The 57,671-nt window shown below is 41.8% G+C and carries 51 protein-coding genes (2 of these 51 cut by a window edge); 26 read left to right on the top strand and 25 right to left on the bottom strand.

Annotation, left to right across the window (positions count from 1 at the left end; all coding sequences use genetic code 11):
* The 3 genes from ACWATR_RS26110 to ACWATR_RS26100 all read left to right on the top strand — a co-directional run.
* Positions 1-1,321: the 3' portion of a TonB-dependent siderophore receptor gene (locus ACWATR_RS26110; protein WP_460338734.1), read on the top strand. 1,397 nt of this gene lie to the left of the window's left edge; 1,321 of the gene's 2,718 nt are visible here — the last part of the coding sequence; the start codon falls outside the window, past its left edge; the stop codon is at positions 1,319-1,321.
* 102 nt (positions 1,322-1,423) lie between these two features.
* Complete coding sequence (locus ACWATR_RS26105) at positions 1,424-2,392, top strand: iron-siderophore ABC transporter substrate-binding protein (RefSeq protein ID WP_460338732.1); 969 nt, start codon at positions 1,424-1,426, stop codon at positions 2,390-2,392.
* A 4-nt stretch (positions 2,393-2,396) separates the two neighbouring features.
* Positions 2,397-2,777: a DUF1636 family protein gene (locus tag ACWATR_RS26100; RefSeq protein WP_460338730.1), complete on the top strand. Its 381-nt coding sequence runs from the start codon at positions 2,397-2,399 to the stop codon at positions 2,775-2,777.
* Positions 2,778-2,868: 91 nt separating this feature from the next.
* Here ACWATR_RS26100 and ACWATR_RS26095 read toward each other — a convergent pair whose 3' ends face one another.
* The gene (locus tag ACWATR_RS26095; protein WP_460338728.1) at positions 2,869-3,774 is read right to left on the bottom strand and encodes an amino acid ABC transporter substrate-binding protein; all 906 of its coding nucleotides are present in this window, start codon (positions 3,772-3,774) and stop codon (positions 2,869-2,871) included.
* Positions 3,775-4,148: 374 nt separating this feature from the next.
* Between ACWATR_RS26095 and argC the strand changes: the two genes are divergently transcribed.
* A complete protein-coding gene (argC, locus tag ACWATR_RS26090) occupies positions 4,149-5,138 on the top strand; it encodes an N-acetyl-gamma-glutamyl-phosphate reductase (protein WP_460340687.1) in 990 nt (329 codons plus the stop codon).
* Between the two features lie 182 nt (positions 5,139-5,320).
* Here argC and ACWATR_RS26085 read toward each other — a convergent pair whose 3' ends face one another.
* The 4 genes from ACWATR_RS26085 to ACWATR_RS26070 all read right to left on the bottom strand — a co-directional run bounded on the left by ACWATR_RS26085 (position 5,321) and on the right by ACWATR_RS26070 (position 10,262).
* Complete coding sequence (locus ACWATR_RS26085) at positions 5,321-6,310, bottom strand: DUF1350 family protein (RefSeq protein WP_460338727.1); 990 nt, start codon at positions 6,308-6,310, stop codon at positions 5,321-5,323.
* A 537-nt stretch (positions 6,311-6,847) separates the two neighbouring features.
* Complete coding sequence (locus tag ACWATR_RS26080; RefSeq protein WP_460338725.1) at positions 6,848-7,867, bottom strand: tRNA-dihydrouridine synthase family protein; 1,020 nt, start codon at positions 7,865-7,867, stop codon at positions 6,848-6,850.
* A gap of 360 nt (positions 7,868-8,227) precedes the next feature.
* Positions 8,228-8,599 (bottom strand): response regulator, encoded by a 372-nt coding sequence (locus ACWATR_RS26075; protein ID WP_460338723.1) that lies wholly within the window; start codon positions 8,597-8,599, stop codon positions 8,228-8,230.
* A 109-nt stretch (positions 8,600-8,708) separates the two neighbouring features.
* Complete coding sequence (locus tag ACWATR_RS26070) at positions 8,709-10,262, bottom strand: ATP-binding response regulator (RefSeq protein WP_460338721.1); 1,554 nt, start codon at positions 10,260-10,262, stop codon at positions 8,709-8,711.
* A 204-nt stretch (positions 10,263-10,466) separates the two neighbouring features.
* On the opposite strand from ACWATR_RS26070, the gene ACWATR_RS26065 reads away from it, so the two are divergent.
* From ACWATR_RS26065 to recR, 4 genes are all read left to right on the top strand, one after another.
* Complete coding sequence (locus ACWATR_RS26065) at positions 10,467-10,919, top strand: cupin domain-containing protein (RefSeq protein WP_460338719.1); 453 nt, start codon at positions 10,467-10,469, stop codon at positions 10,917-10,919.
* Between the two features lie 120 nt (positions 10,920-11,039).
* Positions 11,040-11,600 carry a hypothetical protein gene (locus tag ACWATR_RS26060; protein ID WP_460338717.1) on the top strand — a complete coding sequence of 187 codons (561 nt, stop codon included), beginning with the start codon at positions 11,040-11,042 and terminating at the stop codon, positions 11,598-11,600.
* Positions 11,601-11,814: 214 nt separating this feature from the next.
* The gene (locus ACWATR_RS26055) at positions 11,815-12,300 is read left to right on the top strand and encodes a hypothetical protein (RefSeq protein WP_460338715.1); all 486 of its coding nucleotides are present in this window, start codon (positions 11,815-11,817) and stop codon (positions 12,298-12,300) included.
* A gap of 823 nt (positions 12,301-13,123) precedes the next feature.
* Positions 13,124-13,681 (top strand): recombination mediator RecR, encoded by a 558-nt coding sequence (gene recR / locus ACWATR_RS26050; RefSeq protein WP_069073197.1) that lies wholly within the window; start codon positions 13,124-13,126, stop codon positions 13,679-13,681.
* A 41-nt stretch (positions 13,682-13,722) separates the two neighbouring features.
* On the opposite strand, the gene ACWATR_RS26045 is transcribed toward recR, so the two are convergent.
* From ACWATR_RS26045 to dpdE, 4 genes are all read right to left on the bottom strand, one after another.
* On the bottom strand, positions 13,723-16,983 hold the full coding sequence (locus ACWATR_RS26045; protein WP_460338713.1) for a hybrid sensor histidine kinase/response regulator: 3,261 nt from the start codon (positions 16,981-16,983) through the stop codon (positions 13,723-13,725).
* A 145-nt stretch (positions 16,984-17,128) separates the two neighbouring features.
* Positions 17,129-18,079, bottom strand: a complete 951-nt coding sequence (locus ACWATR_RS26040) for an AAA family ATPase (protein WP_460338711.1) — start codon at positions 18,077-18,079, stop codon at positions 17,129-17,131.
* A 63-nt stretch (positions 18,080-18,142) separates the two neighbouring features.
* On the bottom strand, positions 18,143-19,237 hold the full coding sequence (locus ACWATR_RS26035) for a DUF4350 domain-containing protein (protein ID WP_460338709.1): 1,095 nt from the start codon (positions 19,235-19,237) through the stop codon (positions 18,143-18,145).
* A 281-nt stretch (positions 19,238-19,518) separates the two neighbouring features.
* Complete coding sequence (gene dpdE, locus ACWATR_RS26030) at positions 19,519-22,830, bottom strand: protein DpdE (protein ID WP_460338707.1); 3,312 nt, start codon at positions 22,828-22,830, stop codon at positions 19,519-19,521.
* Between the two features lie 533 nt (positions 22,831-23,363).
* On the opposite strand from dpdE, the gene ACWATR_RS26025 reads away from it, so the two are divergent.
* The 7 genes from ACWATR_RS26025 to ACWATR_RS25995 all read left to right on the top strand — a co-directional run bounded on the left by ACWATR_RS26025 (position 23,364) and on the right by ACWATR_RS25995 (position 29,298).
* Positions 23,364-23,618 carry an RNA-binding S4 domain-containing protein gene (locus tag ACWATR_RS26025; protein WP_460338705.1) on the top strand — a complete coding sequence of 85 codons (255 nt, stop codon included), beginning with the start codon at positions 23,364-23,366 and terminating at the stop codon, positions 23,616-23,618.
* 47 nt (positions 23,619-23,665) lie between these two features.
* A complete protein-coding gene (gene arfB / locus ACWATR_RS26020) occupies positions 23,666-24,082 on the top strand; it encodes an alternative ribosome rescue aminoacyl-tRNA hydrolase ArfB (protein ID WP_069068197.1) in 417 nt (138 codons plus the stop codon).
* Positions 24,083-24,131: 49 nt separating this feature from the next.
* Complete coding sequence (locus tag ACWATR_RS26015) at positions 24,132-24,308, top strand: hypothetical protein (RefSeq protein WP_460338703.1); 177 nt, start codon at positions 24,132-24,134, stop codon at positions 24,306-24,308.
* Positions 24,309-25,057: 749 nt separating this feature from the next.
* A complete protein-coding gene (locus tag ACWATR_RS26010; RefSeq protein ID WP_460338701.1) occupies positions 25,058-25,942 on the top strand; it encodes a lipid kinase in 885 nt (294 codons plus the stop codon).
* 97 nt (positions 25,943-26,039) lie between these two features.
* The gene (locus ACWATR_RS26005; RefSeq protein WP_460338699.1) at positions 26,040-26,645 is read left to right on the top strand and encodes an exopolysaccharide biosynthesis protein; all 606 of its coding nucleotides are present in this window, start codon (positions 26,040-26,042) and stop codon (positions 26,643-26,645) included.
* Positions 26,646-27,389: 744 nt separating this feature from the next.
* Positions 27,390-27,947 (top strand): hypothetical protein, encoded by a 558-nt coding sequence (locus tag ACWATR_RS26000; RefSeq protein WP_460338697.1) that lies wholly within the window; start codon positions 27,390-27,392, stop codon positions 27,945-27,947.
* A gap of 574 nt (positions 27,948-28,521) precedes the next feature.
* Complete coding sequence (locus tag ACWATR_RS25995) at positions 28,522-29,298, top strand: SDR family NAD(P)-dependent oxidoreductase (RefSeq protein ID WP_460338695.1); 777 nt, start codon at positions 28,522-28,524, stop codon at positions 29,296-29,298.
* Between the two features lie 289 nt (positions 29,299-29,587).
* Here ACWATR_RS25995 and ACWATR_RS25990 read toward each other — a convergent pair whose 3' ends face one another.
* Positions 29,588-30,367: a photosystem II S4 domain protein gene (locus tag ACWATR_RS25990; RefSeq protein WP_420762953.1), complete on the bottom strand. Its 780-nt coding sequence runs from the start codon at positions 30,365-30,367 to the stop codon at positions 29,588-29,590.
* A 339-nt stretch (positions 30,368-30,706) separates the two neighbouring features.
* Positions 30,707-31,216 (bottom strand): hypothetical protein, encoded by a 510-nt coding sequence (locus ACWATR_RS25985; protein WP_460338693.1) that lies wholly within the window; start codon positions 31,214-31,216, stop codon positions 30,707-30,709.
* Between the two features lie 661 nt (positions 31,217-31,877).
* Here ACWATR_RS25985 and ACWATR_RS25980 point away from each other — a divergent pair.
* The 6 genes from ACWATR_RS25980 (at position 31,878) to ACWATR_RS25955 (ending at position 36,938) form a co-directional block, all read left to right on the top strand.
* Positions 31,878-33,038 carry a DUF58 domain-containing protein gene (locus tag ACWATR_RS25980; RefSeq protein ID WP_460338691.1) on the top strand — a complete coding sequence of 387 codons (1,161 nt, stop codon included), beginning with the start codon at positions 31,878-31,880 and terminating at the stop codon, positions 33,036-33,038.
* Between the two features lie 273 nt (positions 33,039-33,311).
* On the top strand, positions 33,312-33,677 hold the full coding sequence (locus ACWATR_RS25975; RefSeq protein ID WP_460340683.1) for a ferredoxin thioredoxin reductase catalytic beta subunit: 366 nt from the start codon (positions 33,312-33,314) through the stop codon (positions 33,675-33,677).
* Positions 33,674-34,066, top strand: a complete 393-nt coding sequence (locus ACWATR_RS25970) for a DUF309 domain-containing protein (protein WP_460338690.1) — start codon at positions 33,674-33,676, stop codon at positions 34,064-34,066. The genes ACWATR_RS25975 and ACWATR_RS25970 overlap by 4 nt, the downstream gene beginning before the upstream one ends.
* A gap of 273 nt (positions 34,067-34,339) precedes the next feature.
* Positions 34,340-34,837 (top strand): LptA/OstA family protein, encoded by a 498-nt coding sequence (locus ACWATR_RS25965; RefSeq protein ID WP_460338689.1) that lies wholly within the window; start codon positions 34,340-34,342, stop codon positions 34,835-34,837.
* Between the two features lie 30 nt (positions 34,838-34,867).
* Positions 34,868-35,596, top strand: coding sequence for an LPS export ABC transporter ATP-binding protein (gene lptB / locus ACWATR_RS25960; RefSeq protein WP_069068211.1), 729 nt, complete (start codon positions 34,868-34,870; stop codon positions 35,594-35,596).
* Between the two features lie 226 nt (positions 35,597-35,822).
* Positions 35,823-36,938, top strand: a complete 1,116-nt coding sequence (locus ACWATR_RS25955; RefSeq protein ID WP_460338688.1) for an LptF/LptG family permease — start codon at positions 35,823-35,825, stop codon at positions 36,936-36,938.
* A 186-nt stretch (positions 36,939-37,124) separates the two neighbouring features.
* Here ACWATR_RS25955 and ACWATR_RS25950 read toward each other — a convergent pair whose 3' ends face one another.
* The 5 genes from ACWATR_RS25950 to ACWATR_RS25930 all read right to left on the bottom strand — a co-directional run bounded on the left by ACWATR_RS25950 (position 37,125) and on the right by ACWATR_RS25930 (position 40,723).
* Positions 37,125-37,745, bottom strand: a complete 621-nt coding sequence (locus ACWATR_RS25950) for a CP12 domain-containing protein (RefSeq protein ID WP_181932650.1) — start codon at positions 37,743-37,745, stop codon at positions 37,125-37,127.
* 235 nt (positions 37,746-37,980) lie between these two features.
* The gene (locus ACWATR_RS25945) at positions 37,981-38,577 is read right to left on the bottom strand and encodes a CPBP family intramembrane glutamic endopeptidase (protein WP_460338686.1); all 597 of its coding nucleotides are present in this window, start codon (positions 38,575-38,577) and stop codon (positions 37,981-37,983) included.
* A 118-nt stretch (positions 38,578-38,695) separates the two neighbouring features.
* The gene (locus tag ACWATR_RS25940) at positions 38,696-39,760 is read right to left on the bottom strand and encodes a DUF3326 domain-containing protein (protein ID WP_460338684.1); all 1,065 of its coding nucleotides are present in this window, start codon (positions 39,758-39,760) and stop codon (positions 38,696-38,698) included.
* 393 nt (positions 39,761-40,153) lie between these two features.
* Positions 40,154-40,351 carry an NblA/ycf18 family protein gene (locus tag ACWATR_RS25935; protein WP_460338682.1) on the bottom strand — a complete coding sequence of 66 codons (198 nt, stop codon included), beginning with the start codon at positions 40,349-40,351 and terminating at the stop codon, positions 40,154-40,156.
* Positions 40,352-40,483: 132 nt separating this feature from the next.
* Positions 40,484-40,723 carry a hypothetical protein gene (locus tag ACWATR_RS25930; RefSeq protein ID WP_181930033.1) on the bottom strand — a complete coding sequence of 80 codons (240 nt, stop codon included), beginning with the start codon at positions 40,721-40,723 and terminating at the stop codon, positions 40,484-40,486.
* 408 nt (positions 40,724-41,131) lie between these two features.
* Here ACWATR_RS25930 and ACWATR_RS25925 point away from each other — a divergent pair, with 408 nt between their 5' ends.
* Both ACWATR_RS25925 and ACWATR_RS25920 read left to right on the top strand, forming a co-directional pair.
* The gene (locus ACWATR_RS25925) at positions 41,132-42,139 is read left to right on the top strand and encodes a zinc-dependent alcohol dehydrogenase family protein (RefSeq protein ID WP_460338680.1); all 1,008 of its coding nucleotides are present in this window, start codon (positions 41,132-41,134) and stop codon (positions 42,137-42,139) included.
* Positions 42,140-42,148: 9 nt separating this feature from the next.
* Positions 42,149-44,428: a pentapeptide repeat-containing protein gene (locus ACWATR_RS25920; RefSeq protein WP_460338678.1), complete on the top strand. Its 2,280-nt coding sequence runs from the start codon at positions 42,149-42,151 to the stop codon at positions 44,426-44,428.
* A gap of 412 nt (positions 44,429-44,840) precedes the next feature.
* Here ACWATR_RS25920 and ACWATR_RS25915 read toward each other — a convergent pair whose 3' ends face one another.
* From ACWATR_RS25915 to ACWATR_RS25890, 6 genes are all read right to left on the bottom strand, one after another.
* Entirely contained in the window at positions 44,841-45,578 is a 738-nt protein-coding gene (locus ACWATR_RS25915) for an SDR family oxidoreductase (protein ID WP_460338676.1), read from the bottom strand.
* 210 nt (positions 45,579-45,788) lie between these two features.
* A complete protein-coding gene (locus ACWATR_RS25910; protein ID WP_460338674.1) occupies positions 45,789-46,589 on the bottom strand; it encodes a class I SAM-dependent methyltransferase in 801 nt (266 codons plus the stop codon).
* Positions 46,590-46,983: 394 nt separating this feature from the next.
* A complete protein-coding gene (locus ACWATR_RS25905) occupies positions 46,984-47,343 on the bottom strand; it encodes a hypothetical protein (RefSeq protein WP_460338672.1) in 360 nt (119 codons plus the stop codon).
* A gap of 458 nt (positions 47,344-47,801) precedes the next feature.
* Positions 47,802-50,975: an efflux RND transporter permease subunit gene (locus tag ACWATR_RS25900; protein ID WP_460338670.1), complete on the bottom strand. Its 3,174-nt coding sequence runs from the start codon at positions 50,973-50,975 to the stop codon at positions 47,802-47,804.
* A gap of 163 nt (positions 50,976-51,138) precedes the next feature.
* Positions 51,139-52,488 carry an efflux RND transporter periplasmic adaptor subunit gene (locus ACWATR_RS25895; protein ID WP_460338668.1) on the bottom strand — a complete coding sequence of 450 codons (1,350 nt, stop codon included), beginning with the start codon at positions 52,486-52,488 and terminating at the stop codon, positions 51,139-51,141.
* 246 nt (positions 52,489-52,734) lie between these two features.
* A complete protein-coding gene (locus ACWATR_RS25890; protein ID WP_069071224.1) occupies positions 52,735-53,127 on the bottom strand; it encodes a hypothetical protein in 393 nt (130 codons plus the stop codon).
* Between the two features lie 99 nt (positions 53,128-53,226).
* Here ACWATR_RS25890 and ACWATR_RS25885 point away from each other — a divergent pair, with 99 nt between their 5' ends.
* From ACWATR_RS25885 to ACWATR_RS25875, 3 genes are all read left to right on the top strand, one after another.
* Complete coding sequence (locus ACWATR_RS25885) at positions 53,227-53,901, top strand: response regulator transcription factor (RefSeq protein ID WP_181930049.1); 675 nt, start codon at positions 53,227-53,229, stop codon at positions 53,899-53,901.
* A gap of 130 nt (positions 53,902-54,031) precedes the next feature.
* Positions 54,032-55,315, top strand: a complete 1,284-nt coding sequence (locus ACWATR_RS25880) for a sensor histidine kinase (protein ID WP_460338665.1) — start codon at positions 54,032-54,034, stop codon at positions 55,313-55,315.
* 103 nt (positions 55,316-55,418) lie between these two features.
* Positions 55,419-55,760: a winged helix-turn-helix transcriptional regulator gene (locus ACWATR_RS25875; protein WP_460338663.1), complete on the top strand. Its 342-nt coding sequence runs from the start codon at positions 55,419-55,421 to the stop codon at positions 55,758-55,760.
* Between the two features lie 81 nt (positions 55,761-55,841).
* Here the strand turns inward: ACWATR_RS25875 and ACWATR_RS25870 are convergent, their stop codons facing one another.
* From ACWATR_RS25870 to ACWATR_RS25860, 3 genes are all read right to left on the bottom strand, one after another.
* Positions 55,842-56,237, bottom strand: coding sequence for a salt stress protein, Slr1339 family (locus tag ACWATR_RS25870; RefSeq protein WP_069071220.1), 396 nt, complete (start codon positions 56,235-56,237; stop codon positions 55,842-55,844).
* A gap of 167 nt (positions 56,238-56,404) precedes the next feature.
* The gene (locus ACWATR_RS25865; RefSeq protein WP_069071219.1) at positions 56,405-57,010 is read right to left on the bottom strand and encodes a vWA domain-containing protein; all 606 of its coding nucleotides are present in this window, start codon (positions 57,008-57,010) and stop codon (positions 56,405-56,407) included.
* A gap of 56 nt (positions 57,011-57,066) precedes the next feature.
* On the bottom strand, positions 57,067-57,671 hold the 3' portion of the coding sequence (locus tag ACWATR_RS25860; protein ID WP_069071218.1) for a vWA domain-containing protein. Its footprint extends 1 nt past the window's final position; only the last 605 of its 606 coding nucleotides appear in the window; the start codon is cut by the window's right edge — 2 of its three bases fall inside, at positions 57,670-57,671; its stop codon occupies positions 57,067-57,069.

The raw sequence follows: 57,671 nt of genomic DNA, 5'->3' as shown, positions 1-57,671 counted from the left end.
GGGTATCCCCGTTGTAGGTAGCATTTTGCCCAACCCCAATGGCAGAATTAATCGCGATCGGAACTTTTCTGAACCGTCTAGCCGCGATGATTTAGAAGTATTCCGAATTGGTTACGACTTAGAGCATCGCTTCAGTGAGAACTGGCAACTACGCAGTGTCTTGAAAGCAGGGTGGGCTGATCAGGATCGAGTGGTTACTCAAGGAACTAGTCTCAGAGCAGATAACCGCACCCTCAATCGGATATTTTTTGAGTCTGATATTGATGATAGAGTCTTTAATTTTGACAACTATGTTGTCGGTAAATTTTCTACAGGCAGTATCCAACATCAACTGGTAACAGGTTTTAATTTAACCAGATTGGATACCAGAAATGTAGACCTTGCTTTCAACCTAGCTGCACCGATTGACGTATTTAACCCTGAATATGGCCAACCACTTGGAGAATCCATTGGCCCAGAAACTTTAGAGTTGGGCACAAATGCTTATGGTTTCTATGTCCAAGATCAAATTACAGTCACAGAAAATTTCAAAGTCCTAATAGGTGGACGGTTTGATATTATCAATCAGAAATTTGAGAATTTCACTGCCTCCACCAGTGAATCTGTGCAGCAAGAAGCCTTTAGTCCAAGGGTTGGGATTGTCTATCAACCAATCACACCAATTTCCCTCTACGCTAGCTATAGCCGAGCATTTTCACCCAATCAATCAGTTTTTAGTCCAACACTGCCTGAACCAGAACGGGGGACACAATACGAAGTGGGGATCAAAGCAGACTTGAGTGAAGGACTAGCTGCTACTTTGGCATTTTATGATTTGACTCGCTCTAATGTTTTAGTCGCCGATCCCAACAACATAGCACGGTCTATCCAAGTGGGTGAACAGAAAAGCCAAGGGATTGAATTTGACTTATCGGGTGAAATTTCGCCGGGATGGAACATCATTGCGGGTTATGCCTACACAGATACCGAAATCACTGAGGATGAACCCTCTAGAGTTGGCAATCAATTGAACAATGTGCCGAAACACTCTTGGAATTTGTGGACAACCTATGAAATTCAGTCAGGTAATTTGCAAGGTTTAGGCTTTGGTTTAGGTTTATTTTATGTAGGAGATAGACAAGGAGACTTAGCGAATACATTTGAATTGCCTAGTTATGTTCGTACCGACGCTGCTATCTTCTATAAGCAAGATAGGTTCCGCGCCGCGCTCAATTTCAAAAATATTTTCAATATAGACTATTGGGATTCTGCATTGAATAGAGCAAATGTTTATCCAGGCGATCCTTTTATTGTGCAGGGAACTGTTTCCTTTCAACTCTAATCTCTTTTGAGGTTGAATGCACAATGATGTGCAGTGCGTTCAAAAAACATTAAATCTCTTCCCAAGATATTGGGAAGGGATCTATATATCAACTCTTCTGCAATGACAAAGAGAATTAACAGGATTATCATCTTTTTCCTCCTTGCTAGCCTGACTGTTTTTCTAATTTCTAGCTATCAAGTTAGATTCGCTGATACTCCACCTCATATCAACAAGTTGTCCAACATTTCTAACTGTCGGATGATTGAACACACATTGGGAAAAACCTGTGTTCCTAATAATCCTGAACGGATTGTTACTTTGAACGATATCATCTTGGGTAATGTTCTTACTCTTGGTGTTAAACCAATTGGAAGTGCTACTTATTTTAGAGAAAATAAATTTTCTCCACAGGTAAAGAGAAAAGTCGGTGACATCAACTTGTTAGGAATAATTCGTCAACCGAATCTAGAAAAAATGTTACTACTTAAACCTGATTTGATTATAGGTTGGCGAACTACCGATCAAGCAAATTATTCTCTACTATCAAAAATAGCTCCTACTGTACTCTACGATTCACAAGGTTTATCGTGGCAAGAACAGTTTAATTTTGTAGCTAACACACTAGGTAAAGAAGCAACAGCAACAGTAGTTTTGAATAATTATGAGCAACGAGTTCAAAAGTTAAAACAATATTTGGGAAGTCGTTATAAACAACAAAAAATTTCTCTGATCAACTTCTGTTGTAATGGGATAATAAGCGATGTCAAAAATTCATTTGCAGGTACTATCCTCAATGATGCAGGATTACAACGCCCAAAAGCGCAAGACATTAATCAAAAATATGGAATTATGGAGATTCCTGAAGAAGAATTATGGAAAGCCGATGGTGATATTTTGTTTGTCTCAGCTTACTTAGATAGTGACCGTTCTTATTTAAAGAAACTAGAACAAAAACCTCTGTGGAAAAATATTCGAGCGGTGCAAAAAAATCATGTGTATTTTGTAGACGCTACAGCATGGAGAGGAAATAGTTTAATTGATGCTGAGGTGGTAATAGATGATTTGTTTAAGTACTTAATTAACCCTTAAATTTATGCCCAAACACACACTATTTGTTTGTAAATACTGCCACCATTCGTCTGAAAAACTATCAGAACAGCAGCCTACAGATGGCTCTATTTTAATAGAGAATTTAAACATTACCTTTGACAAGGGGTTTCCATCAGAACAAGTGGAAATTCAGCCTACCCACTGCATCAGGGCGTGCGATCGCGCCTGTGTTGTGGCTATTTGCAGCCCTGAAAAACCTACCTATCTTTTTGTGGATCTTCCTATTGACAAAAGTTCCACACCATTATTTGAGTTTATGCAACTATATATCGAAAGTCGCACAGGGGCGATCGCCTGGAAAAATTTCCCTCAACTATTGCAGTCTGCTATTTTTGCACAAATTCCATCACAAAATCATTCTTGAAAAAGAATTCAGGAGCGGAGACGGAGACGCTCCGCCTCCGGTCAGAATCAAGACGCTCTCTACGAGACGCTAAAGTGGGAAAATCATTATTTCACAGGTCGCTTTTAGGAATTTCCTCACGAAATTCTATGACCAATTGCATAGTTTCCACTACCAAATCACGTAAATCCCGATTGAGCGCTACAGCACCTTGAGACCCAAACCAACGGTCAAAAATAGTGACATATTGCTGATTACCATTGACGAATCCTTGCATGAACTTGACCAGAGAATAGTTGACTGTATCCAAGAATTTCGAGTTATTTTCTGGTACCATGCAAGCGATACCTTCTTGTGAATAGGGGCGAGGAGGTACGATCGCAAAAGCATCTGGATTTTTTTGCTGTTGTAGCCATCCCTCTAAAAGAATGCTATCGGACGAGAAACCATCAATAGTACCTTCTTGCAAAGCTGTGTATCCCTCTGCCCTAGTTTTAAAATACACCCGCTTAACTCTAGGTTGTACACGAGCGATCGCCTGCTCATTTGTGGTTCCCGCCAGCACACCAATTCGCTTACCAATAAGGGATGCAGGGGAACCTATATTACTTCCTTTCTTAACTAATAATTGGGTTCCAGTCACACCGTAGCTCACAGAAAAGTCTACTTTTTTATCTCGCTCCCATGTAAAACTACTAGCATCACACACAATATCAACTTCTTGATTAACTATTTTAGTAATCCGCTCAGAAGGGCTAAGACCAACTAATTGCAGTTTAATTTTTTTATCTAGGTCTTTTTCTAATTGCTCTTTAATCAGAGTCAGCATATCTACAGAATAGCCATTTAACTTTCCTTGACTATCCACATAGGCAAAAGGTAGCGCATCTCTACTAGTACCAGCTGTTAATATCCCTGTTCTGGCTACTTTTTCCATCACAGTCTCAGCAGCTACCATATTAGGCATGAGCGTTGCAAATATGAGACTTAAAATAGGAATAGCAATTTTTTCATACATAAGCTTTAAGAATAGGTCGTTTTTTCAAAAATTAAATCTGATTTAGATATCAAGCATCGAGAAGGTATCACTATCGAGTACATAGTAAGGTTATCTAGTAACTATTCTTTACATTAGAGCTTATCCGAGTCGTATTGGGAGAGGTTCCAATACTTGTCGGGTTTTGGGGAAAAGGGTAAGGGGAAAGAAAAAACCTTTAACCTTTACCCTTTACCCTTTTCCCAAAACCCAATTCCGAGTTCAAAATGCAAAACCCAAGCAGTATTGGGAGAGGTTCTCCTCCTGCCTTCTTCTTGTTGATTTTTTCAAAAATATCATCGGATTGCTATAGCTGTTTTAAAATACAACTTACATCTAAGGGTGCTGAAGGCATGATTACTAAACCCAAGATTTTCATTGATGGCGAATCAGGAACCACAGGCTTACAAATTTACTCACGTCTCAACCAACGGGATGATATCGAGTTAGTTAGCATTGAGGAATCTAAACGTAAGGATGCATCTGAGCGAGCTAAACTAATCAATGCCGTCGATGTTGTTATTCTCTGCCTACCTGATGATGCAGCCCTTGAAGCTGTTAGCTTGGTAACTAGTACTACGGTTAAGATCCTTGATGCTAGTACTGCCCATCGCACAGCTAAAAACTGGGTATATGGTTTCCCTGAACTAAATCCAGGACAGCGAGAGAAAATCGCCAGTGCCCAGTTTGTGAGCAATCCTGGATGTTATCCTACAGGATTCTTGGCTTGTATCCGTCCGTTGATTGCCAAGGGACTCCTGAACAGCAACTTTCCTATCACTGTTAATGCAGTGTCAGGTTACTCTGGCGGTGGGAAGAATCTCATCAAACAGTACCATACCTTCCACGAGCAACAAGCCGGAGCAGAGTCACTCTATCCCTATGGGATCTATGGGTTGCGGTTTGGGCATAAGCACGTCAAAGAAATGCATTATTACTCCGGGTTAACATCGCCGCCACTGTTCGTACCAGCAGTAGGGGATTTTGAGCAGGGGATGCTGGTACAAGTGCCTTTGCCGCTAGGGACTGTGGATAATCCACCATCAGGTGAAGTTATTCATGAAGCGATCGCTAACTACTACCAAAGTGAAAAATTTGTGCAGGTTGCTCCATACCAAGATTCTACTCTCCTGCGAGACGGAATATTTTTGGATGCAATGTCTACGACGGGCTACGCCTACGCAATCAAGAACACCAATATTGTTCAGGTTTTTGTATTCGCTAATGACACTACCAAAGAAGTGTTGCTAGTTGCTCGTCTTGACAACCTGGGTAAGGGCGCATCAGGAGCCGCCGTCCAAAACCTAAACATCATGCTCGGTTTTCCAGAAGAGTTGGGATTATGAAAAAGGCATAGGCAGTGGGGAGTGATGAGTGCTGTTAGCGGTAGCGGGGCGTTTAGCCCGTGCTGAGTCATGAGTGCTGAGTGGGGAATCTCACTTTTTTACTCAGAACTCGGAACTGGCTCAACGCCCCACTAACGAAACTGTTTTCCCAATGCCCAATGCCCCATGCCCATGATGTTGATTTATTCTTTCAGTTTCTCAAGCAACTGAATAACACTATGCTCAAATCCTCTATTTCGCTCTTGAACTGACTCAATCAACGGTTTATTAAAAAGATTAATGACATAGTTACCTAATTGAATACCTAGAGGTCTTAAATGTCCACCTACAAAACTTTTCCGAAAATATTGAGGCGGCTTTTGCAGAATATTAGTAAACCATTCACAGGTCGATTTAGCAATATTGTCTGACTTGAAACAGACTAAACCCATGATATTAAATAGCCCACTATCCTTGATTAAGTTCTGGGTTTCTTCAACAGTTGGTTTCACACCCCAACCCAAATTATCGATGATATCCGCTAAAAATTGAGGACGAATTGCACTCCCTGTGTCAGCAATAGCAGGTGCTAATAGGATAGAAACCTGCCCTTTAATAAAGACACTGTTAAATTTGATATCCTTATGCACATAACTATAAATCAAGTTTTTCACTTCAGCCGTTTTTCGCGTTAGTTCCTCAAAGAGATTGTTAATATCTGCAACGACACTTTTTATCTGTGACTCATCGGCAGTATGAGACAGCAGATTACGAATAAACTGTTCTCTATCTTGAGGGTTTGGAGGTAGAGCAGTAAATCCTTCTAACAAAGAGATATATTTACAACCAAGGCTATGTCCAATCCAAGAAAAGTTCTTATCATCTAGATAGGCTTCATAATCATATTCTGCAACACTTGCCATTTTCACAAGCTCTGGCAGAATTTCATACTGCTCTCTCATGAGAAAACCAGCTTCTACATAATGATTAAAAGTAAAATTAAACGGCAGAAGGATGATTGTATATCCCTGATCGAATAAACATTGAAGCAAATAGCGATAAAAAAGCATGGGGCCAAAAGTACCAAAGAAAGCCCCTGCAATAAATTGAATTACTCCTTTAGGCTGTGGATGTAGAGCAACCCAACTGTGAGAAACAGGTTTAAATCTCAGTTTCAAATTTGTATTTACCATGACTTAGCAATGAGTACATCTCATTTTGGTAGGTGTATACTTAATCTCCAAACTGAAATTGCTGCTTTTCGGATTCTTTAAGAGGATGTTTGAAAAGTCCTCTTGTCGGCATCAAAAATTTTCGATCCCCCTAAATCCCCCGATATTATATTTTCCAAACAAAGATTCAATGACATCAGAACATTTGACATACTCACCGAGAAAGAAGGGTCGGTGATTCGGGAGTAATAAGTAATAAGTAATAAGGAATGAGTAAATACCCATTACTCATCCACTCATTACTCATTACTCATCCACTCATTACTCATTACTCATTACTCATTACTCATTACTCATTACTCATTACTCATTACTCATTACTCATTACTCATTACTCATTACTCATTACTCATTACTCATTACTCATTACTCATTACTCATTACTCATTACTCATTACTCATTACTCATTACTCATTACTCATTACTCATTACTCATTACTCATTACTCATTACTCATTACTCATTACTCATTACTCATTACTCATTACTCATTTTAGTTACACCTTCAAGGAGGGTGCTAGGGCTAAAGTTTTCGTAAGATCAGCAAGGAGAAAGCGATCGCAGAGGTTAAACATTTCTACCTCGGTCTGGGTATGTCGCATTAGCCGTAGGAAATGACCCTCAGCGTCAACACTCAGGGCAATGTAGTTGAGGAACATTTTGAGATAGCCTACGCGCGATCGCACTGGCATAGTTGCCGCTGTGGGAGTTTGCCATAAACGATCGATATAGTTGCGTACCTCTACTAAAGGAACGGGCGTGATCGTCTCGAAGCGCAAAGCCTGCCGAATTTGATTAAAAAGCCAAGGATTCCCGATCGCCCAGCGTCCCACCATCACACCCGCCGCGCCCGTTTGAGAAAGCACTTCCACAGCTGTTGCCGCAGAGTCGATATTGCCATTGGCAAGCACTGGACAATGAACCCGTTTGACTGCTTCAGCAATCAAATCATATTTCACTGCCCCGTGGTACATATCTTTCACGGTGCGACCATGTAAACTCAGCAAATCAATGCTGTGGCGATTGATTATATCTAGAATTTTGTAAAAGTTATCTGTATTTTCAAAGCCTAGGCGCATCTTGACCGTCAAAGGTCGATCATTCACAGCAGAACGCAGTTCTCCCAAAATCCGATCCACTTTTTCTGGTGAGAGCAACAATCCACCCCCAACATTTTTGCGATAGATTCTAGGTGCTGGACAGCCCATATTCAAGTCAACTCCAGCGATATTATAGTTGCAGAGTTCCTTTGCTGTTCTCACTAAATCTGGAATGCTTTCGCCAATCATTTGAGCAAAAACGGGGCGACCCGTGTCGTTTTCGGTGATTGCTGTCAAAATGCCACGATTGAGCCGCGAGGTATCATTCACGCGGAAATACTCGGTGAAAAAGTAATCAGGACTGCCGTAGTGGGCAATCACCTTCATAAACCAGAGGTTTGTTACATCCTGCATGGGCGCAAGAGCCGTGAGGGGTAGGTCTGGATGCAACGATTGGGGGAGTGATACCTGGGACATAGAGATGAAGAGGGTTCGACAAAGCATTACTCTATCAAAAAATAGTTACTTGTTAGGAACTGCGAACATAAAACACCCTAACGCCGGATTTCTCACCACACCTCTTAAAGCCTGCGCTTGTGCAGGGGAGAAGTGAGAAGTAATAAGTAATGAGTAATAAGTAATGAGTAATAAGTAATAAGTAATAAGTAATAAGTAATAAGTAATAAGTAATAAGTAATAAGTAATAAGTAATAAGTAATAAGTTTTTACTCATAACTCATAACTCATTACTCATTACTCATTACTTCTCCTCTGCTCCATCAAACGCCTTAAGCTTGTGAGAAATGCGGGTAACGCGAACAAGGTATCAAAATCAGACTAACTGCCCAGTACTTCACTGATTTGCTCTGCCAGTTTCAATGGACGGAAAGGCTTGGCAAAAATAGCAGCAACATCCAAATCAGTAAAACTCTCTCGATCTGATTGCTGAAATTTGGCTGTTAATAAAATTACTGGAATTTCTTTAGTGGCGGGGTTAGCTTTCAGTTGTTGCAGAGTTGCACGCCCATCCATATCAGGCATCATCATATCTAGTAAGATGACATCTAGTTTATGGTTAAGAGCTACGTTTAAGGCTTCTTGACCAGAACTAGCTGTCAAAACATTCCAGCCAGCACCCATTTCTAATCCCAACTTTGCGATCGCCCGCACATCTTCTTCATCATCAACAATCAAGATATTTTTGCTCATAATGACACTCTTCCACGATGTATGTGCTGATTTGCTTGATCGCTCTTGAGATATTCTAAAGCTAAATCGGGGAAAAGCAGGGGAGAATTAAACAGTTAGAAGCCATTTATTAGAAAGCTGGTAAAGGTAACAGTACATAAAACGTGCTACCTTCACCCAAAATGCTCTGAACCCAGATTTTACCGTTATGTTGCTGGACAATATTTCGGCAAATAGCCAGTCCTAAACCTGTTCCTCCTTTTTTGCGGGAGTCGGATGCATCTACCTGCTGAAAGCGCTCGAAGATTAGTTGCAATTTATCTTTAGGAATTCCTCGCCCTTCATCTCGGATAGTAATTAGCAGGAAACTGGGTAATGGAGTACTTTGTGTTGAAGAATGGTCATTTTCTCCCAACCCAACAACCTTGTGTTCTGCGAGTGTGGCACTTATCCACACGGTATCACCTGGTTCAGAAAATTTGATGGCGTTACTTATTAAGTTGGTCAGAGTTTGCAGTAGGCGATCGGGGTCTGCCCAAAGTTCAATTGTTAGAGGATGGACAATCAGTTTAACTTGCAATTTATCTGCCATTGCCTGCATTGTTTCTGTTGCCATAATCAGCAGGTCAGCAGCGTTGCACTTCACCTTCTGCATGAAGATTTTGACTGATTTCATCCGCTCTAAATCGAGAATATCATTTATCAATCGGATCAGGCGTTCTGTATTAGTAGTAGCAATGCTCAGAACTTTTTGTCCCTGTTCAGTTAGAGTTCCTAATTGTCCTGCACCCAATAAATCTAACGCTCCCATTGTAGAGGTTAAAGGTGTACGCAATTCGTGACTAACTAGAGAGATAAACTCGTTTTCCAAGCGTTTACGTTCGGTGATGTCGTTGGCAATTAATAAAGCGCATTGCACCCCACCCAGGTCAATCAATTCGATAGATAGCAGTATAGTCTTGACCTCTCCAGACTTGGTAGAAAATTCAAATTCCTGATTATAGAGTGACCCAGTATCAGATAAAAGTTGGATGGTCTGAGCGATCGCTACTGCATCCTTACCTAAATTAAGTTCAGCAACCGTATCACCAATCACTTCCTCTAGACAATAGCCGCTCATTTTCAAGAAACTGGGATTGACATCAATAAAACGAGCTTCCGAAATTGTGGCGATCGCGATCGGATTGGGACTAGAGCGGAAAACTTTAGTAAACTTCTCTTCTGCTTTGGCGCGATCATAAATTTCCTGCTGCAACCGCTCATTTTGGGCTTGGAGTTGTTGTTGCAGCTTCCAAATGGTCAAGTGATTTTCAATTCGTGCTAAAACTTCTTCTAGTTGAAAAGGTTTAGTGATATAGTCCACGCCACCAACTGCAAAAGCTTTCACCTTATCCAGCACATCACCCAAAGCGCTGATAAAAATTACTGGAATTTCGCGGGTGCGATCGTTTGCCTTCAGATGTTGGCAGACTTCATAGCCATTCATCTCCGGCATATTCACATCCAACAAAATCAGGTCTGGGGGAACTGCATTTGCCCCCCGTAACCCCGTAGAACCTTTAGTTACGCTGCGAACTTTATATCCCTGTTCCGTCAGCATGGCAGATAGGAGGTTCAGGTTTTCTGGCGTGTCATCAATCACCAGTATGTCTGCTTTTGGCAAGTTGAGTGGCTCTTTAGGCATGGCAATATCGACTTTAGCCAGAATAGGCTACTAATTCTTTCTAGAAATTTTAACCTTAGTTCTATGTCTTAATAATCAGTTACAAAAAAAATATCAATTACCCATTTATCTCCCCTAGTTCTCCCCGATTAATTTCTAATGTTAAAAGCATCAAATCAAGTTTGTAGATTACACCTACCCAATTACACAACAGGAGTAACTTGTATGCAAAGTTCAACCATACGTAAACCAACTATTCTTGCACCAGGAGAAGGTAATCAATTCTCAATTCTTGGTTCACAGTTCACAACAAAAGTAACTGGGGAAGAGACAAATCAAGCTTGGACAATTTATGAAATTACAGATACAGAAGAAAATGGCCCGCCACTGCACACTCACCCTTGGGAAGAAGCATTTTATGTTCTAGAAGGGGAATTAGACATCCAAGTTGGTACAGAAACAATTTTGGCATCACCAGGCTTTTTCGTTAACATTCCTCACAATGCACTACACGCCTTCAAAATTCGTTCTGCTACTGCTAAATTTCTGGTTTTAATTTCACCTAAAGGCGCAAAAAACTTTTATGAAGAAATGGGTAAAGTAGCAGATAGTTCATCGTTAAACATGGAAAAAGTACAACCTGTTTTGAACAAATATGGATTGCAATTTCTTGCGTGAACCTTTAGATGTAGGGCGCACATCTGTATGTCCCTACTGAGAATTGCTATATATAAACACGCAAACTTCGCGCTCTAAATCGCTTTAGTTGATAAATAAATCTATTTCTACAAAAGCCAAATGTACTCACTAACAAACAACCAACTCTATTCCATACCAAAAGCTGTCCGCTTTTTCGCTTCTAGTGCCTTGAGTTTGGGACTCACCGCTAGCCTTATTTTTTACCCAAGCGCGAGTCAGGCAGGTAAAAACGATACTGGAGTCCCTGCCGAACTCCAGGGCGAGTGGCGGTATGGTCGAATCTCGTCCATCCAATACCAAGATAGTTACACAGGGCAGTCAGCAGCCCCGAACGGTTCTAGCGATCAATTTCAACTCGCATCTAACGGAAACTACAAGCGAAATAGGTTACTTCAAATCAACACTTACAACTGTGCGTCTAACCTCTTCATAGAGGAAAAAGGCAAAGTTAAGATTGAGGCTCAACGCCTGACTTTCCAACCCAGTGACAGCACATCCAAAGGGCAAATTTGCAATAGCGGGCGCACTTACTCCAGCCGCAATACAGCAAAGCCTGAGACTTATCAGTGGTCGATTGAGACGAATGAGTACGGGCAGCAAGTTCTAGTGCTTGAGACTGCCGATGGTAAAGGTAAAGCTCATTACGGGCGACCTCAATAAGCTAATAAGCATTAGACCTCTTGCAAAAACATATTTTTGCAAGAGAGGGAAAAGGGTAAAGGTTAAAGGGAAAGGATTTTGAGTTTATTTACCCTTTTCCCCTTCCCCTTTACCCCGACTTTTGCAAGAAGTCTATTTAAGAGTTAAGCTTTTTCTTCCCCTAGTTCTCCCCGATTGTTTCCTAATTTATAAAATATCGAACTGAGGTTATTCCATGATTCACCATATTTCAATTGCTGTTAGAAACCCTAGTCATGTTGCCCAAGTTCTGGCAGAAATCTTAAAAGCGCAAGCTGTTCCATTTCCTCCTAACCCAGGAAGCTATATGGTTATACCTTTTGATGAATACGGCACAGCCATTGAACTTTATCCTTTAGGCTCTCAAATTGAACCTGGTGAAAATGATGAAGAATGCGTATTTGTTCATACTGCAATTACCTCTATTTATACAGATATTCATGCAGCTATTTCTGTACCCATCAGTCAGAAAGAAATTGAACAAATCGGTGTCCGTGAAGGTTGGCGTGTAGTGCGCTGTAACCGCGATTCTTTCTTTGATGTGATTGAGTTCTGGGTAGAAAACAGATTAATGATAGAATTGCTAACACCAGAAATGGCATCTCAATATTTGAAATTTGCCACTCAGCAAGAAAATCTGAAATATTTTGCCGCAGAACCAGCTTTAGCCGCAACTTGTTGAAGGAGGCAGGAGGCAGGAGGCAGGAGGCAGAAGGTTTTACCTCAGTTGGAGATTCAAACCCCTCCTGAAAAAGTAGCCCCAAATTTTCAATTTGGAGTTCTTGTCTTAAACCCTTTCCCTGATTGGTCGCGGTAGAAGGCAGAGGGCAGTTTTCCTCCTGCCTTCCTTGATAAATATTTACAGCAATCCTATTTGTTTGCAATTCTCACAAACAGCATATCTGCAACTTCTCAAATAAATCGGGGATCTTGTTGACAAACCAGTTAAATTATCCAATTTTTAGCTCGAAGAGAATTATTCAGATTCTTTCTTCCCCTGCTGACACAGCAATGCAGGGTGGTTTCATACAAAGAAAGAAAAAACCTTTTGGATTTGATTGGCTAAAGCACGTTGAGCTTGAGGGATAGTGCGAAAACCAAGGAATTTGGCAAGAGTGATGAAAAAATTATGTAAGATTGCCCAGTTAACTGGAGCATTACCACCTTGTCGCAGTGGAAAGTCTTCTGAAAAAGTGACATCGCGAACCCAATGGAGTCGGTTTTCAATTCCCCAATGTTTCTGGGTGTCCGACCTCTATCGCTTTGAATATCTCCCTACTTTGTATCTTGGGAGACACTAATGAAAATTCTTTGAGATGCACCGTGCTTGATTTCCATTTTTGGAAACAATGTCTATCTTATAGCTATTCGAGCCTTAACTGAACCGTATTGAAATAAAATGACCAATCCAAAATTCTATAAGAATGTCATCATAGTTAAGGTAAAAACATTCTGGAGACAAGACAACGGTTTACGCACGCCCTTTAGCACGGTTAATTGAGCAACTGCAACGCCTACCGGGAGTTGGCCCTAAATCTGCCCAACGACTGGCTTTGCATATTTTGAAGCGACCAGAAGCAGAAGTAGAAGCTTTGGCACAAGCTTTAATTGAGGCAAAAAAACAGATTGGTTTGTGTTCTGTTTGCTTTCACTTATCTGCTGAACCTGTTTGTGAAATTTGCCGCAATGCCAACCGTGACAACAATACTATCTGTGTTGTAGCAGATCCTCGCGATGTGATTGCGCTGGAAAAAACCCGCGAATACAAAGGCAAGTATCACGTTTTGGGTGGAGTGATTTCGCCAATTGATGGAATTGGCCCAGAACAGTTGACTATCCTGGCTTTGCAGCGCCGGGTAAATCAGCAAAAACCTCAAGAAGTAATTCTTGCAATTAGTCCGAGTGTGGAAGGGGAGACAACAACACTATATATTGGTCAGTTATTGAAACCATTTACCAAGGTGACGCGGATTGCTTTTGGTTTACCTGTGGGTGGCGATTTGGAGTACGCAGATGAGGTGACTTTGGCGAGGGCCTTGGAAGGACGCCGGGAATTGGATTAGGTTTGAATTAAACTTTGGATTACAGAGAATTTTGAACTACACTATTCTTCACTTCCTACTCTTTCCTTAAGCAAATCTGCAATTGAGGTAAGTAATTCAGTTGGTTGGACTGGTTTGGCAATATGCTTCTGAAAACCAGCTGCTAATACTAGATCGCGATCGCTTTCTCCAGCATAGGCGGTAAGGGCGATCGCTGGAATTTCCCCACCCTTCTCCTTTGGCATGGCTCTGAGCAGCCTAATCAGGCTGTAACCATCTATCTCTGGCATTCCTAAATCACTGATTAATAAATTAGGTGCAGTCTGTGCTATTAAAGCCAGCGCCTCAGTTACCGATGCTGCAACAGTTATCAACGCCCCATTCTCTTGTAGCAGAAAGTGCAGAAACTCCCGTGTGTCAACATCATCATCAACAATCAATATTCGTAATCCACAAAGAAGTGACGAGTTAAATTTCTCTCCTGCTCCCCCTACTTCCTCTACTCCCTCTACTCCCTCACTTTCTTTCATCACAGGCAGTCTAATAGTAAAAACTGCTCCCTGTCCAATTCCTGGACTAGCTGCTGTTGCAGTACCACCATGCAATTCTACTAAGTGACGGACTATTGCTAATCCTAGTCCCAATCCGCCAAATTTCCTAGTTGTGCTGCTATCGGCTTGACGAAAATATTCAAATACGTGGGGTAGGAATTCGGGGGAAATACCTTGACCTGTATCTTTAACTTGAATTAAAGCTGAGTGGGAAGTCAATTCACGACTCAATGATAAGTTGACTTCCACTGAACCATGCGGGGGAGTGAACTTGACTGCGTTCGAGAGTAAATTCCCCACAACTTGCTGTAAGCGATAGTAATCGCCTAATACTTTAACAATATTGGGGTCAAGCTGGATTTTGATCTGGATGGATTTGGTTTGCGCGATTAACCGGACTGTTTCTAATGCAGCATCAATTACAGATGCCAAGTTAACAGTGGCAAAAGTCAGGTTTAACTTACCGCGAATAATTCGGGACACATCCAGCAACTCATCAATTAATTGAATCTGCAATTGAGCATTTCTTTCGATGGTTTCTAAAGCACGATTTGTAGTAGCTTCATCAAATTTGCGGCTTTTGAGTAGAGATGACCACCCTAGAATGGGGTTGAGTGGCGATCGCAATTCGTGAGAGAGAATGGCAAGAAACTCATCTTTATTCCGATTTGCCTGTTTGAGTTCCTCCGCTTGTTGTCTAAGTGCCTTTTCCAATTGCTTCCTGGGGGTTAGGTCAAGAATAAAACAGATCCAAGACGCCGGCTCTCGCTCCACCAAAGCACCACCGATTAATATGGAAATCCGGGAACCATCCTTGCGGATGTATTCTTTTTCAAAGGGAGTACATATCCCAACCGTTAAAAGTTGCTCTATCCCTTGCTGATCTAGAGCATGATATTCCGGTGGGGTCATGTGTTGTCTGCGTACCTTACCCGCCAATAGCTCCTCTCGCGTGTAACCCACCATTTCTAAAAAAGCCTCATTCGCCTCAGTAATGTAGTTAGGAGTGGCGAACATAATGCCAATAATGTTGGAATCAACTAACCGCCTTAATTGAGTTTCGCGCTGGCGCAAATCATTTTCTACCTGTTTGCGCTGGGTAATATCCTGAGCAATACCCGTCAAACGTACTGCCTTACCCTCGGCATCATAAAAGACGCGACCTTTAGCAGCAATCCAATGAATGCTACCATCAGACCAAAGGCTGCGGTATTCAATGTCACAGTCAATCTTTTCTTCAACAGAACGAGCGATCGCTTCATCGACGCGTTGACGGTCTTCTAAATGTACACAGTTGAGGAAAAACTCATAGCCTATTTCGGCTTCTGGAGCAAGTCCAAACAACTGCTTACATTTCTCTGTCCAAATTAACTCTTTGGTATTAATATTCCAACACCACATACCCAGTTCAGCAGCGGTAGTGGCCAGCCGAATCCGTTCTTCACTCTCGTGCAGGTTTGTTTCAATTTGTTGGCGTTCCTGGAGCGCAGCTTGGCGTTCGGTAATATTAGTAGTAGCACCAACTACCCTAACTACCTGACCATTTGCATCCCGGACTGCAAACCCCTGGTCTAGCACCCACAAATAATGGCTATCCTTGTGACGCACCCGATACTCGATGCTATAACGGTTGCCATTGGCCATACTAGCCATGAACTGGTCATTAACTCTTTGTTGGTCATCGGGATGGATGAGTTTTTGCCACCACTCGAAACTCGGTTCAGCTTCTTGTTGTGTGTAGCCAAAAACCTGGGTTAAACCCTGAGTTCTTTCCACAGTATTTCTATGAATTTCCCAGTCATAGATTAGGCAATTAACTGCTGCTGCTGCTAGCTCAAATCTTTCATTACTTTGCCGTAGGGAAATTTCTGTGCATCGTCGTTCTGTAATATCAAAAGCGATTCCCAAAAGATATTGGGGCAATCCATCAGCAGTTCTGCTATATACGGTGTCATAGCTACAAAACCATCGCCAATCTCCATTAGCGTGTCGAATTTGGTATTCAAAGCTGAGGACTTCGCCCTGACGAGTAGAATTAAATTTTTCAAAATAGCTAGGGAGTCGGGCTAAATCTTCAGGGTGTAGAAGTTGGGTAAATAACTCCTTTCCCATTGCCTGGATTTCTGCTGGCGTGTAGCCCCAACCTTGAGCAATTTCGTAATTAGCGTAAGAATTTCGCTCCTCAATTAGGTCATAAATGTAGAGTATCCCCGGAAGAGTACCAGCAATTTGTTGGAACAGACGGTGACTATCCCACACTGCCTGAAATTCATCTGCATCAACTTGTTGAGTATCTTCTCCACAGTTACAGTTCTCTTCAAGCTGGGCGTGCTTAGATTCGGTAATATCCAAAAAAGTTGTGACGATCGCATAGGGATTGCTTCCTTCAACTTGGAACAGAGGTTGGGAGGACAACAATAGCCAGACTAGCTCATTATTTTGCTTATAGAAGCCACACACCACCTTCAAACAAGGTTTACCAGTTTTCAGCGCAACGATCGCTGGGTGAGTCTCACTAAGGAAAGGAGAGCCATCTTCATGAATAAATTGCCACTTGGGATCAAGGAAGTTTTGCCCCACAAGCTGCTCTGCTGTCAGTCCCAGAATGCGATCGCCAGCGGCATTGCAAGCCTGGATAGTGCCATCAGCCAACTGAAGCACCATTCCCTCTTCTCCACTGGCTACTAGCGAATCACTTGCTTTTTTACTAACTTGCCGATGCAGCAGCTTATCATTAGCCAGCTGGTTTTGGGGCTTTTCCGCGTCTGGCATTCTATAAAGTTAAATAAATTTAAACTTAATCTAAGATTCAGCGGCTCATGCTTACATAAATTTTAGGGCAATTTCTTCCACATTGAGACTGAATATGCCTCCTGCCTCCTGCCTCCTTCAATGGAAATCCCTTACAAATAATTTTTTACCTTGGAACTGGTACTTGGTTAATTACCGACGCAATTACCGCATCCATTTGTAAACCATCCAGCATTGCTTCTGGTTTCAAAATCAGGCGATGACGTAGCAGCGGCGATGCAACTGCTTTAACATCATCTGGTGTGACAAAATCTCTTCCAGTTAACCAGGCTAATGCTTGGGATGTCTGCAACCAAGCACCGGCAGCGCGAGGCGATGCACCCAAAGTTAAATCAGGATATTGACGCGATGTTCTCACCAACGCCAACAAATAATCAACGATCGCTTCTGATACTTTAACTTCTTTGACTGCTTGTCGTGCTTGCAAAATGTCGGCTACTGTTGCGATTGGTTTCAAACGGCTAATATCCAAACGCCGTGCTGCAAAACCCGCTTGACGATTCAGTAACATTTGCTTTTCAGCAGCTTGATCTGGATAATCTACCACCAGCTTAAATAAAAATCTGTCCAACTGCGCCTCTGGTAAGGGATAAGTCCCCTCAAATTCCAGAGGATTTTGGGTTGCAATCACCCAAAATAAATCTGGTAAGGGCAAACTTTCACCATCCAGTGTTACCTGCATCTCTTCCATCGCTTCCAGCAGCGCCGCTTGCGTCTTGGGAGGAGTACGATTGATTTCGTCAGCTAGCAGCACTTCGGTAAATATTGGCCCTTTTTTCAAAGTGAAATTGCGGCTATTTAAGTCAAAAATATTTGTACCAGTAATATCTGAAGGTAAAACATCTGGTGTTAGTTGAATCCGGCGAAAATCCCCTTGGATTAATTGCGCCAACACTTTTACTAAGAGAGTTTTACCAGTTCCCGGTACTCCTTCTAAAATTACGTGTCCACCCGCCAGCAGTGCTACTAAAAGTTGTTGTATGAGGCTAGATTGTCCGACAATAACTTGATTAAGACCTTGACCAAGCCCGATTAAGATAGGATGAGTTTCGCTCATTATTTTTATTAATAAATAACCAACACAGAGAACAATTCCAAAAAAATAATTACGAATTACGAATTACGAATTACGAATTAATCTAATGGTTCGCCATTTCCCCAACCAGCTTAACAGTTCTCGTTCGCTGATGGGTTGTTTGCGAGATTGTAGCTTTAAAACTGCATCTAATTCTCCTGCACTTGCGCCTGTTTTTTCTATCCAGAAATTGATTAAGGCTTGGCGTTCTAAAAGTACCTGCCCTAATCCCAAAGCTTTTTGGAGTTGTAGTTGTTCTTCTTTACCCACCATCTCTACAACAAAGTTGGTGGTATCAGCTTTCTGCAATACTCCCGCTAAAGCTTGGATGTATGCTTCGCTGTTATCTGCTACTGGTGTATCTAAAGCTACTGGTTTGCCAAAGCGGCGATTCTGTGCCCAAGTTAGTACTAATAGCAGGATACCTACCTGTATCAATATTGGAAATAAAGGAGTTTTAGCAAAAAAACTAAATAAATTTCCTTCGCTTTCTTTCTTTCTGACATCAGCATCTTTATAGCCGTGGATGTATTCATCGACTAATACTGTGTTGCCTTTTTCAGTTACTAAACTGGCTAGATACTTGAAATTACTTAAATAATCTTGGTAGGCGTTGGCGGCTAAATAAGGAGTGGTAGAAAAAATCACCTTTCCTTGTTTGTAATTTTCTTCCCAGACAACAGCACCAAAGCGATCGCCTAAATCAACTTGTTGGGAGTTAGCTTTTTTATATCGTCTACGTGTATCAATTTTAATATCACCTTGGGGAGATTTTTGCATAGTGCTAAACTCTGCTTCTGTAACCCGTGCCCCAGCCCCCAAAATTACTAAAGTATTCCCTTTTTCTACCCATTCACGCTCTTGATTATCTAGTGTCGTCTCCCTTGGATAGCCGCCTACCTGTAGTAGAGTAACTGGGCTGTTCTCTGGCTGAATATCACTAAAAGGCTTTTGCCAGCGCTTGATAGAAGTTCCCTGCTGTTGCATAAAAGCATACCAAGCACCATAGCCATCAGGAGCGCGGTTATAAGTAGAGCCAGTGTTAAGTTTAGTATTATTGGGAGCTGCAACCAAACTAAGTAAAACGATCGCAGCGAGTGCGATCGCTCCTATCCAAGCAAGGCGATTTGAACGTTTCATACTATAAATGACTTCGTTTCAGTATCACTAGTGCTAATACTTACTTATTTTTCCGGTAAAGTCAAAAATATAGTTAGTTTTTTTACACCAGTTTTGATTTAATTGGAAGTTGCAAAAAACCCCACCCTATGTAAGGAATGGGGTTTATACGGTAACTAAGGCTATTTAACCGCACATAGATAATATCAGATATGACAATTGCCAGCTAGGTTAGGACATAAACTGATGGTAAAATCCAGACACCAAGAGACTTTCAAGCCTATTGCCTATCCCCTGCTATATCAATCAAATTGCATAAGCGATCGCCCCGATACAACAATAAAACCCACAGAATCAAGCCTAATCTGAGGTTGGCGAATTCCTTCAAGAATGGCTGCATTTAACGCAGTTTCTATCTTCAATTCTTCAGCTAATGCATTATCCCAACTTTGCTGGTTCAAACGCAGGCGTAATTGTTCTACTCTATTGGCTAATTTCTTTTCGGCGACATTAGCACAATTTTGGCACAATTCAATAAAATCGGGACGATTGGAAAGTAATTCCGCAGAAGTATTACGCACTTGATAGCAGAAATTTTGCCACTTACTAGGGTCAACAAAATCGTCAATAATTTCTAAGCGCTCTTTTGCTAGATTGTAATCTCGTCCTTGATTATTGTTTTTATCTTTATATGGACGTTGCAAAATACTTAAGAGGGCTTTATCCTCAACAACACGTATTGGCTCATTGCGACCATCAACATAGATAGTTTCTATAATTGGCGGAAATAAAGCATCAACACGTCGCTGCAAGTTTTTGAATTGAGAATTATCTAGTTTGTTATCTAGTAAAACTTGTTTGGCATTTCTTAAATTTGCTTCGACTACATAATTGCATTGAAAACCGAACCACTCTTTTCCTTCTTTCGCATCCCAAGATGCATCAGTGCGCCACATCGCAAAGGCTTCACCTCGGTCATCCCAATTTATATAGTTCCAGAGTGCTTCGACAAATCCTTCCCCAACTCGAAAGAGTTTAACACCAGGATTCTGGTTTGCTATTCTGCGATTATAAGTACCAAATTGGTCTAGATAACTATCAGCAAAACGGTTTTTTAACTCATTGATGGGAACCAATGTCCGCGTTGAGGGTTGATAACGTCGCATATCTGATGAATCTGGATTGTTGAGTCCTCTGAATCCCAGCGCGTCACAAATCCAGCCTTCAATGGCTCGTTTCATTTCTAGATGACAAGCATCGTAATTATCTAGCTCTTGAAAATACTCGGTGGCAATTTCATCGTTAGCGTCAATTTCATCTAGGGCATTTTGTTCGCTAATTTTTGCTATTTCAGTTTCAATTTGCTCTTGAATTGGTGAAATCATTTCTAACAATCCAGCAGCACTTGATTGAAACAAAGTTGTTTCCAATTCTGCAAGTTTCTCATCCACATAAAACTGGAGACTGGCAATTGATTGTTGGAAAATACCAAACCCATCTTTTAATACTTTATACCAAGCATTGTGAGGGCTATCTTCCAAATATGGGCCAATCAAGGCGCAGGATTGGATGCCAATTTTACTGCCAATGCGGTCAAGTCTGCCAATTCTCTGTTCTAATTGATTAGGCGACCAAGGAAGGTCAAAATGAATTAACCAATCGGCAAACTGGAGGTTACGCCCTTCTTCTCCAGAGCGATCGCATACTAAAATAAAGCAGTTTGGGTTATCCTTGAACCTATTTAAGCCTTCCTCAACCTTGTCTGGTGATTCTCCAAATTGATGGCTAGCTATTGTCTCTGCACCAAAGGTATCAGATAAATACCGGACAATTTCGCCACAAGTTTGCACAAAACTGGTAAATACAATAAATTTGGGCAGAATATCGCCAGTAATTGGTCTCTTGATTCTTTGCTGTATCCTCGTGATGAATTCCTTTTGATTCTTCCGAATGTTTGCGGGAATTTTGAAGTATGTACCTAACTGATTCAGCAGGACTGTTTTCAAATTTTCCCTCCGTTCTCCGTCCTCTTGAGGTTGACGAATAATTTTTAGGAAGGATTGCAAAATCTCTTCTTCCCCTGAGAATTTGGGGGTTGTAGTTAAGATGCGAACATCATCTTCTTTAAACTCCTGGATGAGTTTAGCATGAGGTTTACCAGTTAAACGGGCGGTAATTACCTGTTCTAAAATCCCTAACCAAGTACCAGCAGCTAGGAATAACAGCAGAAAAATTCGCTGATATTGCTTGTCACGAGGAGCAACACTACGCCATTGATTGAGCAGTTCGTGAATATCAAGCGATCGCTCGTCCAAATCATACTCTTCTTTCGGCGTAAAATTGCGGTCAAAGATCACATCTTCCACCGCAGCGCGACGGTTGCGAAGCATTCGGCGATGTAGTCGATAAGTATCGCTGACGTGGACACGAATCGCTTGGACGATTTGCTCTTGCTCAGTAGAATTTGTTTGTAAACAATTTTCTAAATCATCCGCCAGCTTCAGTAAATACTCATCCTCAGTAAAGAGGTTTCGTAGTTGCTGCAAGTTGTTTTTGAGAATCAGAGGTTCCGCACCTTCTTTAAAAGAAAGGAGAACTTTACCAACTTGCTGACGGCTTTCTACTTTGGCGCGAAAACCTTCTAAATCACCAATTTTATAGGTTGTTGGGTCAAGCAAGTGCAACATGGCCAGAAAATCCTGCTCATGGTTGAGAACAGGAGTGGCAGATAATAAAAGTAAGCGATCGCTTTTATGAGCAATTTCTTTGCAAGTCTGAAAACGCTGGCGCACTGTTGCATCCTTAGAGGTCGCCATTGCCGCGATGTGATGGGCTTCATCTAAAATTAAGCAGCCTATCCTTGCTTTCAGGTTGATTTTATGGATATCTTCAACCGCCAGCACCGCTACCCGTTTGCCAAAATGGGAAATGTAAAACTTGTTTTCTAACTCAGTCCGCCATTGTTTAAGCAAATATTGCGGAACTAATACCACCGCCCCTTTTTTCGGTTCATCCAGGAGGAACTGACGGAGAATCGCGCCCGCTTCGATGGTTTTTCCGAGTCCCACCTCGTCTGCTAGCAAGTAGCGCTGAATTGGGTCTTCCAGTACCCGTCGCACAACTTCAACTTGGTGAGGATAAAGATTGATATTTGCCGAAATCAATCCTGTCATCCCGCGACTCACAGCGCGTTGCTTAATCAATGATTTCACGAACGCCAATCTTTTATCGTGGAAGTAGGGCGTTTCGTGACCCTTCATCGCCAGAGTTTGGATGGGGTCTGTATTTGGGAGATTACAACGAACGTAAATATCTTCTTCAGAAGCGATCGCAGTTTTCTTGTCTGGTAAATCAATTTGATACATTTCCGTATCTTCATCCCAGATGAAAACTCTGCCAACTATCCATTTATCCTGGGTTGGGGACTTAATATAGCATCGAGCCTGGGGTTCAAGCCTGACCTGAGAGAGCGAACTTACAGGTAAAGTTTTTTGAAGACGTTGCCCTATAGAGCAGAAATACTCAACATTTGCATTGGCATCAGATATTTCGGTAACTTTTCCGATACCCAAATAGTTATTCTGGGACTGTACCAATAAACCAAGCTTAATCATAGATCCAGTCCCCTGAACACACTAAAAGAACCTTCCAGACTGGTTTTTTAACCCATATCTGGAAATTTTGTCGATCAACATTATAGATAATAAACTGGTATTACAGTTTTTCGTTTTAGCGATCGCTATGCTTTTACGAAGATACAAAAGCTTACTCAAAATCAGCATATTTGTGCTTTTACCTAAGATTACTGACTTTTGAGTATAAATTCATCTTCCGATTGATAGACTCAGCAACATTCAAGTCTGGCATATCAGTTTGAGACTAGGCTTAACCTCAAGAATATCCATTTAAACTCGACAAAGTACTTTAGGCTTAATTTAATTTCATCTAGGCTGATATATAGGATTGATATTTGATTTCTGAAAAAACTCAGTACAACTAAGAAGCCTTCTTGACTGTTGCCTGTTGCCTATTGCCTGTCTACGCAAATTCGTTCAGAAATCAAAGCGGATTCCTATATAGCTCGATAGATTCACGTTTTACCTTGATCACGCCACGATACAATTAAGGTAATGTAGTTTTATTTACGATGAAGAAAGTCAGAGACAACACAATTAAGTTAAATCAATTTTTAAAGTTGATGGGTATCGTGCCAACTGGAGGCCAAGCCAAACTGATGATTCAAGGTGGCGATGTCCAAGTAAATGGTATGTTAGAAACCCGACGAGGACGGCGACTAGTACCAGGTGATAAAGTGACAATACAAGGACAGACTTTAGAAGTGAATTTAAACAACAATGAAGATGCAGATGAAGTAATAGATTTAACTGAACAAACCGAGTAAAGAAAGTTTATCCAAAATTTAAAAGTTTCTCTTTTTCCTTGTGAGTAATGCTGCAAATTTCCAACAAAGTTATTATCCCACAGACTGATATTGAAATTACTGCGATTCGCTCCCAAGGAGCCGGAGGCCAAAATGTTAACAAGGTTTCCACCGCGATCCACTTGCGCTTCGACATTGTGGCTTCGTCATTACCCGACTATTATAAACAACAGCTTTTAAAGCTGAACGATCGACGCATTACTCAAGAAGGAGTTGTCGTAATCAAAGCCCAGGAACACCGAAGCCAAGAGAATAACCGGGAGTCAGCCTTGAAACGACTTCAAGAACTCATTCAAAGCGCAGTTGTAGTGACAATAAAACGCAAACCCACCAAACCAACTCGGAGTTCTCAAAGAAAGCGCCTTGACTACAAAACTAAGCGCGGACAGGTTAAATCTAACAGAGGACAGGTGACAGATTGTTGATGCATCGATTATTAGTAGAAAATATACGTATTATTCAATGTTAAAAAATATGAATAAGACATTACTAAAGATTTTGATGTTTGGGCTTTTAATCTTGTTTATCTTCTCTCCCTTTGCAGCCCTTGCTAGTTTAATGCTTGTACTGTTAGTTGCGGCGTTTTTCTTTTTACTAGGAGATGTATTTCAAGCAATTATTGGTGGTGATCCTGGCTCTAAAGAGTCATAAGAGCAAAATTCTCAATGAAAATAGGGATTTACAGGACAAAGCTGGTTTCAAGCTGCGATCGCTGTAGCATAGACAGTTTTCAATATGTCACATCATGAGTTGACATATATAATTGTTTTCTCAACCAAAAATTAAATAATTGTAATACCGATTACCTGTGAGGTTGCATAGAAAAAGTTGCTTGAGAAATTTATCTCACCAAGTCTAATTTTGTGTGGCTCACAAAGAATTTGTATAACTATTAATACAAATCAAATCTCTAAATATGTATCTATGCTAATCAAAAATGTCTCTTTTTTGGGGCATGATATTATTTGAATAATGCTCTATTATTTAAAATAAATACCTAAATTCTAGTTAAGAGGATGTTTGAAAAGTCCTCTTGTCGGTAACAAAACGTTTAGATCCCTCTAAATCCCCCTTCAAAAGGGGGACTTTGACTCTGGTTCCCCCCTTTTGAAGGGGGGTTAGGGGGGATCAATGAGTACTTAAAATCACAGTAAACTACTTTTCAAACAACCTCTAAGGGTGAGTAATAATTATATTTACTTGGTATTGATACATTGAGTACTAATAAAGCTAAACTAGATAAAAGGAAAATTAAAAAGTTAGCATTCACAATATAATAAGTGTTAACAAAATAATTTTTTATAAACTTCATAACAGCCTAAACACTTTTTCATAGTTACCTTAAAGCAGAATATATAAATGCGGATAATTGGACATATCAACTACAAAAGGTACTAACCATGAGTTCCCGCGCACTGCTGTTAGTAAATCGTCATGCCCGCCAAGGGCAAAAGGGTCTGTCGGAAGCGATTGAATATCTGAAGACACTCGACTTTGATTTAATTGAGGAATCTACAGAAAATCCCAAACATCTTGCTGAAGTTATACTTCGCTATCAGCATCAAGTTGACTTCGTAATTATTGGTGGAGGAGATGGCACTCTAAATGCCGCAGTAGATGCTTTAATTGATACTCAGTTACCTTTGGGAATCTTGCCTCTGGGAACTGCAAACGATCTAGCAAGGACTTTGGGAATCCCCAATTCCCTTAGCGAAGCTTGCAAAATTATTGCAGATGGCAATTTACAGCGCATCGACTTGGGTTGTGTAAACGGCAAGCACTTTTTTAACGTTGCCAGTCTGGGATTGAGTGTAAAAATTACCCAACGACTTACCAAAGAAGTCAAACGCCGTTGGGGAATCTTTGCTTATGCCGCTACTGCATTGCAAGTACTTTGGGAAGCTAGACCTTTTTCTGCTGAGATTGTGATCAACGGTGAATCGGTTCGTGTCAAAACAGTGCAAATTGCTGTGGGTAACGGCCGCTATTACGGCGGCGGTATGGCAGTGGCTGACGATGCCACAATAGATGACCAAAGGTTAGACCTTTATAGCTTAGAAATTCAACACTGGTGGCAAATTATATTATTACTACCCGCAATGAGACAAGGACGACATATACATTGGGAGAATGTGCGTTCTCTTCAAGGTCAAGAAATAAAGGTGTATACTCGCAAACCGCGCCCTATTAATACAGATGGTGAAATCACTACTTACACTCCTGCTCATTTTCGGGTTATACCTAGAGCTATATCTGTTTTAGTACCCTCAAAAATCAGGAGCTAGGAGTCATTCAATTTTAGATTTTAGATTTTCCTTCAATCCAAAATCTAAAATATCTCCCTCTGCTACAAATGTGGGAACTCGCATCAACTCACGCCAAATGCATCTGAGATTTTCTGAAGATATAAAGTCCCTGTTGCAACGCCTAGCAGAACAACCACTGACTCTAGGTGATATTCTGGCAGAAACCTCAGAACGAGGCTTCAGCCTAGTAATTACATTATTAGTTTTGCCCTTTTTATTTCCTATGCCACCAGGTTTAACTGGGCCTTTTGGTGCTGCTTGTTTACTGTTGTCAGTGCAAATGCTTCTAGGTAGGCGATCGCCTTGGCTACCCAAAAAAATCGCTAACTACCAATTTCCTCGTCCCTTCGCCCAGTTGCTTTTGCAAAATTTGGGACGTCTTACCAAAGTTTTCCAGAAAATCGCCCGTCCCCGATTGCCAAAAATAGCCCATAATCCTTTAATTTGGCGAATTAATGGGTTTTGTCTTTCTTTGTTAACAATATTACTAATATTACCAATTCCGTTTACAAATCCCATTCCCACTATAGGGATTTTACTTTTGACTGTTGCCACTATCGAATCGGACGGTTTATTAATTTGCATCAGCTACGGCATTACTGCCCTGATTACCTTGCTATTTGGATTTCTTGGTTATGCAGTATGGTTAGCTCCCAGTTTGCTGCCATCTATATTTAAATAATAAAAGCCCTCAACTAAAAGCTGAGGGCTGTAATTTATTAGGGTGCATCTACCATTTATTAATCCGCTTTATTTATTGTCATATCCGGGTAAATTAGATTTTTGACAAAATTTAGTTTTCTTACGCATCCAAAATATCAGCAATAAAAAAGCCTTCAACTAAAAGCTGAGGGCTATGATTTAATTAAGGTGCATCTACCATTTATTAATCCGCTTTATTTATTGCCATATCCGGGTAAATTAGACTTTTAACAAAATTTATTTTCTTACGCATTAAAAATATCAGCAATAAAAAAAAGCCCCCAACTAAAAGCTGAAGGCTGTGATTTAATTAAGGTGCATCTACTATTTATATATCCGCCTTAGTCCTTGCTGCATCAGGAAGAATTGAAAAAAAATGGATGGCTGTAGAATTGATTTCGTTAGCTACAACGCTAGTACTAGTACAGCAGGAAATAAACCACCCATTCCCAATCAACAAAACCCTTACGCTGTCTTCATTTTTAATTTTTAATTTTTAATTTTTAATTTTTAATTCCGCCTTGTGGTACTAGCCTCAATAAAGATCACCTACGGTTTTTGACTACGTAATCATTGACCTACTTCACAGTAATTTTACAAATATCCTGATTTTCCTCTGGATACACAAAGTTTCTGTTAATATCTCTGATCGGATATCCGCAATAGTACGAATTTAGTTTATTAGTTGGGTATATGACTATAAAAGTTAGACACACCCAACTTGATGAAGCGATCGCAATTTCTATTAGCCCTTGCTAGTCTTAGTATTGTCGGGGGAAGCTTTTTTCTGAGAACAGCTTTTAGCAGTACTAGCCAGCCTAAAATAATAACTGATACATCACGCTACAAAGAAATTCGTAATCAACTATGGTCTGATAATGACCAAGTAAAACATTTTCCTCATGAGATTCCCACTGATGCCAAAGGTGTTCGCATTGCTTACTCCCCCAAATTTTTGCAAGGAAGTGGTTTTTTTCAAATTAGGCTGAAAGAGCCGCCAAAAAAGATAGAAAAATTACTTTCACAATACAGAAGTAGTGCAAAGCACAAATATAGGGGTGGAAACACAAACGACCACATAAACCAGCCTAACGGTGTGCCGACAACTTTCTTCTACACCAGTGACTCTCCTGCGGAATCTTTTCCAGCTAATTATGAAATACTGGTATTAAATACAGAGGACAAAGGTAGACCTGGCTTCAAATGGAATCATGGAGATAGCTACGGCGTTGCTATTAATAGTGCTGCTTCAGAAATTATTTATTGGTCTGAAAAATGGTAATTAGCAATTTCAAATAAATTTGAATCATCATGATAAAAATCATTCATTCTTTAGGACATCATAATTCAGAAATAATACCTAAATGAGTGATTTCATACAAGAAGAGAAAAACTAAAACTGGGTTTCAAAGCTTTAACTCTCCTTGAAGAGAGGTTTAGCAAGGCGTAAAAAGCCATTCCACAAAACGAGAAATTAAGACTTGTGTATTTTTCTTTTTTTGTATGAAACCACCCTGCCGATGCCTTGGAGAGGTTGGGAGGCAATATTATTTTGGATAAAACCAACAATCTCTCTTTTAGTCTGGGGAAAAGTTAAAGGGTAAGGGGTAAAGGTAAATTCAAACCATTTCCCCCCTAACAGAAAAGTATTGGGTTAAGAGGGGTAAAAATAATGTGCAGCTTCACAGAGAATTGGTATTAGGAAAAGAGAAGTTTTGAGTGAAGGCTTTCTCTACTTAGGCTTTATTAGTAGCTACGGCTTTTACTCTTTTGGGTATATAACTTTGGGTAGTTAAAACTTATAGCCAGCATAGTTACTATTTTAATAGTGCTTAAAAACTATCTGAATATGTAGAATGTCAACTGCTTTAATTACTGGTGCCTCTAGTGGTATTGGTAAAGCCTTTGCTCAAGAACTAGCCGCACGCAAGACAAATCTTGTACTTGTTGCTCGTTCTGAGGAGAAACTAAACCAATTAGCTAAAGAATTACGAGAACAATACAAAATTCAAGTAGACGTTATAGTAAAAGACCTCACCGAACCTGATGCAGCGGCTAGTGTGTTTGATGCCACTAAAGTAAAAGGGTTAATCATTGATTTGTTAATCAATAATGCTGGTCTTGGTTACTATGGGGACTTTGCTGAAAGTGATGGAGGAAAACAAGTTAAAATTGTACAATTAAACATTTTAGCATTGGTAGATTTAACCCATAAATTTCTCCCGTTGATGCGTCAACGTCGCTCTGGAAGCATTATTAACGTATCCTCAATTACGGCTTTTCAACCGATACCATACCTTTCTGTTTATGCTGCCAGTAAAGCTTTTATTCTCAGCTTTAGTGAAGCACTATGGGCAGAAAATCGTCAATATGGTGTACGTATTTTAGTTACTTGTCCAGGGCCAATAGAAACAAACTTTTTTGCAGAAGCTAATTTTCCTCCAGCGCTAGCAAGTAGTACAGATAAAGTGTATTCTTCCGAAAAAGTAGTTTGGGAATCTTTAGAGGCTTTGGAAAAAGGGTATCCAACTGTTATTAGTTCTGATACGAAGACTCAAATTAGAAGCAAATTATCTCGGCTTGTACCGCGTAAACTTCTGCTGAATATGTTAGCAAAACGCTTTAAATCCTAATACCATTTCTGTTTGAAGATGTGCCTATAGGACAATACGCTTGGGTTAAGGGTTATTGGTATAGGTAATTGGTCTTTGAAGATGCGATAAATTGCGTCTCTACATGATGGTTTTAGGCTTATCTGAACTGTATTGGCCTATAGGACTGATGCAAAACTAAAGACTGTAGCGACAATTCATGAATTGTGGCTACGCGAATAAACCGTAGCCTCACATACAATTGGTATAAGTATATACTTACAAGTTAGGAGTTACGAGTTTTAACTCCTAACTTATCACTCTTCAGTGATTACACATACCTTGTTAATTGAACTCGGTAACGGTCTTTTTTTGTAACGGCGATTTCGCCAACTTCTAAACGTCCTTTAGAGCGAATGGCGATTAAGTCGCCTGATTTCACTTGAGAACTAGCTTGGGTAACTTCCTTCCAATTGACGCGGACATCACCAGCATCAATGAAATCAACCATTTTGCTGCGGGACATGCCAAAACCAGCAGATGCGATCGCATCTAATCGCAAAGAAGCCTCCACAGTAGTTAATTCTTTTTTCTTGGGTTCCCGAACCCTTAGTTCAGTTACCTCAATCTGCTGAGTTTTCACAGGAACCGATCGCACCTGTTTAAGACTCATTTCCAAAAACTCCACCAACTCTGGTGCGACAATCGCCTGCGCCCCTCGTTCTCCCAAGACAATAACATCTCCCGTTTTTTCACGAACAATTCCCGTTCCCAACATTGCGCCTAAAAAGTCGCGGTGAGAGGCGGTATCAAACAGGAAATTACCAGCAATTTCCACAGCGACGAGGCTGACTTGAGATTGATCTAAGGGAAGTTCCGAACGAGCGATCGCTATTCTTTGACGTTCAGCTTGCGGATATCCACCCCACGCCGTCAATTGCACTTCTGTTAATCGGTTAAACACCCGTTGAATTTCCGCCAATTCTGGAGGAGAGAGAAAATCAGTCAAAACCACTTCCCAAGTTTTGATCGCTTGCTCTGCTTGGTCGATTACCCGAGCTACACTATCTCGATTTTCAACACCTTTTAAAAGTTCTTCTCGTGGCAACATTCTTAAAAATTATGAGTTATGAATTGAGAATTAATCTGCTATAACTATCTTGATTTTAACTTTAATTCCCATTTCAGCAGATTTTCATCTCTACCAATTTGTTGCATTCCGAATTTTTCCAGAATGCAAATTGAGGCAGTGCGATCGTTCTTTTGAGTTCCGGCTGAGTAAAGGTCAAATTGACCAGTGCTTCTACTGCTTTAAAATCAAATCCCTGCTGGCATCATCTGATAGCACTTCCTATTGGAATTTGTTTTTGATGGCAGCGACTTGAACCACCTCCAAAAAACAGGAAAGCAACTCAAGTCGCTGTGTCGGAATGTGTAAACTATGATTCATTCAATACACAGTATTGGTGTCAGCATAACCTTGGATATTTTCTGGATCAAATTGTCGTAATATTCGGGTTGCTTGCCGAGTGAGAGTTTCAGAACCTTGAACGGCAACTAAATATTTACCCGCATCTAAGCGGTTGCGATAGGGTAAAGCATCACCACTACCTATTAGTAAACCGACTCCACCACCCACAAGTACACCACCCATAGCACCACTCGCAGCACCTAGCAGTCCGCCAACGATGTGATTGCCAACTTCACCCGCCCAGGCAAAAGTATTTAAACCAGTGATGAGGCTGAATGTAAAACCTGCAAAAAAGCCAAATGGTATCAGCCAGGTTGCCATCAGTTTTGCTTGCTTTTTAGCTTGGTCTTTGGGGTCAATTAAGCCAAACTCGTCAGCCGTTTTATATCCCCTCCCCAGGATGGTACTGTTTATGCCTTCTTTTTCTAAAGCTAAGTAAGCAGCTTCGGCTTGAATGCGGTCTTGTAATACGGCAACAAGGTAATTCATTGATTTTACAATTTGTCTAATAGAAGTTTTGCCTTAATTAACAGCGTATCAGTCCTGGTCGAATCAAACCGTTGTGCGGAGTCATTTGTCATTTGTCATTGGTCAAATGGCACTAGGTTAAGACACGACACAGCCTTAAGGCCTAACCGTGTACACACAAGTCGAATTACCCCCCTTAATCCCCCCTTGCAAAGGGGGGAAAAATCCGGTTCTCCCTGCCTTGGCAAGCTACGGTGTACACACAAGTCGAAAAAAGCTTGATTTTCCATTCATTGTTTTCTCGTTGATCTCGTTCCCAGTCTCCGACTGGGAATGCCTGATTTAGAGGCTCTGCCTCTAATCAGATATTGAGTCAGAGACTCAATTAATGCATTCCCAGTCTGAGACTGGGAACGAGGAAATGCTTATCAAGCTAGGTTTTTAGGACTTGTGTGTACACCGTAGGCCTTGGCAAGGGGGAGTTAGAGGGGGTGAGAAGGACTTGTGTGTACACCGTAGGTATTAAGGCTGGGAACGAATTGATAATCAGGCTACACATGCCTTTGGGCTTTTCTTAATCCTAACCAATAACTAATGACTAATGACTAATGACTATTATGGATTTTTTAGCAACCCCCTGAAATACTGTGAATTACGAGTGGCGTTGGGTTAAAAAAGAAACATGAAAATCATCAAACCCATCACCAATTGGTTAGAAACCCGCGCCAGTGCCCCTGCATACGGCGGTTGGGTACTAGCAGCAACGGCGATTTGTTTTTTTGGGGCAGGTATAAATACGATGGCTGGTTGGCTGTACGCCATTAGCGGCATCAGTTTTGCCCTTTTGGGTGTAGCAGCCATTTTACCGCCGCGATCGCTCACAGGTCTATCCATCACCCGCCGTCCCATGCAACCTGTGTCAGCAGGCGATGATCTGACTGTGGAATTAGAAATCCGCAATCAGACACAGCAGCCTGTAACTTTGTTGCAAGTCGAGGATATGCTGCCTTTCGTTTTAGGGAAACCAATACAAAAGGCGATAGAAACAATTCCTAGTCAAGGCAGTTACCGTTGGGTATATTACCACCCTACCCAGCGCCGGGGCGTTTATCGCTGGCACACAGTCGAACTGGGTTCTGGTGCGCCTTTAGGATTATTTTGGTGTCGCCGTCAACGTGATTGTGCAGCCACAGCGATCGTTTATCCGACAGTGTTACCCTTAGCTACCTGTCCCTTAGTGGATGAAATGGGGCAAGAAGAGAGCAAAAGGGGCGATCCTCGTGGCAGACCCTTGCAGACAGCGACAACGGGGCTGGTGCGATCGCTCCGTCCTTACCGCGTTGGAGATCCCACTCGTCTGATTCACTGGCGGACTAGCGCTCGTTATGGAGAATTAAGGGTGCGGGAGTTAGAAATGGTGACAGGTGGACAAGAAATAGTTATTGCCCTTGACAGCGCTAGCAATTGGGAAGAAGAAAACTTTGAGCAAGCAGTAATTGCCGCCGCATCGCTGTATTTTTATGGGCAGCAACAGCAATTACAGGTGCAACTATGGACAGCATCCACAAATTTAATTAAAGGCGATCGCTTTGTTCTAGAAACCTTAGCAGCAACCACAGCCCTAGAAGATGCTAGTTCAGTAGTTCCTAAAAGCTATCCTTTGATTTGGCTGACTCAAAACCTCCTGAGTCTCTCTACTCTTCCTCAAGGTAGCCGCTGGGTTTTGTGGCCAAATATTTCCTCACCAGCAGAACAAGAGGTAACCAATTGGGAACATCCTGGTATAGTTTTGCAAAGCGATCGCCCTCTGCAACCCCAACTACAAAAAACATTACGTTCATAAAGGTATTGGGTATTGGGTATTGGGCATGGGGCATTGGGCATGATTATTTCCTTGTCCCCACTCCCCACTCCCTAGTCCCCAGTCCCCAGTCCCCAGTCCCCAGTCCCCAGTCCCCACTCCCCAGACTTAAGCTTCTATGATTTCTTAGATTTTCTCTGATCCCAGCCCACCGGACATATCAGCCTTTGAACAAACAAGGTTGGGGAAATACACCCAGTAATCCCCTAGTGCGACTGAGGTACAATGCAAAGAAATATTTAAATTATGAGCGACATGATCACATCAGAACATAACACAAAATCCAGCGATAAAAGCCTAGAGGCAATGCGGCATTTTTCCGAGCAATACGCCAAGCGTACTGGAACATACTTCTGTTCTGAACCTTCTGTTACCGCAGTTGTGATTGAAGGACTAGCTAAACATAAAGACGAACTAGGTGCGCCTTTATGTCCCTGTCGCCATTACGAAGATAAAGAAGCTGAGGTTCACGCCACATATTGGAACTGTCCTTGTGTGCCAATGAGAGAACGCAAAGAATGTCATTGCATGTTGTTCCTCACCCCTGATAACGAGTTTGCTGGAGAACAACAAGAAATCTCTCTCGAAACAATTAAAGAAGTAAGAGACAGTATGGGATGAGCGAAACCATCCCCCAAGAGTTTTGGCAAGGCGTAGAACAATTTAATTCTGGTCAGTTCTACGCCTGTCATGACACTTTAGAGGCTTTGTGGATTGAAGCCAGTGAACCGGAAAAAAGCTTTTATCAAGGCATTCTCCAAATTGCTGTCGCACTGTATCATTTGGAGAATCGGAACTGGCGAGGTGCAGTAATTTTACTAGGAGAAGGCAGCAATCGTCTACGCCGTTACCCATCTAGTTACGAGGGTGTTGACGTAGACGAGCTATTGAGTCAGAGCGCAACATTGTTGACGACATTACAACAAATAGGGCAAGACAAGATTGCATCAGGTGATCTGGGCGAAAATAAAGTATTATCTTTGCCTAGAATTGTGCTGACTACTGATTAGACATCTGGTGAAATTAGTTATGCATTACCCGAAATCCTTGGTAGGCAAAATTTATGTAGACGTAGAGCGGCTACTCTTGTAAGAACGCTTTCAGCATATTGTGCCTACGTCATTTTCATAGAGATGCCAATTACCTGAAACCTTGAGGTTGGGGGTAGCGTCACTATTTCAGCCAGTAGTTATCGTAAATCACTCCAGATTGTATATTTCATATCTGGATAAAGTACTTGAGATAATTAGAATACAAGCTGCAATCCTGAATCCCAAACTCCTATGATGCCCTGCTATCAATTGCCCATATCACAAATGCGTCGCTTTGGATTAGCTTTAATGCTGCCAGCTACACTCTTGGGCGCTTTTACATTCCCTACCCAACTGCAAACTGCTACTGCACAAACAGCTGAGGCAAATCGCCCTTTGACTATCCGTGCTGATGTGCAAGAATATGACGCCAAAAACCAAGTAATCACCGCTCGCGGTAATGTGCAAATGTTGTATCCTTCTCGGCAACTTCAAGCAACATCTGCCCAAGCACAGTATTTTAGTAAAGAACGCCGAATTGATTTCACTGGTAACGTCTATATTTTGCAACAGGGTGGTAACAGTATTCGGGCAGAGAAGGTAACCTATTTAATTGATGAAGGGCGATTTGTCGCTCTACCTCAATCCAACCGTCAGGTAGAGTCCATCTACATGATTCAGGAATCAGAGAATAATGGACAAACTGCGGCACCTGCCCCACAGACACCAGCATTCAAGCCTTCTAATTAGCATTTACCACCAAGAAAGGGTGCCTCCAGCGTGAAAATTGTTTTAGAGAATATTCACAAATCTTACGGTAAACGAGTAATTGTCAATCGTGTAAACCTTTCTGTTGCTCAGGGCGAAATCGTTGGTTTACTAGGCCCCAATGGGGCTGGTAAAACAACGACCTTTTACATTGCGACAGGTCTAGAAAAACCTAATCAAGGAAAAGTCTGGCTAGGTAATCTGGATGTTACGGGAATGCCAATGCATAAAAGAGCACGATTGGGTATTGGTTATTTAGCACAAGAACCAAGTGTTTTTCGTCAACTCTCGGTACAGGATAATATTCTGTTGGTGCTAGAGCAAACGAATGTGCCACGATGGGAGTGGTCAAGACGACTGACAACTTTACTGCGGGAGTTTCGGTTGGAAAAATTAGCTAATAGCAAAGGAATTCAACTTTCTGGTGGTGAGCGACGACGGACGGAATTAGCAAGGTCTTTAGCTGCTGGGCAAGAAGGGCCAAAATTTTTACTTTTGGATGAACCATTTGCGGGAGTTGATCCGATCGCAGTTTCAGAAATTCAGCAGATTGTGGCACAATTGCGCGATCGCGGTATGGGAATCTTAATTACAGATCATAATGTCCGCGAAACCCTGGCCATCACCGATCGCGCCTATATCATGCGCGAGGGGCAAATCCTCGCTTTTGGTGGTGCTGACGAACTCTACGGTAACCCCCTCGTGCGGCAATATTATTTAGGGGATAATTTTCAAGTCTAAATTAACAATTATTTAATTAATAATTTCAAAGGATATTTTGATTTTTATTCTTAAACATGAATTTATTAGTTAATTTTTTGCTATTTAAAATTAAATTTTGATACTAAATACAGTAGATATACTTTACTTCACCAGGGTTGCCAATATTTAACTGTTAAACCGGCTTATGATATCAAAGAAGTTCACGTCTTTTTACAGTCTCCATTCGCTGTTGCCTTTTACGATCATGGATCGCTATCTTACCAGCGAATTGTTAGCGCCGTTTTTCTTTGGTGTCGGAGCTTTTTCATCAATTGGCGTCACTATTGATGCTGTATTTGATCTGGTCAGAAAAATCGTAGAATCTGGGCTACCCGTAGATATTGCTATTCAAGTTTTTTTGTTAAAGTTTCCCAACTTTATCGTTTTAGCTTTTCCTATGTCTACGCTGCTGGCTACTTTGATGACCTACAGTCGTCTTTCTAGCGAGAGCGAATTAATTGCCCTGCGTGGTTGTGGGGTGAGTGTTTATCGGATGGTGCTAACTGCTGTGATGCTGAGTCTTTTAGTCACAGGAATGACGTTTGTGTTTAACGAACAAATTGCGCCAGCAGCAAATTACCAAGCAGCAACGACTTTAGAGAAAGCCCTTAAATCAGACAAACCAACTTTTAAACAGCAAAATATTTTCTATCCTGAATACCAGGATGTTGTCCAGCCAGATGGCTCTAAAAGTAGGATATTAACACGCTTGTTTTACGCCGACCAATTTGATGGTAAGCGTATGACAGGTTTGACGATTATAGATCGCTCAACAAAAGGTCTGAATCAAATTTTGGTATCTGAATCTGCCCAGTGGAATCCTTCTCAAAATGTCTGGGATTTTTACAACGGCACGATCTATTTTGTCGCTGCCGATCGCTCCTATCGCAACATTGTTAGATTTGAACAGCAACAATTGCAACTACCGCGCACGCCATTAAGTCTGGCAGAAAAAAGCCGAGACTATGGTGAAATGAATATTTCTGAAGCACTAAATCAACTAGAAGTAGAATATCTTGGTGGCGATCGCCAAAAAATTCGTAAACTCCAAGTGCGAATTCAACAAAAAATCTCTTTACCCTTTGTCTGTGTAGTTTTTGGCTTGGTAGGCGCAGCGATGGGAAGCATACCCCAGCGGACTGGAAGAGGTACCAGCTTTGGGATTAGCGTCGTAGTAATTTTTTCGTACTACTTAATTTTCTTTATTAGTGGTGCGATCGCACAAGCAGGTGTCCTCTCTCCCTTTATGGGAGCTTGGTTGCCCAACTTTGCTTTCTTGGGAATAGGTTTATTCTTATTGATGCGAGTTGCCAAACGATAAATTGAAATAGTATGCAGCAGGAGAAGAAGCAAGGGAGCAGGGGGCAAGGGGGACAAGGGGACTTGAGGATAACTTGCAATAAATCTTTCCCCTTGTCTCCAATTCTCTTTGTCCTCTTGCCAATGCCCATGCCCAATGCCCAATGCCCAATGCCCAATGCCCAATTCCTTCATCCCCCCACCTCAATTACGGGTGATAATTTCGGCATTCGGGTGCATCTGGATTTTCCTTGCAGTATTCTTCAAAAGAGACTTTAGCTGATACCATACCCTCAGATTTCTGATGAGCTGCTTCTGCTTGGAGTTCTTCTACCTCATCCCAGGCGACTGCACAGGGTTTAGAATAAGCACCTTGTTCGGTGCAAATAGCACGAGCCTGATCAATTGCTTTTTTAATTCTCTCTTCCAGCAGTAAGGCTCTTGGCGCTTCTACAAAGTCGCTTTTAGTCAAAATGTCGGTAATCGAGATGATGCCCAGCAGCTTGCCTTGAATCACAGGTGCTCGATGAATACCAGTATTAGCAAATAACCGCGCTACATATTCCACACCCAAATCAGGATTGACCACAATGCAGGGCTTGCTCATAATTTCATAAACCCGTACTTGCTTTGGGTCTTTACCGTAGGCTGTTATTTTATAGACAATATCCGTTTCTGTCACAATACCATAAGCATCATTGTCATAGCGGCGATCCACAACCAGCGCCCGTAATCCTTTATCTTTCATCAGCCCCACCGCTTCAGCAACAGTTGCCGAACCGCGAATGGTAACTACCTCTTTAGTCATGATATCTTCAGCTTTCATCATTGCTGTAGTCTCCTGGTTAATAGTCCGGTGCAGCACTGCGCCCTCATGGACGTATCGAAGCATTGCAGCGCACAGTTGGCTAACTAAAAAGTAAAAAAAGTTGAACTTTTGCCCAGCTACAACAATAAGTTAGACCAGTTATCAATTTCTGATGTTATCCAATGTGACCAAATAATTACTAATTCATAATTGAAGAGGGTACAGCAGTCTTTGGAAGCGCTATATTTAGAGCCATTTATTTTTTAATTGCCGACAATTGCCATATTTTCCAAAAATAGCTAGAAGTCCAATTAGTAATAATGTGAGCGACAATTGGCACTAATAAGTTGCCCGTGAGCAGGGTGCTATATGCCAATATTATCCCGACAATCGTTGCCCAAATCACATAGGGCCATTGTTGAGAACCGCTAAGATGCAAGATGCCAAAGCAAAGACTGGATACAATTACAGCTGTAAAATCAGAGCCTAAAGCTGGCAGCATCACACCTCTAAATAATAATTCTTCACTCAAGCCTGGTAGTAACCCCAGCCAAATTAAGTCTGGTAAAGCTAAAGGTTTTAGTACCACTTCTAGGTAATAATCTGCACTTTTACGATAGGCAGTCCAAAGGCGATAAGTTAAGCCACTTAACGCGGTGATCAGGAATCCCAATCCTACACCTAAAAGCAATTCTCTTTGGTTCAAATCCCAAGAAAATAGGGAAAAGTTACCAAAGTATAACGAAAGTTTGGCGACTATCAACAAAATGATTGCAGTCGCTCCCATCGCTCCAAGTACTTGGATGCGCGTCAGGTATGGAATTTCTGGCTCTTGCTTTTGTTGTTCAACCACGGGTTTTTAGGGGAGTTGGGCAGGGGGCAGGGGGTAGGGGACAGGGGGCAGGGAGCAGGGGGCAGGGGAAGAATAACAAATGACAAATGACTAATGACTAATGACTAATGACTAATGACTAATCACAAATTGATTGCAAAGGTGATAATTTGGGACGGAGAGCGGAGGGATTGATGCCTGCTTTGTGTGCCACTAATACACCCACTGCTTCTAAATATGAGTTTACCTGTATAGTTTTGATCCCCAACGGTTGGGGAGGAACTTTTATCAGAGTTTTATTTTCTTCTACTGTAATTATTTGGCATCCTCTTTGGCTTAAACTCAGTAAAGCACTACTACCACAAGCATTTGCAGGTGCGATCGCAGCATCCACTTCATCTGTCCAAATATCTCCTGGCTGTGATGCCATTGCTCCTTTCTCTACTATAAATTGTGGGGCACGACTTAATCCTACAAGCACGCATGGCAAAAAGGTATAGCCCAATTCTTCGGCGGCGGAACGGGGGGATAAATCAGGTTGTGGAGGTTCGCTCAAAAGGGCAGGAGAATGGGCGCAAGGAATTTGAAAGGTTCGCACTAGCAAATGGCTAATTACGGCTTCTGCACCCGCTAAAGGATCTACACCTTCACCCTGGCGGTATTTTTGTACTGCTTCCTCATCCATATCATCAGGGAAACGGGCAACAACTGCGATCGCTTCTGCCCCCGCTTTTTTTATTAATATCTCAGCTGCTCGTAACAAGCTATCTGGGTTGCCAATTGTTCCCCAACTAGCTCCCGATGCTGTAGTGCGTAATTCTACATTTAATGGCGCATCAGTAATTACATAATCTGTTAAAGTCAATCCCAGAGTTGCTCTAACTGCATCCGCTGCTTGTATATGTCGTAGCCGTAACTCTGGCTCAATGGCTTGGTCTAAAAGCAAACCTACCTTATTGCTGCGGACTGGACGCAAACCCCAGCATCCAGAAGCGAATTTGTCAAGCCCATAACCTTCAACATAAAAAGCGTTTGGCAGATTCCAGTATAAACTTGCGCCATTAAGGACATTGGGGTGAGTAATTAGGCGATCGCAAACCTGTGCTATAACTTTGGCAACAGGCAAAGCGTCTCCTGCATAACCCCCAATGGCAGCCCCAACGCCAGTTGGTACGATTAAAATAGCGGTATATGGACGATTCATCTTAAGTTAAGAGTGATGAGTTTATGAATCACAAGCCATCAAATCCTAACTCTTGTACAGACGCGATTAATCACGTCTCTTTTCCTAACTATTGGGGAGCATCTTGCTTTTGTAAAAACACGTTTGCCCTAGCGACTAGAAGTCGCGGCTACACATACAAAACCCGCCTACGCGGGTTATAAAACTCGATTTTCTACTAGTCCACGCAGATGGATTTAGCTTGTGTAGTAGCGAATTATATTCGCTCAAAACTCATCCTGAGTATCTCAAGAAGAAGTTAGAAGAAATTTATCTCCAGATCATGACATCCTGTGGCTGAATAATTTTCTTGTTGGTAATCACTTGGCAAAGATTACGCCGTAGTAGATTCGTGCCACGAATCTACTATACAGTTTACCCGAAGACTGTTCCTATATCTAGTCTCCACTCCTGTTTGAGCAATTGCTGGAAAGTCGTTTCCCGAATTAGCATCTGCTCATATAGCACAAGCAAAAACTCTTGAGCTTGTTCATGGGACATCTGTTCCACTTTGTCGGCAAAGCAACGGATACTAAATTCTTGTTCTAATGATAATTCGATGGGTTGATTCATTCTTGGCTCCTGCATTAATTGGGGCGAAAATGAGAAGCTCAATACTAGCGTCTTTGATATGTTTCAATGACCAGAATCCAGATTGAGCCTCTCTAATTACCGTTTCAGACTTTTAGTTAGTAACTAACCTGTTTATAGAGAGTTATTGAAATAGGTTGCCCAGAGAGTTCCAGTTACTCCAAGAGCGATTAACAGGTATGTAAAAAATTTGCCTAATTCAGGTTGTTGTCCTAGTACCTTATCTTCTTGACCACCAGTGAAAAATAATGACCAAGCTTGATTGGCATTAATTTTCTCAAAGTTGTTAAAACTAGGTCTGAAAACTACTGCTCCAAGCAAATTTTTATTGGGGAAATCAAAATCGGTTTTCATAATGTCTTCTCTATTGTTTTATTGATTTGATCAGGAGTTTATTGTTATCTGTTAACTAAATTCTGACATCAGGGATTTTTGCCCCTCTTAGATTAGTCATTAGGCTGATTTTTTTCAAATCTGCCTGAGCGGATCAGTCTAAAAATTCATTGGCATCCATATTGGTTGCCTCGCAACGAGTAGCGTTATCGCTGGATGTTTTTATTATAGCTATATTTCGGAATATTGAGTTTTATTTCAAATTGCAAAAAAATATTAAGTTAATTTTTCCATATTTACCTTGGAGATGCGTAGGCGTCTCGCGCCTGTCACCAGACATTGCAGTTTTGCCTCAGAAATAGCTCTGTATCTACCCTCTTGCGGTAAAGTTGCATAAGAACGTGCATCTAAAGCCAGGAGGAAAGAGTTGTGAAAGCAGTCTTGATGACGGCAGCTGGCAGTCCCGAAGTTCTGCAATTACAGGAAGTGCCAAACCCTGCTGTTCCTGTAGGTAATACTGAACTTTTAGTGCGTTTGGTAGCGGCCGGAATTAACCCCATTGACACTAAACTTCGTAGTCGAGGCACTTTCTACCCCGATCGCACGCCGACAATTTTAGGATGTGATGGTGCGGGTATTGTCGAAGCAGTGGGTGCTGGTGTTCAGCGTTTTCGCACAGGTGATGAGGTATATTTTTGCTATGGTGGTTTGGGCGCACACCAAGGCAATTATGCTGAATATACTGTTGTGGATGAGCGGTTTGTGGCACGTAAACCCGCCTCTATCTCCTTTGCTGAAGCAGCCGCAGCGCCTTTGGTGTTAATAACCGCCTGGGAAGCTTTATATGAACGGGGACGATTGGAACCTGGGGAACGGGTTTTGATTCATGCGGGGGCTGGTGGTGTCGGTCATGTAGCAATTCAATTGGCTAAACTCAAAGGTGCTACTGTTTCCACTACAGTCAGTTCTGAGGAAAAAGCTAATTTTGTCAAAGAATTGGGTGCTGACCATGTAATTTTTTACAAACAAACAGACTTTGTGCAAGCGGTATTAGATTGGACTGGCGGGGAAGGCGTAGACTTGGCTTTTGATACCATCGGCGGCGAAATCTTTCACAACACCTTCCCCGCAGTGCGAGTCTATGGCGATATTGTGACGATTCTCGAACCAGATGCCAATACAGTTTGGAAAACTGCTAGGCTACGCAATCTCCGCATTGGTTTAGAATTAATGTTGACACCAGCGTTGCTAGGATTGGAGGAAATTCTCCAGCACCATGCAGAAATTCTCGAACAATCCGCCACTTGGATCGATGAAGGCAAGTTAAAAATCCATGTTAGTCACAAGTTTCCTTTGAAAGAAGCAGCTAAAGCTCACCAATTAATTGAAAGCGGGTCTGTGACGGGTAAAATTGTTCTGCTGATTAGCGACGAATGAAAGAACTTTTTGCATAAATTATTTTTTAAACGCAGAGGCACACAGAGGTTAAACGCAAAAGTACGCAGAGGGGTTTCTCTGTACTCCTTTGCGTTTCTTTGCGTTTTTTTAATTCTTCTCCTCTTCCTCCCCCTATCTGCTTGGGCAGCACAAACGCAGCCAGAACGCACACCCTTAACTCTGGAATTATTACAAGAACGACTGCGTACACCCACACTCCGCGAAGGTAGTCTGACTGTCGATTTGCAAAAGATGGTTATTGATTTACGCCCAGAAAACGCTAGCTTTCGTGATGCTTTTTACCAATTATTGCGAAAAGAATTAGGTGCAAAACCTTTAGGTTTAGACCTCAGCTATGCTTTGATTTTGGGTGATTTTGTAGGCAGCGATTTGGGTTTAAGAACACCCTTGTATGTAAAAGCGATGTCTGGCGACAAGCCGCGAGGCGTCTACGCTCCCATTTTCACTGCTACCGAACAAGAAGAACTAGAACGTTTACGCTTTGTTTGTCTAGAGTCACTTGCGATGTCTACGACGGGCTACGCCTACGCTTTACCCAACTCAAAAGATTGTCGATCGCTTTTAGGAACAGAGTCAACCCCAGCGAGTGAAATCGCCGTCTTTCGTGGTGCTTTGACACTGGTGCAAACTCGCTTCAATGGCGAAGTGAAGTTCTCCAATACATTTTTTCTTCAGTCTGTGGATGCCCAAGGTGCAAATTTTCTCCAACTTACTAACTGGACTGAAAGCAGATTCGCTCGTCCCGTTAGTTTCACCAGCGCTAACTTCCGGCAACCAAGCAATTTTCAGAGCAGTATTTTTTTTGAAAAAGCTAATTTCAAAAAAATCAAATTTCAGGAACTTGCTGATTTTCAAGGCAGTATTTTTGAAAAAACTGCTAACTTCAACCAAGCGACTTTTAAACTTTTGGCTAAATTCAGTAGTGTGCAATGGCAAGGGAATGCTGATTTTTCTGATGTGTACTTTGCTAATCAAGCCCAGTTTACTAAAGCAGATTTTAATCAGTTCCTCCTTTTAACAGAAGCGACTTTTGAGCAAGCTGTAAGCTTCCGGGAAGCGGAGTTTAACAAATCGGTAAATCTGCAAGGTGCAAACATTCTTAACCAAGCAGATTTTAGTGATGCGATATTTGCGACAGAAGCTTGTTTAAGCGTACCTGGTTTAACTTTTAACTCTAACCAAGCGAAAATTTTAGGTAATCCCGGTCAGATTGGTAAGATGTTCTGTATCCCAACATTGCAAGGTAATCAAAATATCTTGCGGAATTTGGGGCAAAATTTCCGTCAGCAACAGCAAGTTGCCGATGCTAATGAACTGGAATATACAAAACAACGACTGCGATTAATAGAGTTCGGCCGTCGTCTGACAGCTATAAATATTAATAGTGCTTCTGTTGCAAGTTTGATTAAACTGGGTTTTTCTGCAACTCAAGCCCAAGCGATCGCCCAGCGTCGTCTGCTAAAATCCTTTCGCAACAGTAGTGAGTTACTCACCATAGCAGACATCGATTTAGAAAAATATACCCAATTAAGCGATCGCTTAATTGTTGGCGAAACCCTTTCTATACTTGGCTGGTTACTGCAAGCTTGGAGTTGGTTGGCGTTGAGTGTATTGCTGTTGTTGAGTGGCTATGGTACAAATTTTTGGTTAGTGTTTGGCGTGGGAGGATTAGCGATCGCTTATTTCGGCTTACTATTTTGGCTGGTGGATCGCTATCGTCGGCTGCATCCCGTACCAATTATTCCCACATTCTACGAAACCATTTCGATATTAATCAGTTTTAGCGTTTTAGAATTCTTCAGCTTACTAGCGATCTTTCGCAATGCTCAACAACCTTGGCTGACATTGGGGTGTCTTTTAATAATTATTGTCCCTGTCCCAATGGCTTTATTGATTCGACTTTATCAACAAGGTCGTTATCACGATTTAATGGACGTTTCTTACTTCACAGAAGACGGTACATTTCGCCAGTTACGATTATTGATTGGGCGTTTGCCAGTGATACCAAGAAATCAAACATTTCGGGAACGATATATGCCCTTATTGTGCGATCGCCGTTGGAATTGGCTCAATTACTATGATTTTAGCCTCAACAATCTAGTTAAATTAGGATTTAACGACATTCGTCTACGAGATGAACATTTACCAGGTATCATCTCTGCACTTGCTTGGTATCAATGGAGTTTCGGTTTAATTTACATCACCCTAGTTTTGTGGACACTTTCCCGCACAATTCCTGGATTGAATTTGCTGATTTATCTGAAGTAGCTATCTAACATCTTTGGGCTGCTACTGTCGATTGAAAACTTTAATATAGCAATCCTAAATGCAATACGCTTGGGTTAAGCGCTACTTGTACAAAATCGTGGGTTTTTGAGTTTTTGAGACGCGATAAATCGCCGTCTCTACAAGTGAAAATGCGCGATGTCCAGATCCCCGACTTCTTCGAGAAGTCGGGGATCTAATTTTTCACGAATGATTTAGGATTGCTATATATTGATAAATTGGGCGCTAAATCAGTAGTGGTCGCAATACTGCACGCTTTGTGCATTTTTAACTCGGAATTGGGTTTGGGAAAAGGTTAAAGAGTAAAGGTTAAAGGTTTTTTCTTTCCCTTTTCCCCTTCACCGACAAGTATTGGTAGTGGTCGGATTTACTCCTCCTGCCTACTTCAATGTGATTACAGCAAGGTTACACCGCCATCCACAGGCAAAATAACCCCTGTTATGTAGGGATTGGCGATCAAACTTAATATTGCTTGCGCCACCTCTTCTGCTTGCCCAAGATGCTGGACAGGTAAGGATGTTTCAGCCCACTTTGTTAGGTCTGAGCGTTCAGACTCGCTTTGACTGCTCCAAATACTGATATCTTCTATCAGTCCGGGGGCAATTACATTCACCCGAATCGGTGAAATTTCTAACGCCAGCGATCGCCCAAAAGTGGCAACGGCTCCATTTGCGGCTGCGATCGCAGAAATCCCCCCCATTTTTGAAGATTTGAAGATAGTAACACTGGATGTTAGGGTAATAGAGCCGTCAGTCGCTATATTTTTCAGCGATGCACGCACAGCAAAGAACGTTCCCCAGAATTTATCCATCCCACCTTGAGCGGTTTGTGTGGTCATCTCTGCTAAAAGCGATCGCGGCATATTTCTGTCTCCCATAGCCGTTACAATCAAATGATCGAAGTTTCCAATCTGCTCAAAAAAAGCATTGACTGAATCTTCCTTCAAGACATCAACAGTTTTGCCCTCAATTTCTCCAGAAATTAATGCGATCGCCTCATTTAATTTCTCTTGAGATGAGTGGGAAAGTATAACTTTTGCCCCTACTTCTACCATCTTTTGGGCGATCGCCAGATCGACCCCTGAACTGATGCCAAGAATCACCACTTTCTTGCCTGATAGCAACTTAAACATTGTTTCGCCTGATAAAAGTAAAAAGTATACAATCTATTTTTCAATTAACAAAACTTTTATCTATAGGAGTCATATTTGATTTTTGACAAAATTCAGTACAATTTGAAGAGACTTGTTTCTTATTCCCTATTTCCTATTCTCTGCCTATCGTGTACTCAAATAATTTCAGAAATTAAAGTGGATTCCTATATCAAATAACTTTTACCCAACTCAGCACTCAGTACTCTTCATTGGCTTCTTTGCTGAAACTAATAAATAGCCGATAGATGAAGTATTTAACAAACCATCTATCGCACTCACATTTGCCTGATAGGTTTCTTCATCTATATCTTTGGCTTGAAATTCCTCTGCCAAACAAGATTTTAGATGTCGATAATGTGTTAGCCAGCACTCATCTGTTGCGTCCACAAATTTTAAAAGTTGGAATCCTGCTTGTTGATAAAGATTTTTATACTCCTCAATATCTTTATCTTTGATAATATTTTCCTGTGGAACAATCCAATCACCGAAATACTGTATATTTTCAAAGATGATATCAGAGAGGATGAGATGGCCTCCTGGCTTCAATACTCGCCAAGCCTCTTTGAGAAACTTCTCCCTGTTATCAAAGTAGAAGGCTGCTTCAACACAGATGATGTTATCAAATGAATTATCCTCAAATTCCATCTGTACAGCATCCATGCAAATAAATTTGCACTCTGGGGTGTTAACTGTACTTCTTTCAATTTGTTGGGGCGAAATATTAATGCCCACAACATCAGTAGGCGAATAATATTTTAATAGATAACCGGTAGTTGCTCCTAAACCGCAGCCCACATCCAGGATACTTCCCTTCTTTTCGGGAATAAATTCTAAAAGCTTTTCCATCAGGTTAAAACAGGCTGACTGCTGATTTTGAGTATCCAAGAGCCAATAACCTACATTGAAAAACTCTTCTTGACCATATATCTTTCTAGTCCCTGGATTTAGAATTAAACTGTCAAATTTGCTGATATATTCGCTTTTATCCATTTTTACTCACATGTTTTTTTAGAGTTGTTATAAAAATACCAATAGTGTGAAACCAGAGCCTTTATATATAATCCAAAAAATATATTTCCCAGCTTAGATTAACTTGCTCCCTGTGGCAGTGTTATGATTAGAGGTATTACAACAGTTTTTTTGGCTAACAACTATCTTTTACACGAAGAGAATTCTCGCTCTGGTGAGCATGAAATTAGCTATAGATAATAGTAGTTATTGCTTGAGCGAGGTACAAGAATCCCATCCGCAAGCGAGAAGGGAATTATGATGTACCTCATGTCATTAGGAAACTCTATAAAGAGAATATCCTCAAACTGAGTTGAGATTAACTAACAACTAGTAATCAAAATTACTCCTCAACAATTTAAACTGTTTTTGGAATCTAAATCTCTTGTGTATCAGTAAAATTTTCTGGGCTAAGTTCATTTTTTAGTTTGAGTTTTAGCTCCTCTGAAATCGGTAAATCTTTAATTTCTTGAAGTAGAACTTGAACAGATTCGGTTTTGCTACGTTCTTTATAAATAGCATTAACAATGGCTTCAAGTCCGTATCCTGCTACAGTATCCCCTACAACTGTTATTAGACCAAGTAGGGCTATACCTCCAACTATGCCAAAAGGCCCTCCTAACGCTGTAATGGCAGCTGCTACAGCGGCAGAACTACCTCCTGATGTGACCGTTAGAATCACAAGAATGACACCAGGAAGACCCAGACCAGCAAGTTTTTTAACGATTTCGTCCATTTTAATCAACCTCAATTACTTATATATATACTAGTTAAACATTACCAAGGGCAGTAAAATCTATTTAGCCTAATTAAAAACTAAAACTTTTTTCTATTTATTGTCTTTGTAGTCATCTAATTAAACAGATAATCTCAGTTTTATCAATAAAATGCAATAGCTGTATAAGACGGTTAAATGGACAGTTAAGACAGTTAAGTGGACAGTTAAGACAGTTAAGACAGTTAAGCAGATAGTTAAGACAGTTAAGACAGTTAAGCAGATAGTAAAAATATTTAAAATAGTTAATGAATCATAATTACTAACTTTCAGGAAGCACGAGGTAGAAGCAAGACTGCCCTCTACCTCGTGCTTTCCATTTATCAAAATTTCTGGGCTGCTGCCTCTAGCCATTCCTATGCAGAGCATAGGAATGAGATAAACATTTAGATATGCTGCTTTCCCACAAGGTGAATACCCTAGTTAGCAGCTAGTTTGTCCGGCTCTTTTTGGGCTGGCGATCGCGGCGATTTACGTCCAGAGATATCATGTAGTAAACCCATCAGTGCGGGTACGACGGTGGGAGTCAAAATCGTCGAAAAAGCCAGACCACCTGTTAAGACAATACCTAACCCCTGATATAACTCTGAACCTTGTCCTGGTAGAACTGCTAGCGGTAACATCCCCAACACACTAGTTCCAGCAGACATGAAAATCGCCCGTAAGCGATCGCTTGTTGCATTATATAAGGATGCATCAAAATCTTCACCTGCTTGCTGGAGTTGCAAGGCGCGATCAACCAACAAAATAGCATTGTTAACAACCACACCTGTCAGAATTACAAATCCCAAGGCTGTAATCATATCCAATGCCACATTCATTCCCGGAATCATGTTGGCAATCACTAGGCTCAATAGTGCGCCACTCATACCCATTGGCACTGTTGCCATAATTACTACTGGGTAGAGGAATGAGCGATATAACGCCACCAGTAACAAGTAAGTAATCAAAATCGAAATTGCAAAGGCAGCAGCTAATTGACCAACAGTTGTTGCTAACTGATCTGCGGAACCTGCCAGTTCTAGCCGATAGCCTGTTGGTAAACTAGCACGTAAAGGAGCCAGAATTTCTTCTTCGGCACGTTCTACCAGCGTAGCAAGGGGGGCATCTGGTGCAAGGGAAACAGTGAGGCTAATTGAGCGCTCTAAATTAACGTGGTTAATGGCATCGGCTCCCGTTGTTTCACGGACTTCGGCGATATCCCCTAGTTGCACTTGTCGTCCTTGTGCATATAGAGGCAATTGGCGCAGTTGCTCTGGCGTTTCCACAGCAGTATTTTGTAGTTCCACTGAGACATCTAGTTCTTCTTTGCCATCAATGTAATTGGAGGCAACTCGACCGCCCAATGCTGCTTCTACTATTGAACCAATTTCTGCTTCCGAAAGTCCGACTTCCGCAATGCGTTCGCGGTTGGGAATCACTTGTAATTCTCCTGCACCCAATACGAAGTTTGAGCGCACATTCTGCACTCCTGCAAGCGATCGCAATTTGCCGGTAATTTGCTTTTCTAAGTCACCAATCTGATTTAAATCAGCCCCAACAATATCCACTTCAAATTCTTTACCCGGATCGCGGAAGATAGAAATCCGGGTTGGGATTACAAAGCGGTATCCAGCAAAGTTGCTGCTTTGGGCGCGTAACCGATCCACCATCTCAGTGAGTCCTGTAGTGGTGGCAAATTCTGGTTTTAAGATAGTTGCAATACCGCGCAGTGCGCCTGGACGGTCAACATACATGATGCGCTCGACTTCTGGTTGCGATCGCAGAAATTTTTGTACAGGTTCAGATTGCCGAATCGCTTCGGGTATACTGGTTCCCGGTAACGGTTCCGCCCGCAACACCACTAAGTTACGATTTCCTTCGGGTAGATAATCGGCAGGTGGCAAAAGAAAGATACTAGTTACGAGTAAAACGATGGGAATCGACAGCACAATTAATCTGCGCCCAATCCGCTTACGTCCCAGTGACCAACTAACAGTAGCGACGAGAAAGTTTTCCAGTTTGGTTTGGAAATGACGAAACACCGCAGAGGTTTTGGCCACCATCCGTTCAAACCAATTACCGCCCCGATATTCTCCACCCTGCATCATTTGCATGGCTTCTGATTGTTTGAGGAACAAGCCCGATAGCATTGGGACTAAAGTTAATGCCGCAAACAGGGAGAATAGAGAAGAGGCAGAAAGAGCGATCGCCATATCAGCATAGAGTTGCCCGGCTTCACCCGTCACCATTAACAAGGGTACAAAAACGACTACGTTAGTTAAGGTGGAACCAAGCATTGCGCCCCAAACTTCCTGAGTCCCTTCAATAGCTGCCCGCATCGCACTTTTACCTTGCTGCATGTGGGTGAAGACATTCTCAATCACAACGATCGCATTATCTACGACCATACCCACTGCAAACGCCAATCCCGCCAAACTGATGATGTTTAATGTGCGTCCAAATGCAGACATGACAATAAACACCATAATCAGTGTAATGGGAATTGTAATTGCCACCACTGCAACGGTACGCATGGAGCCAAGGAACAGAACTAAGACAATGGTTGCTAACAGCGCCCCACTGACTAAGTTGCCTTGGACAAATTCAATGGATTGATTGATATACTGGCTCTCGTCATAGTTGTAGACAAAGCGAATGCCTTGATTTTGCTTGTCAAACTCAGTTTGCAGTGCAGCAATTTCCGCGCGGATGCCTTTAGCCACCTCTGGCACATTCGCCCCAATTTGCCGAATTACACCGACTGCTGTCCCAGGTTTGCCGTTGAACACCAATGCACCATCTTGGGGTTTGCGTCCCATCTGGACTGTTGCTACATCTCGCAAGTAAACAGTGCCCGATTGGTCGCGTCGCAATACAAAACCTTCAATTTGTGATAAATCTTGCGATCGGCTGATTGTGCGGACTCGATATTCCCGCCGTCCGAGAATTAATGGCCCACCCCGAATATCGCGGTTGTTTTCTTGAAGAACTCGGACTACATCACCAATTGCGAGATTGCGATCGCTTAATGCTTTTGGATCAACCTTCACCTCTACTTCTCGTTCTTGTCCACCCACTAACAAAAACTGCCCAGTTCCTTCGACTCGCCGCAAACGAGGAATCACCACTTCTTCTGCTAAGTCTCGATAACGGTCTGCATCCGGTTTAAATCCGTCTTTGGTATCAAAGGGAATCCACATCATCGGCGAACTGTTACCACCCACCAGTTCCACACTCGATTCCTGCGCTTCTGGGGGCAAGCTTCCCACCTGCTGCAAGCGGTTGAGAACATCTACCATCCGTTCTCTGGCGTTGGCATCTTGAGCAAATTCCAAGGTAATGCTGCTGCGTCCAGCACGAGAAGTACTGCTAATTTCTTGAACACCTAGTACCTCTTCCATCTGTTCTTCAATGGGGCGGGTAATTAGGTCTTCTACTTCTGTTGGCCCTGCGCCGGGATAAGTAGTTGTGATTGTAATTTCCGGGCGATCGCCTCCTGGTTGCAATTCTAGGGGTAACTTTAGTAGGGAGAATACCCCAAACATTGCCAGCAAGCAAAACAAAACAAAAGTTCCATGTCGCCAACGAACAGCGGTTTCAATAAAGTTCATAACTAATTCGTAATTCGTAATTCGTAATTCGTAATTCAGAAAATTATATTTAAACTGGGTTTCCAGTATTTTGAAGAAGGAAAGGCTAAAGGAGAAAGAGATGATTCTTTCTCTTTAACCGACTTCTGCAAGAAGTCTATGGAAGTGTGGTACAACCTATCTTTTAAGTTGGATCAACTATCTTTACAGGCGCACCATCTTGCAATCCATCACCGCCACGTAGCACTATGCGTTGACCGGTGCGTAAAGTGGGATGATAAATTGCGACATTTTTACCCATGTCAGAAACCATCTCGACTGGAATTTGTTTAGCTTTGCCATCTGCAACTGCAAAAACTAGCCACTCGTTTTGTCTTCTGGTTAATGCATCTCGTGATACCACAAAGCTAGAGCGATTCGAGGGCATATTTAGGTTCCCAGCGATCGCCATTCCTGGTATTAATCCTGAGGGGGGTTTGTTAATTTGGACACGCACCATCTGGCGACGAGAGGCAGTATCAGCAGAAGGGACGACAGCAGTAATAGTGGCGCGTTGTTTCCATTGCGGTAGGGCGCGAGTTGTGAGATCGATTGTCATCCCTGGGGTAACTTTACCACTGAGTTCTTCGGGTAACTCTAGGAAAATATCGAAGCGATCGCCTGCTACTAAGGTGACAATTTGACCAGAACTTTGGACTAAATCACCATTGCTGATGTGACGAGTCTGCACTATACCCGATTCCGATGCCAGAATCCGAGTGCGCTGCTGTGCTAATTCTGCTTGAGCTAAGGTGGCTTTAGCTGCTTCTACATTTGCTCGTTGGGCGGCGATTTCTTCTTGAATTGGCCCAGCTTTAGCTTCGGCAAGTTCTGCCTCGGCTTCTAACCGTTCTCCCTGGATGTTATTCAATTGTGCTTGGGCTTCCACTAACAATCTTTGAGATAAAGCACCCTCTTTAACAAGATCGCTGGTGCGTTTCAGGTTATCCTGTGCTTCCAGTTCTCGCGCCTTCGCAGATGTAACAGCCGCTTGCCGTTGAGCAATGATTTCAGGACGAGTGCCAACTTCCAAACGTGCTAGATTGCTCCGTTGTTGTGCCAGTTGCGCTCGTGCTTGGGTAATTGCCAATTGCTGATCGGTATCATCCAGTAAAGCGATCGCCATTCCTACTTTCACGCGATCGCCTGGTTGCACTGAAATTTGCTTGACAATTCCACTAGTTTGAGCGCGGATTGTTGACTGCTGAGTGGCTTCTACTTGTCCCAACAACTGGACACTTCTGGTAGCACTTCCAGTTGCGAGAGAGATTGTTTCAATTGGTTTTGGAGGTGGTCCTTGCTGCTGTGCCACAGAAGAGCGTGGTGTGCCACCAGGAGCGAACATCCGCCAGAGGATAATGCCACCGGTTGCCAGAAATAGAATCAGCAATCTCCAGAACCAAGGTTTACCCGAACGAGTAGGTGCTAACTCAGAAGGCACAGAACTATCTGATTGGGTTTCAACCTTTGAAACTTCAGTTTCAGAAGTATCCATAGCGATTAATGGTGGGCTACTGAGGGTTAAGGACTAACTATTAACCGTTGAAAGTGAACAATGAATAGTCCAATGTTCGCTATCAACAGTCAATTATTTTAGATAAAAGTAAATTTACGTTACCTTTTCTGTAGTTTATTGGATAAATATGACAAAGAAATGTCAAGGATAGTCATTGGTCATTAGACCTCTTGCATAAATCAAAAACGCGATAAATTCTCATAAAGACGCGATAAATCGCCGTCTCTACAATAATGCATTGGATTCAACTATTAGTTCTTTAACGCGATCGCGCGGTAAGCCTAACTCTTGACTAAGAGCGGTTTCAAGTTGGCTTATATCTGTGATTGGAAATTCAAATACTATCCTTGTGAGAACTGAGTTGTTAGTTTTAACGTTCACCCGTGAAATTCCTTTTTCAGGGAAAACTTCGACTTTGATCGCTACTATCCTTTTCATAATCTGTCGTGCCGATTGGGTGTCTGCTAGCAGATATTTTTTGGTGATATTGGAGCGACTTAAAATTCGATCTCCTACAAAGCTGCTCCCTAGCCAAAAAACTAATCCAATCAACGGCAAGGACAACCAAAACACAAAGCCTAACGATCGCAACGCTTGAAAAAATTGAAGTTGCTGCATGGAAGGTATCAGGTTGAGTGTTTCCCGTCACTTTTGCGTCATCCTTTTACCTTAATCTAAAATTAGCAAGGAAAAATTACGGCAACCTGAGCAAATAGGATGTTGATCTTACTAGTCGAAGATGACACATCGCAGTTAGAGCCGCTGCGGGCAGCCTTATTGAAGGTGGGGCATACAGTTGATGCGATCGCAGATGGGGAAACAGCACAATGGTTTGCCTTTCGCAAAGACTATGACTTACTGATTCTAGATTGGATGTTGCCTAAAGTCAGTGGCGTAGAATTGTGTCAAGTATATCGACGAGCAGGTAAGCTGACTCCTGTATTGATGCTGACGGCGAAAGACACAGTTTTAGATAAAGTAATGGGTTTAGATGCTGGAGCCGATGATTACTTAGTAAAGCCTATAGATGTTCTAGAGTTATTGGCACGAGTCCGGGCACTAGGAAGGCGATCGCCTATGTGGCAAGGAGATATACTTAGCTTGGGCGATTTGCAACTTCATTTATCCAGTTTGACGCTCGAACTTGGTTCATTGACAACTCAACTTTCTAGCCGGGAGTTTCAATTGATGGAATATTTAATGCGTCATCCCCGCCAAGTATTATCTCATAACCAGATTGAGCAAGCCCTTTGGAGCTACGGAGAGGAACCAGAAAGTAACGCGGTTACTACCTTAGTTCGCCGCTTGCGCCAGCGCCTACAAACCATTGGTGTCAAAGATTGGATAGAAACAGTGCATCGAATGGGCTATCGAATAAATCCGCCTTTCTAAGCCGTCAGGGGGCAGGGGGGCAGAGGAGCAGGGGAGCAGAGAAGGAAAAACTAATGACAAATGACCAATGACAAATGACAAATGACTAATGACAAATGACTAATGACAAATGACTAATGACAAATGACTAATGTTTGATCATAGCCGTCGTAATCTCGCTCACTGGTTTGCCCTGTCAATGGGTGGAATTTTGTTCGCTTTTGCAGGGGTGGGCTATTGTCTGAGTGTCGAAGAACAGTTGCGGGTTTTTGATGACGAACTCTTTTCGCAAAGTAAAACCTTTGCTGCCAAAACCCAATACTCGCTTTATCAAAGTCAATGGAAAAATCAGCGCGGCCAGACTCCTGTAGAAAGCGGTGTATCGTTGAATGGCGGGCTAATGTATGCGCGGTGGTATAACTCTAATAAACAACTTTTGCAGTTTGTTGGTTCATCGGGTGGCAAACAGTTGACCGCAGAACCTGGATTTCAAACTTTAGAAGCACCAATAAGCTCAGAGTTACCTACTACAAAAACCTGGGTTCGCCAAGTTACACTTCCTGTTTTGGAAGGTAAGGTGCTGATTGGCTATTTCCAAACGGCAGTTCCCATGAACTCTCTACGCGTTGGACTAAATCAAGCCCGCTTGTTTTTAACTTTTGGGGTTCCCGTGACCTTTGGTGTAATAGGCATTACAGGCTGGTTTTTAGGTGGATTAGCAATGCGACCAAGCCTCCGTGCTTATCAGCAATTGCAGCAATTTACAGCCGATGCTTCTCATGAATTACGCGCACCCGTTGCTACGGTATTGAGCAATGCCCAAGTTGCCCTGATGCCCCCCGAAGACCCCGTGGAGCAAAGATTGCGTTTGCAAAATATCGTCCAAACTGCTAAGTCCATGAGTACGCTGATCAATGATCTGCTTTTCCTGTCGCGTCATAATGGCTCCCTTGCAGAAACCGGATTAAAACCTGTTGACTTGTGTGAAATATTGCGATCGCTTGCTCAGGATTTTGCTACCCAAGCTCCTGCTCAAAATCTCAATTTCGATGCTCACCTTCCAGAGCATCCCCTCATGTTAAAAGCTGATGCTAATTTGCTCAAACAAGCTGTAATTAATTTACTGACTAATGCCTTCAAGTACACACCAGCAAACGGTAAGGTGCAATTATATCTTTTTACCCAGTCTCACTCTGCGGTAATTCAGGTCAAAGACAACGGCATTGGCATTCCATCCAGTGATTTGCCACATATATTTGATCGTTTTTATCGTGTAGATACTGTCCGATCTCGGCAAACAGGCGGCTTTGGACTTGGACTTGCGATCGCTCAACAAATTGTGCAACGATACGGAGGGCAAATTACTGTAAATAGTATTCTAGGTCAAGGCTCTACCTTTCAAATTAGTCTTCCCCTAAAACTTGGACAAAAATAATTCAAAATAATTTGACCCAAATCACCCAGAACCCCGACTTCCTTGCCTCTTTTTCAACTCCCCTCAAGGCACTTACAATTAATATATTTGCTACAAAAAAACTATGAAAGCTGAAGTAGAAAACCATCTCAGGCTGACTTGTGAAGTAGAAACTACCCTAAAGGTGATTGGCGGACGCTGGAAAGTTTTGATTATTAGAGAATTAATGACTGGCGTCAAAAGGTTTGGTGAGTTGCAACGGGCTTTACCTGGAGTTACCCAAAAGATGCTAACCCAACAACTCAGAGAAATGGAAGAAGACGGCATTATTCATCGAGAAGTTTATCCCCAAATTCCACCAAAGGTAGAATATTCGTTAACGCCTTTAGGAGAAACTTTGGAACCAATTCTCTATGCTATGCATGAATGGGCTATTCAAAATTTAGCTCGAACAAATCACCATTAATATTGATTACACAGAATAAATAATATTTACTAATTTTCAATTCGAGTAAGCAAATTATCTGTGCGATCTGGAATTTTGAATTTATTCGTTGTTGCGTAAATACTCAATTGCGGCCTCTAATTTTGAGGAGTAACTTTCAGCAAATCTTTCAAACCAAAGCCCTTCAGATGAGAGTGGATCTACTTTTGCTAACCATTTTTTCGCTTCCACTTTCAAAGCCTCTAATTGTTTGGCTTTGAGTTGTTCTTGTCGAATTTGTTCCTGTTCTAATTCTTGCTGTCTTTTTAACTCAATAGCAGCATCCTCTTCGGCAAAATCAGCCTTAACTTCTGCCAAAAGGTTATCTATAAAAGATGCTGACTTTGGCGATGCTGGAATAAAGGATTTTGCTGTAGCTGATTTTGACTGCTGCTGTTGTGGTTGAACTTCTTTGTATTCAGTTTGAAGTTCAGCTAATAGCTTATCAATGGAATCCATGTTTGCAATTCCTAATAAATGGTATAGCTAATACCGCTTTGTGTAATTCGTAATTCGTAATTCGTAATTCGTAATTCGTAATGGGTTACGCCCCGCTACGCTAACTTAATTACCACTACGTAGGGTTTTAGATATTAAAAAGCGTGGATTATTTACGCCGAACTGTACTAGTCATTAATGGCATTGAGTAGCACTTCCGATAGACTCAAATCTTCCATGTCTTCCATAGTAATTGTGTCACAGATATCAAACTTAGCACCAGCACTTTGGAGTTCATCGTCTAAGACTTTGAGAAAGCGGGTAGCTTGTGGATCTGTGCCGACTTGAATAAAGGAAATGGCTAATTCTTCATCTCTATCTATGCGGCGAGAAGCTTCAATAATTACCCTCATAACTGCTTTGCGATCGTCCGGTTCACCATCAGTAACCACTAAAATTGTTTCACCATTTGGCTTTGTTTGACCGGCTGCTTTGCGTTGTAAGTAATCATCAGTTGCGTGTTTTAACACACCGGCTAAATCAGTTGTACCAGAAGGGTCATTTTCTCGGAAAATTTGCCCTACTATGCTGGATGTGACATTTTCGTACCGCTTAAATTTACCAGAAAATACGTAAATAGTTATGCCATCGGGGTCAAATTGCTCACATTTGCTAGCTAAAGCTAAAGTAGATTCCTGTGCTGCAAACCATCTACTTCTACCACCCTTTTGATCTTGGGTTGCCATGCTGCCGCTTTTGTCGATAATCAAGGTATAGTCACGATTTTCTAGCATGATTAAATTCTCCAGTTAATAGTTAAAGAGTTACTGGACTATGGGTGATCAACACATTAGTCAGTTATGGCATTCGTCAATACATCGACAAGACTCATTTCTTCTAAGTCGTCTAAAGTGACGGTATCGCAAATATCAAATTTAGCGCCGACACCTTGCAATTGATCATCCAAAGCTTTCAGAAACTTAGTTGCTTGGGCATCTGAACCTACTTGAATGATCGAAATTCCTAATTCTTCATCACGTTCCATCTGGCGAGTTGCATGAATGATGACTTCAAACACAGCTTTGCGATCGTCTGGTTCACCATCGGTGATGACTAAAATTGTCTCTCCATTTGGCTTGGTTTTACCAGCTGCTTTGCGTTGAAAGTAGTTATTGAGCGCATCTTGAAGTACACCTGCTAAGTTTGTCGTCCCAGCAGGGTCATTTTCGAGAAATATCTGTGCAACTTTGGCTGAGGTGACATCATCGTAGCGTTTAAATCTACCAGAAAAAACATAAACGGTGATGCCATCGGGGTCAAACTGTTCGGCCTTTCTTGCCAAAGCGAGAGTAGACTCTTGGGCTATCTCCCATCTACTTCTACCACCCACTTGGTCGGGTGTAGACATACTACCGCTTTTGTCAATGATTAAGGTATAGTCGCGATCGCTCATCA

The sequence above is a fragment of the Nostoc sp. UIC 10890 genome (assembly GCF_054786515.1).
This window is presented reverse-complemented; position numbering and strand designations above follow the sequence as displayed.

What these genes read in the sequence shown, in the direction of transcription:
- ACWATR_RS26105 (WP_460338732.1), top strand. Translation starts at nt 1,424, where the DNA reads ATGACAAAGAGAATTAACAGGATTATCATCTTTTTCCTCCTTGCTAGC.
- ACWATR_RS26100 (WP_460338730.1), top strand. Translation starts at nt 2,397, where the DNA reads ATGCCCAAACACACACTATTTGTTTGTAAATACTGCCACCATTCGTCT.
- ACWATR_RS26095 (WP_460338728.1), bottom strand. Translation starts at nt 3,774, where the DNA reads ATGTATGAAAAAATTGCTATTCCTATTTTAAGTCTCATATTTGCAACG.
- ACWATR_RS26085 (WP_460338727.1), bottom strand. Translation starts at nt 6,310, where the DNA reads ATGGTAAATACAAATTTGAAACTGAGATTTAAACCTGTTTCTCACAGT.
- ACWATR_RS26080 (WP_460338725.1), bottom strand. Translation starts at nt 7,867, where the DNA reads ATGTCCCAGGTATCACTCCCCCAATCGTTGCATCCAGACCTACCCCTC.
- ACWATR_RS26075 (WP_460338723.1), bottom strand. Translation starts at nt 8,599, where the DNA reads ATGAGCAAAAATATCTTGATTGTTGATGATGAAGAAGATGTGCGGGCG.
- ACWATR_RS26070 (WP_460338721.1), bottom strand. Translation starts at nt 10,262, where the DNA reads ATGCCTAAAGAGCCACTCAACTTGCCAAAAGCAGACATACTGGTGATT.
- ACWATR_RS26065 (WP_460338719.1), top strand. Translation starts at nt 10,467, where the DNA reads ATGCAAAGTTCAACCATACGTAAACCAACTATTCTTGCACCAGGAGAA.
- ACWATR_RS26060 (WP_460338717.1), top strand. Translation starts at nt 11,040, where the DNA reads ATGTACTCACTAACAAACAACCAACTCTATTCCATACCAAAAGCTGTC.
- ACWATR_RS26055 (WP_460338715.1), top strand. Translation starts at nt 11,815, where the DNA reads ATGATTCACCATATTTCAATTGCTGTTAGAAACCCTAGTCATGTTGCC.
- ACWATR_RS26045 (WP_460338713.1), bottom strand. Translation starts at nt 16,983, where the DNA reads ATGCCAGACGCGGAAAAGCCCCAAAACCAGCTGGCTAATGATAAGCTG.
- ACWATR_RS26040 (WP_460338711.1), bottom strand. Translation starts at nt 18,079, where the DNA reads ATGAGCGAAACTCATCCTATCTTAATCGGGCTTGGTCAAGGTCTTAAT.
- ACWATR_RS26035 (WP_460338709.1), bottom strand. Translation starts at nt 19,237, where the DNA reads ATGAAACGTTCAAATCGCCTTGCTTGGATAGGAGCGATCGCACTCGCT.
- dpdE (WP_460338707.1), bottom strand. Translation starts at nt 22,830, where the DNA reads ATGATTAAGCTTGGTTTATTGGTACAGTCCCAGAATAACTATTTGGGT.
- ACWATR_RS26025 (WP_460338705.1), top strand. Translation starts at nt 23,364, where the DNA reads ATGAAGAAAGTCAGAGACAACACAATTAAGTTAAATCAATTTTTAAAG.
- arfB (WP_069068197.1), top strand. Translation starts at nt 23,666, where the DNA reads ATGCTGCAAATTTCCAACAAAGTTATTATCCCACAGACTGATATTGAA.
- ACWATR_RS26015 (WP_460338703.1), top strand. Translation starts at nt 24,132, where the DNA reads ATGAATAAGACATTACTAAAGATTTTGATGTTTGGGCTTTTAATCTTG.
- ACWATR_RS26010 (WP_460338701.1), top strand. Translation starts at nt 25,058, where the DNA reads ATGAGTTCCCGCGCACTGCTGTTAGTAAATCGTCATGCCCGCCAAGGG.
- ACWATR_RS26005 (WP_460338699.1), top strand. Translation starts at nt 26,040, where the DNA reads ATGCATCTGAGATTTTCTGAAGATATAAAGTCCCTGTTGCAACGCCTA.
- ACWATR_RS26000 (WP_460338697.1), top strand. Translation starts at nt 27,390, where the DNA reads ATGAAGCGATCGCAATTTCTATTAGCCCTTGCTAGTCTTAGTATTGTC.
- ACWATR_RS25995 (WP_460338695.1), top strand. Translation starts at nt 28,522, where the DNA reads ATGTCAACTGCTTTAATTACTGGTGCCTCTAGTGGTATTGGTAAAGCC.
- ACWATR_RS25990 (WP_420762953.1), bottom strand. Translation starts at nt 30,367, where the DNA reads ATGTTGCCACGAGAAGAACTTTTAAAAGGTGTTGAAAATCGAGATAGT.
- ACWATR_RS25985 (WP_460338693.1), bottom strand. Translation starts at nt 31,216, where the DNA reads ATGAATTACCTTGTTGCCGTATTACAAGACCGCATTCAAGCCGAAGCT.
- ACWATR_RS25980 (WP_460338691.1), top strand. Translation starts at nt 31,878, where the DNA reads ATGAAAATCATCAAACCCATCACCAATTGGTTAGAAACCCGCGCCAGT.
- ACWATR_RS25975 (WP_460340683.1), top strand. Translation starts at nt 33,312, where the DNA reads ATGATCACATCAGAACATAACACAAAATCCAGCGATAAAAGCCTAGAG.
- ACWATR_RS25970 (WP_460338690.1), top strand. Translation starts at nt 33,674, where the DNA reads ATGAGCGAAACCATCCCCCAAGAGTTTTGGCAAGGCGTAGAACAATTT.
- ACWATR_RS25965 (WP_460338689.1), top strand. Translation starts at nt 34,340, where the DNA reads ATGATGCCCTGCTATCAATTGCCCATATCACAAATGCGTCGCTTTGGA.
- ACWATR_RS25955 (WP_460338688.1), top strand. Translation starts at nt 35,823, where the DNA reads ATGGATCGCTATCTTACCAGCGAATTGTTAGCGCCGTTTTTCTTTGGT.
- ACWATR_RS25950 (WP_181932650.1), bottom strand. Translation starts at nt 37,745, where the DNA reads ATGATGAAAGCTGAAGATATCATGACTAAAGAGGTAGTTACCATTCGC.
- ACWATR_RS25940 (WP_460338684.1), bottom strand. Translation starts at nt 39,760, where the DNA reads ATGAATCGTCCATATACCGCTATTTTAATCGTACCAACTGGCGTTGGG.
- ACWATR_RS25935 (WP_460338682.1), bottom strand. Translation starts at nt 40,351, where the DNA reads ATGAATCAACCCATCGAATTATCATTAGAACAAGAATTTAGTATCCGT.
- ACWATR_RS25930 (WP_181930033.1), bottom strand. Translation starts at nt 40,723, where the DNA reads ATGAAAACCGATTTTGATTTCCCCAATAAAAATTTGCTTGGAGCAGTA.
- ACWATR_RS25915 (WP_460338676.1), bottom strand. Translation starts at nt 45,578, where the DNA reads ATGTTTAAGTTGCTATCAGGCAAGAAAGTGGTGATTCTTGGCATCAGT.
- ACWATR_RS25910 (WP_460338674.1), bottom strand. Translation starts at nt 46,589, where the DNA reads ATGGATAAAAGCGAATATATCAGCAAATTTGACAGTTTAATTCTAAAT.
- ACWATR_RS25905 (WP_460338672.1), bottom strand. Translation starts at nt 47,343, where the DNA reads ATGGACGAAATCGTTAAAAAACTTGCTGGTCTGGGTCTTCCTGGTGTC.
- ACWATR_RS25900 (WP_460338670.1), bottom strand. Translation starts at nt 50,975, where the DNA reads ATGAACTTTATTGAAACCGCTGTTCGTTGGCGACATGGAACTTTTGTT.
- ACWATR_RS25895 (WP_460338668.1), bottom strand. Translation starts at nt 52,488, where the DNA reads ATGGATACTTCTGAAACTGAAGTTTCAAAGGTTGAAACCCAATCAGAT.
- ACWATR_RS25890 (WP_069071224.1), bottom strand. Translation starts at nt 53,127, where the DNA reads ATGCAGCAACTTCAATTTTTTCAAGCGTTGCGATCGTTAGGCTTTGTG.
- ACWATR_RS25885 (WP_181930049.1), top strand. Translation starts at nt 53,227, where the DNA reads ATGTTGATCTTACTAGTCGAAGATGACACATCGCAGTTAGAGCCGCTG.
- ACWATR_RS25880 (WP_460338665.1), top strand. Translation starts at nt 54,032, where the DNA reads ATGTTTGATCATAGCCGTCGTAATCTCGCTCACTGGTTTGCCCTGTCA.
- ACWATR_RS25875 (WP_460338663.1), top strand. Translation starts at nt 55,419, where the DNA reads ATGAAAGCTGAAGTAGAAAACCATCTCAGGCTGACTTGTGAAGTAGAA.
- ACWATR_RS25870 (WP_069071220.1), bottom strand. Translation starts at nt 56,237, where the DNA reads ATGGATTCCATTGATAAGCTATTAGCTGAACTTCAAACTGAATACAAA.
- ACWATR_RS25865 (WP_069071219.1), bottom strand. Translation starts at nt 57,010, where the DNA reads ATGCTAGAAAATCGTGACTATACCTTGATTATCGACAAAAGCGGCAGC.